This is a genomic window from Nocardioides sp. Z30_9 (genome assembly GCF_058215735.1).
The window spans coordinates 169,962-225,013 of the sequence record NZ_JBZAJF010000003.1 but is presented as its reverse complement, the minus strand read 5'-3'; the positions used below and the strand labels follow the sequence as shown (position 1 = coordinate 225,013).

At 70.5% G+C, this 55,052-nt stretch carries 57 protein-coding genes (1 of these 57 only partly in view); 34 read left to right on the top strand and 23 right to left on the bottom strand.

The genetic code is table 11. The features are described 5' to 3' along the window. Positions 1–501, top strand: the end of a protein-coding gene (locus AC4BGB_RS19635; RefSeq protein ID WP_490548677.1) for a glycosyltransferase. It extends 780 nt beyond the left edge of the window; 501 of the gene's 1,281 nt are visible here — the last part of the coding sequence; the start codon falls outside the window, past its left edge; its stop codon occupies positions 499–501. 14 nt (positions 502–515) lie between these two features. Here the strand turns inward: AC4BGB_RS19635 and AC4BGB_RS19630 are convergent, their stop codons facing one another. Next, on the bottom strand, positions 516–3,395 hold the full coding sequence (locus AC4BGB_RS19630) for an aconitate hydratase (protein WP_490548676.1): 2,880 nt from the start codon (positions 3,393–3,395) through the stop codon (positions 516–518). Between the two features lie 154 nt (positions 3,396–3,549). On the opposite strand from AC4BGB_RS19630, the gene AC4BGB_RS19625 reads away from it, so the two are divergent. Further along, entirely contained in the window at positions 3,550–4,569 is a 1,020-nt protein-coding gene (locus tag AC4BGB_RS19625; protein ID WP_490548675.1) for an aldo/keto reductase, read from the top strand. Between the two features lie 167 nt (positions 4,570–4,736). Here AC4BGB_RS19625 and AC4BGB_RS19620 read toward each other — a convergent pair whose 3' ends face one another. Beyond that, positions 4,737–5,084: an MmcQ/YjbR family DNA-binding protein gene (locus AC4BGB_RS19620; RefSeq protein ID WP_490548674.1), complete on the bottom strand. Its 348-nt coding sequence runs from the start codon at positions 5,082–5,084 to the stop codon at positions 4,737–4,739. A 468-nt stretch (positions 5,085–5,552) separates the two neighbouring features. Between AC4BGB_RS19620 and AC4BGB_RS19615 the strand changes: the two genes are divergently transcribed. The 4 genes from AC4BGB_RS19615 (at position 5,553) to AC4BGB_RS19600 (ending at position 10,819) form a co-directional block, all read left to right on the top strand. Beyond that, on the top strand, positions 5,553–8,291 hold the full coding sequence (locus AC4BGB_RS19615) for an ATP-binding protein (RefSeq protein WP_490548673.1): 2,739 nt from the start codon (positions 5,553–5,555) through the stop codon (positions 8,289–8,291). Between the two features lie 110 nt (positions 8,292–8,401). Then, complete coding sequence (locus AC4BGB_RS19610) at positions 8,402–8,755, top strand: hypothetical protein (RefSeq protein WP_490548672.1); 354 nt, start codon at positions 8,402–8,404, stop codon at positions 8,753–8,755. Positions 8,756–9,056: 301 nt separating this feature from the next. Continuing rightward, entirely contained in the window at positions 9,057–9,950 is an 894-nt protein-coding gene (locus AC4BGB_RS19605; RefSeq protein WP_490548671.1) for an alpha/beta fold hydrolase, read from the top strand. Then, complete coding sequence (locus AC4BGB_RS19600) at positions 9,947–10,819, top strand: alpha/beta fold hydrolase (protein WP_490548670.1); 873 nt, start codon at positions 9,947–9,949, stop codon at positions 10,817–10,819. The genes AC4BGB_RS19605 and AC4BGB_RS19600 overlap by 4 nt, the downstream gene beginning before the upstream one ends. Here AC4BGB_RS19600 and AC4BGB_RS19595 read toward each other — a convergent pair. Further along, positions 10,816–11,964: a class I SAM-dependent RNA methyltransferase gene (locus AC4BGB_RS19595; RefSeq protein ID WP_490548669.1), complete on the bottom strand. Its 1,149-nt coding sequence runs from the start codon at positions 11,962–11,964 to the stop codon at positions 10,816–10,818. The genes AC4BGB_RS19600 and AC4BGB_RS19595 overlap by 4 nt on opposite strands. Then, positions 11,961–13,988: an APC family permease gene (locus AC4BGB_RS19590; protein ID WP_490548668.1), complete on the bottom strand. Its 2,028-nt coding sequence runs from the start codon at positions 13,986–13,988 to the stop codon at positions 11,961–11,963. The genes AC4BGB_RS19595 and AC4BGB_RS19590 overlap by 4 nt, the downstream gene beginning before the upstream one ends. A 126-nt stretch (positions 13,989–14,114) precedes the next feature. Between AC4BGB_RS19590 and AC4BGB_RS19585 the strand changes: the two genes are divergently transcribed. Then, positions 14,115–14,762 (top strand): potassium channel family protein, encoded by a 648-nt coding sequence (locus tag AC4BGB_RS19585; protein ID WP_490548898.1) that lies wholly within the window; start codon positions 14,115–14,117, stop codon positions 14,760–14,762. A 2-nt stretch (positions 14,763–14,764) separates the two neighbouring features. Beyond that, positions 14,765–15,454 carry a potassium channel family protein gene (locus AC4BGB_RS19580; RefSeq protein ID WP_490548667.1) on the top strand — a complete coding sequence of 230 codons (690 nt, stop codon included), beginning with the start codon at positions 14,765–14,767 and terminating at the stop codon, positions 15,452–15,454. Between the two features lies 1 nt (position 15,455). On the opposite strand, the gene AC4BGB_RS19575 is transcribed toward AC4BGB_RS19580, so the two are convergent. The 4 genes from AC4BGB_RS19575 to dut are packed head-to-tail and all read right to left on the bottom strand — an operon-like array spanning position 15,456 to position 17,778. Continuing rightward, complete coding sequence (locus AC4BGB_RS19575; RefSeq protein WP_490548666.1) at positions 15,456–16,211, bottom strand: DUF3159 domain-containing protein; 756 nt, start codon at positions 16,209–16,211, stop codon at positions 15,456–15,458. Further along, entirely contained in the window at positions 16,208–16,576 is a 369-nt protein-coding gene (locus AC4BGB_RS19570) for an OB-fold nucleic acid binding domain-containing protein (RefSeq protein WP_490548665.1), read from the bottom strand. The genes AC4BGB_RS19575 and AC4BGB_RS19570 overlap by 4 nt, the downstream gene beginning before the upstream one ends. A 27-nt stretch (positions 16,577–16,603) precedes the next feature. Then, positions 16,604–17,266, bottom strand: a complete 663-nt coding sequence (locus AC4BGB_RS19565) for a DUF3710 domain-containing protein (RefSeq protein ID WP_490548664.1) — start codon at positions 17,264–17,266, stop codon at positions 16,604–16,606. Continuing rightward, complete coding sequence (gene dut, locus AC4BGB_RS19560; protein WP_490548663.1) at positions 17,263–17,778, bottom strand: dUTP diphosphatase; 516 nt, start codon at positions 17,776–17,778, stop codon at positions 17,263–17,265. The genes AC4BGB_RS19565 and dut overlap by 4 nt, the downstream gene beginning before the upstream one ends. A 52-nt stretch (positions 17,779–17,830) precedes the next feature. Between dut and AC4BGB_RS19555 the strand changes: the two genes are divergently transcribed. Next, positions 17,831–18,307 carry a DUF3093 domain-containing protein gene (locus AC4BGB_RS19555; RefSeq protein ID WP_490548662.1) on the top strand — a complete coding sequence of 159 codons (477 nt, stop codon included), beginning with the start codon at positions 17,831–17,833 and terminating at the stop codon, positions 18,305–18,307. A 56-nt stretch (positions 18,308–18,363) separates the two neighbouring features. After that, positions 18,364–18,705, top strand: coding sequence for a DUF4235 domain-containing protein (locus tag AC4BGB_RS19550; protein ID WP_490548661.1), 342 nt, complete (start codon positions 18,364–18,366; stop codon positions 18,703–18,705). Positions 18,706–18,769: 64 nt separating this feature from the next. Here AC4BGB_RS19550 and AC4BGB_RS19545 read toward each other — a convergent pair whose 3' ends face one another. The 3 genes from AC4BGB_RS19545 to AC4BGB_RS19535 form a co-directional block, all read right to left on the bottom strand. After that, a complete protein-coding gene (locus AC4BGB_RS19545; protein WP_490548660.1) occupies positions 18,770–19,060 on the bottom strand; it encodes a DUF4193 domain-containing protein in 291 nt (96 codons plus the stop codon). Between the two features lie 245 nt (positions 19,061–19,305). Further along, positions 19,306–20,163, bottom strand: a complete 858-nt coding sequence (locus AC4BGB_RS19540; protein ID WP_490548659.1) for an inositol monophosphatase family protein — start codon at positions 20,161–20,163, stop codon at positions 19,306–19,308. Between the two features lie 3 nt (positions 20,164–20,166). Then, positions 20,167–21,285, bottom strand: coding sequence for a ferrochelatase (locus tag AC4BGB_RS19535; protein ID WP_490548658.1), 1,119 nt, complete (start codon positions 21,283–21,285; stop codon positions 20,167–20,169). An 85-nt stretch (positions 21,286–21,370) separates the two neighbouring features. On the opposite strand from AC4BGB_RS19535, the gene AC4BGB_RS19530 reads away from it, so the two are divergent. Both AC4BGB_RS19530 and AC4BGB_RS19525 read left to right on the top strand, forming a co-directional pair. Further along, complete coding sequence (locus AC4BGB_RS19530) at positions 21,371–22,576, top strand: MFS transporter (protein ID WP_490548657.1); 1,206 nt, start codon at positions 21,371–21,373, stop codon at positions 22,574–22,576. A gap of 10 nt (positions 22,577–22,586) precedes the next feature. Further along, on the top strand, positions 22,587–23,879 hold the full coding sequence (locus AC4BGB_RS19525) for a D-arabinono-1,4-lactone oxidase (RefSeq protein WP_490548656.1): 1,293 nt from the start codon (positions 22,587–22,589) through the stop codon (positions 23,877–23,879). A 35-nt stretch (positions 23,880–23,914) separates the two neighbouring features. On the opposite strand, the gene AC4BGB_RS19520 is transcribed toward AC4BGB_RS19525, so the two are convergent. Further along, complete coding sequence (locus AC4BGB_RS19520; RefSeq protein ID WP_490548655.1) at positions 23,915–24,550, bottom strand: trimeric intracellular cation channel family protein; 636 nt, start codon at positions 24,548–24,550, stop codon at positions 23,915–23,917. 99 nt (positions 24,551–24,649) lie between these two features. Here AC4BGB_RS19520 and sepH point away from each other — a divergent pair, with 99 nt between their 5' ends. From sepH to AC4BGB_RS19485, 7 genes are all read left to right on the top strand, one after another. Further along, complete coding sequence (gene sepH, locus AC4BGB_RS19515) at positions 24,650–25,762, top strand: septation protein SepH (protein WP_490548654.1); 1,113 nt, start codon at positions 24,650–24,652, stop codon at positions 25,760–25,762. A 135-nt stretch (positions 25,763–25,897) separates the two neighbouring features. Beyond that, on the top strand, positions 25,898–27,922 hold the full coding sequence (locus tag AC4BGB_RS19510; RefSeq protein ID WP_490548653.1) for an SDR family oxidoreductase: 2,025 nt from the start codon (positions 25,898–25,900) through the stop codon (positions 27,920–27,922). Between the two features lie 106 nt (positions 27,923–28,028). Continuing rightward, positions 28,029–28,478 (top strand): hypothetical protein, encoded by a 450-nt coding sequence (locus AC4BGB_RS19505; RefSeq protein ID WP_490548652.1) that lies wholly within the window; start codon positions 28,029–28,031, stop codon positions 28,476–28,478. Between the two features lie 44 nt (positions 28,479–28,522). Further along, positions 28,523–29,320, top strand: a complete 798-nt coding sequence (locus tag AC4BGB_RS19500) for an IS5 family transposase (RefSeq protein ID WP_490548651.1) — start codon at positions 28,523–28,525, stop codon at positions 29,318–29,320. 52 nt (positions 29,321–29,372) lie between these two features. After that, a complete protein-coding gene (locus AC4BGB_RS19495) occupies positions 29,373–30,194 on the top strand; it encodes a helix-turn-helix domain-containing protein (protein ID WP_490548650.1) in 822 nt (273 codons plus the stop codon). Next, entirely contained in the window at positions 30,166–30,747 is a 582-nt protein-coding gene (locus AC4BGB_RS19490) for an RNA-guided endonuclease InsQ/TnpB family protein (protein WP_490548649.1), read from the top strand. Before AC4BGB_RS19495 ends, AC4BGB_RS19490 begins: the two co-directional genes overlap by 29 nt. 218 nt (positions 30,748–30,965) lie before the next feature. Further along, on the top strand, positions 30,966–31,358 hold the full coding sequence (locus AC4BGB_RS19485) for a DUF952 domain-containing protein (protein ID WP_490548648.1): 393 nt from the start codon (positions 30,966–30,968) through the stop codon (positions 31,356–31,358). Here AC4BGB_RS19485 and AC4BGB_RS19480 read toward each other — a convergent pair. Beyond that, positions 31,318–32,151, bottom strand: a complete 834-nt coding sequence (locus AC4BGB_RS19480; RefSeq protein WP_490548647.1) for a sulfurtransferase — start codon at positions 32,149–32,151, stop codon at positions 31,318–31,320. The genes AC4BGB_RS19485 and AC4BGB_RS19480 overlap by 41 nt on opposite strands. Before the next feature lie 16 nt (positions 32,152–32,167). Between AC4BGB_RS19480 and AC4BGB_RS19475 the strand changes: the two genes are divergently transcribed. Continuing rightward, a complete protein-coding gene (locus AC4BGB_RS19475) occupies positions 32,168–32,815 on the top strand; it encodes a thymidine kinase (RefSeq protein ID WP_490548646.1) in 648 nt (215 codons plus the stop codon). A gap of 9 nt (positions 32,816–32,824) precedes the next feature. Here AC4BGB_RS19475 and AC4BGB_RS19470 read toward each other — a convergent pair whose 3' ends face one another. The 3 genes from AC4BGB_RS19470 to AC4BGB_RS19460 form a co-directional block, all read right to left on the bottom strand. Further along, on the bottom strand, positions 32,825–33,964 hold the full coding sequence (locus AC4BGB_RS19470; protein WP_490548645.1) for an alkaline phosphatase family protein: 1,140 nt from the start codon (positions 33,962–33,964) through the stop codon (positions 32,825–32,827). Positions 33,965–33,966: 2 nt separating this feature from the next. Then, positions 33,967–34,557 (bottom strand): DUF5998 family protein, encoded by a 591-nt coding sequence (locus AC4BGB_RS19465; RefSeq protein ID WP_490548644.1) that lies wholly within the window; start codon positions 34,555–34,557, stop codon positions 33,967–33,969. Between the two features lie 70 nt (positions 34,558–34,627). Further along, the gene (locus AC4BGB_RS19460; RefSeq protein ID WP_490548643.1) at positions 34,628–37,342 is read right to left on the bottom strand and encodes a bifunctional acetate--CoA ligase family protein/GNAT family N-acetyltransferase; all 2,715 of its coding nucleotides are present in this window, start codon (positions 37,340–37,342) and stop codon (positions 34,628–34,630) included. A 75-nt stretch (positions 37,343–37,417) separates the two neighbouring features. Here AC4BGB_RS19460 and AC4BGB_RS19455 point away from each other — a divergent pair, with 75 nt between their 5' ends. From AC4BGB_RS19455 to AC4BGB_RS19440, 4 genes are all read left to right on the top strand, one after another. After that, entirely contained in the window at positions 37,418–39,910 is a 2,493-nt protein-coding gene (locus tag AC4BGB_RS19455; protein ID WP_490548642.1) for a DNA gyrase/topoisomerase IV subunit A, read from the top strand. Positions 39,911–39,914: 4 nt separating this feature from the next. Beyond that, a complete protein-coding gene (locus AC4BGB_RS19450; protein WP_490548641.1) occupies positions 39,915–40,631 on the top strand; it encodes an LppX_LprAFG lipoprotein in 717 nt (238 codons plus the stop codon). Positions 40,632–40,644: 13 nt separating this feature from the next. Beyond that, positions 40,645–42,525 carry an MFS transporter gene (locus AC4BGB_RS19445; RefSeq protein WP_490548640.1) on the top strand — a complete coding sequence of 627 codons (1,881 nt, stop codon included), beginning with the start codon at positions 40,645–40,647 and terminating at the stop codon, positions 42,523–42,525. A 97-nt stretch (positions 42,526–42,622) separates the two neighbouring features. After that, positions 42,623–43,123, top strand: coding sequence for a beta-class carbonic anhydrase (locus AC4BGB_RS19440; protein ID WP_490548639.1), 501 nt, complete (start codon positions 42,623–42,625; stop codon positions 43,121–43,123). Positions 43,124–43,152: 29 nt separating this feature from the next. Here AC4BGB_RS19440 and AC4BGB_RS19435 read toward each other — a convergent pair whose 3' ends face one another. Next, positions 43,153–43,530: a nuclear transport factor 2 family protein gene (locus AC4BGB_RS19435; protein ID WP_490548638.1), complete on the bottom strand. Its 378-nt coding sequence runs from the start codon at positions 43,528–43,530 to the stop codon at positions 43,153–43,155. Between the two features lie 34 nt (positions 43,531–43,564). Here AC4BGB_RS19435 and AC4BGB_RS19430 point away from each other — a divergent pair, with 34 nt between their 5' ends. Next, the gene (locus AC4BGB_RS19430) at positions 43,565–43,972 is read left to right on the top strand and encodes a PPOX class F420-dependent oxidoreductase (RefSeq protein ID WP_490548637.1); all 408 of its coding nucleotides are present in this window, start codon (positions 43,565–43,567) and stop codon (positions 43,970–43,972) included. Here AC4BGB_RS19430 and AC4BGB_RS19425 read toward each other — a convergent pair. Together AC4BGB_RS19425 and AC4BGB_RS19420 are read right to left on the bottom strand one after the other, a co-directional pair. Beyond that, positions 43,935–44,483, bottom strand: coding sequence for a VanZ family protein (locus AC4BGB_RS19425; protein WP_490548636.1), 549 nt, complete (start codon positions 44,481–44,483; stop codon positions 43,935–43,937). The two genes, AC4BGB_RS19430 and AC4BGB_RS19425, sit on opposite strands and share 38 nt — an antisense overlap. A 5-nt stretch (positions 44,484–44,488) precedes the next feature. Then, a complete protein-coding gene (locus tag AC4BGB_RS19420; RefSeq protein WP_490548897.1) occupies positions 44,489–46,546 on the bottom strand; it encodes a DNA gyrase/topoisomerase IV subunit B in 2,058 nt (685 codons plus the stop codon). Positions 46,547–46,960: 414 nt separating this feature from the next. On the opposite strand from AC4BGB_RS19420, the gene AC4BGB_RS19415 reads away from it, so the two are divergent. The 3 genes from AC4BGB_RS19415 (at position 46,961) to AC4BGB_RS19405 (ending at position 48,621) form a co-directional block, all read left to right on the top strand. Further along, a complete protein-coding gene (locus AC4BGB_RS19415; RefSeq protein ID WP_490548635.1) occupies positions 46,961–47,179 on the top strand; it encodes a DUF7455 domain-containing protein in 219 nt (72 codons plus the stop codon). Between the two features lie 120 nt (positions 47,180–47,299). Next, complete coding sequence (locus tag AC4BGB_RS19410) at positions 47,300–47,776, top strand: DUF456 domain-containing protein (protein ID WP_490548634.1); 477 nt, start codon at positions 47,300–47,302, stop codon at positions 47,774–47,776. Beyond that, positions 47,776–48,621, top strand: a complete 846-nt coding sequence (locus AC4BGB_RS19405) for an EamA family transporter (protein ID WP_490548633.1) — start codon at positions 47,776–47,778, stop codon at positions 48,619–48,621. The genes AC4BGB_RS19410 and AC4BGB_RS19405 overlap by 1 nt, the downstream gene beginning before the upstream one ends. Here the strand turns inward: AC4BGB_RS19405 and AC4BGB_RS19400 are convergent. Both AC4BGB_RS19400 and AC4BGB_RS19395 read right to left on the bottom strand, forming a co-directional pair. Continuing rightward, positions 48,618–48,761 (bottom strand): GPGG-motif small membrane protein, encoded by a 144-nt coding sequence (locus tag AC4BGB_RS19400; protein ID WP_490548632.1) that lies wholly within the window; start codon positions 48,759–48,761, stop codon positions 48,618–48,620. The two genes, AC4BGB_RS19405 and AC4BGB_RS19400, sit on opposite strands and share 4 nt — an antisense overlap. Positions 48,762–48,863: 102 nt before the next feature. Further along, positions 48,864–49,091, bottom strand: coding sequence for a hypothetical protein (locus AC4BGB_RS19395; RefSeq protein ID WP_490548631.1), 228 nt, complete (start codon positions 49,089–49,091; stop codon positions 48,864–48,866). A 231-nt stretch (positions 49,092–49,322) separates the two neighbouring features. On the opposite strand from AC4BGB_RS19395, the gene AC4BGB_RS19390 reads away from it, so the two are divergent. The 5 genes from AC4BGB_RS19390 (at position 49,323) to AC4BGB_RS19370 (ending at position 51,861) form a co-directional block, all read left to right on the top strand. After that, positions 49,323–49,706, top strand: a complete 384-nt coding sequence (locus tag AC4BGB_RS19390; protein ID WP_490548630.1) for a DUF6907 domain-containing protein — start codon at positions 49,323–49,325, stop codon at positions 49,704–49,706. Between the two features lie 101 nt (positions 49,707–49,807). Next, the gene (locus AC4BGB_RS19385) at positions 49,808–50,068 is read left to right on the top strand and encodes a hypothetical protein (protein WP_490548629.1); all 261 of its coding nucleotides are present in this window, start codon (positions 49,808–49,810) and stop codon (positions 50,066–50,068) included. After that, positions 50,065–50,586 carry a hypothetical protein gene (locus tag AC4BGB_RS19380; protein WP_490548628.1) on the top strand — a complete coding sequence of 174 codons (522 nt, stop codon included), beginning with the start codon at positions 50,065–50,067 and terminating at the stop codon, positions 50,584–50,586. The genes AC4BGB_RS19385 and AC4BGB_RS19380 overlap by 4 nt, the downstream gene beginning before the upstream one ends. Beyond that, positions 50,583–50,924: a hypothetical protein gene (locus AC4BGB_RS19375; RefSeq protein WP_490548627.1), complete on the top strand. Its 342-nt coding sequence runs from the start codon at positions 50,583–50,585 to the stop codon at positions 50,922–50,924. The genes AC4BGB_RS19380 and AC4BGB_RS19375 overlap by 4 nt, the downstream gene beginning before the upstream one ends. Before the next feature lie 127 nt (positions 50,925–51,051). Next, positions 51,052–51,861, top strand: coding sequence for a ParB N-terminal domain-containing protein (locus AC4BGB_RS19370; protein WP_490548626.1), 810 nt, complete (start codon positions 51,052–51,054; stop codon positions 51,859–51,861). On the opposite strand, the gene AC4BGB_RS19365 is transcribed toward AC4BGB_RS19370, so the two are convergent. Next, positions 51,830–52,372, bottom strand: a complete 543-nt coding sequence (locus AC4BGB_RS19365) for a GNAT family N-acetyltransferase (RefSeq protein ID WP_490548625.1) — start codon at positions 52,370–52,372, stop codon at positions 51,830–51,832. The two genes, AC4BGB_RS19370 and AC4BGB_RS19365, sit on opposite strands and share 32 nt — an antisense overlap. A gap of 258 nt (positions 52,373–52,630) precedes the next feature. Continuing rightward, complete coding sequence (locus tag AC4BGB_RS19360; protein ID WP_490548624.1) at positions 52,631–53,095, bottom strand: hypothetical protein; 465 nt, start codon at positions 53,093–53,095, stop codon at positions 52,631–52,633. Between the two features lie 1,376 nt (positions 53,096–54,471). Between AC4BGB_RS19360 and AC4BGB_RS19355 the strand changes: the two genes are divergently transcribed. After that, positions 54,472–54,639, top strand: coding sequence for a helix-turn-helix domain-containing protein (locus AC4BGB_RS19355; protein WP_490548896.1), 168 nt, complete (start codon positions 54,472–54,474; stop codon positions 54,637–54,639). Positions 54,640–55,052 lie beyond the last annotated feature (413 nt).

The following is a 55,052-nucleotide window of genomic DNA, read 5'->3' as shown; positions in this document are numbered from 1 at the left end:
GACCTCGCCCGGATCGCCGTGGAGGCCCTGCGCGACGAGCCCGTGCGCGTGCTGCTCACCCTGGCCGACGCCTACTCCGACGACGCGGTCCCCGCGGCGGCCAACGTGCGGGCGGAGCGGTTCGTGCCGCACAGCCAGGTGCTGCCCGAGGCGGCGGCCGTGGTCTGCCACGGCGGCATGGGCATCGTGACCAAGGCCGCGTGCGCCGGCGTACCGACCGTGGTGGTGCCGTTCGGCCGCGACCAGGCCGAGATCGCCCGGCGGGTCACCGAGTGCGGCGCGGGCGTCTCGGTGCGGAGGAGCCGGCTCACCGCGGAGTCACTGCGCCAGGCGGTGCGGACCGCACGCTCGATGACCGGGAGCGCCCGCCGCGTCGCCGCACAGCTGGACCCCGAGGGCAGCCCCGCGCGGTTCGCCGCGGCCGCCCTGAGCCTGGCGCCGGCGTCCGGCAGGAGCACGAACGCCATCGGTCCCGGAAGCCAGGGGCTCCGGGACCGATGACGTCGGTGTGAAGGTCAGGCCTTGAGCAGGTTGCGCAGCACGTACTGCATGATCCCGCCGTTGCGGTAGTACTTCGCCTCACCGGGGGTGTCGATGCGCAGCTTGGCGTCGAACTCGACGTCGCCCGCCTTGACCTTGACGGTCTTCGGGATGCGACCGTCGTTGAGCTCGGTGACACCGGTGAAGGAGAACTCCTCCTCGCCGGTCAGGCCCAGCGACTCCGCGGTCTCGCCCTCGGGGTACTGCAGCGGCAGCACGCCCATGCCGATCAGGTTCGAGCGGTGGATCCGCTCGTATGACTCCGCGATCACGGCCTTGACGCCCAGGAGCGCGGTGCCCTTGGCCGCCCAGTCACGCGAGGACCCGGAGCCGTACTCCTTGCCGGCCAGCACGACGAGCGGGGTGCCGTTCTCGAGGTACTTCTCGCTCGCCTCGAAGACCGTGGTCACCTCGCCGTCGCCGGCGAAGTCACGGGTGAACCCGCCCTCGGTGCCCTTGGCGAGCTGGTTGCGCAGCCGGATGTTCGCGAACGTGCCGCGGATCATCACCTCGTGGTTGCCGCGTCGTGAGCCGTAGGAGTTGAAGTCCCGCTGGCCCACGCCGTGCTCGGCGAGGTACTTGCCCGCCGGGCTGTCCTTCTTGATCGCGCCGGCCGGGCTGATGTGGTCGGTGGTCACCGAGTCACCCAGCTTGAGCAGCACGCGGGCGCCCTCGATGTCCTCGACCGGCTCCGGCTCCTCCGGCATGCCGTCGAAGTACGGGGGCTTGCGGACGTAGGTGGAGTCCTGGTCCCACTCGAAGGTGTCGCCCTCGGGGGTGGGCAGCGACTTCCACTGCTCGTCGCCCGCGAACACGTCGGCGTAGTCCTTGGTGAACATCTCCGAGGTGATCGCGGTGGCAATGACCTCCTCGACCTCCGCCGCACTGGGCCAGATGTCCTTGAGGAAGACGTCGTTGCCGTCCTCGTCGGTGCCCAGCGGGTCGTTGTAGAGGTCGACGTCCATCGAGCCGGCCAGCGCGTAGGCGACCACCAGCGGCGGGGAGGCCAGGTAGTTCATCTTCACGTCCGGGTTGATCCGGCCCTCGAAGTTGCGGTTGCCCGAGAGCACCGAGACGACGGCGAGGTCGTTCTCGTTGACCGCGTCGCTGACCTCGGGGATGAGCGGGCCCGAGTTGCCGATGCAGGTGGTGCAGCCGTAGCCGACGAGGTTGAAGCCGAGCTTGTCGAGGTACGGCGTCAGCTCGGCGCGCTCGTAGTAGTCGGAGACCACCTTCGAGCCCGGGGCCAGCGTGGTCTTGACCCAGGGCTTGGTGGTCAGGCCCTTCTCGACGGCGTTCTTGGCGAGCAGGGCCGCGCCGATCATCACCGACGGGTTCGAGGTGTTGGTGCACGAGGTGATCGCCGCGATCGCGACGGCCCCGTGGTCGATCTCGAACTCGGTGCCGTCCTCGAGGGTGACCTTCGCCTTGTTCGACGTACGACCGTGACCGCTGCCGGCCGGGTGGTTGCGCCAGTCGTCGGGACGGCCGGAGCCGTTGCCACCCTCGGAGTGCGAGGGCGCGTCGCTGGAGGGGAAGGACTCGTCGGAGGCCTCGTCCACCTTGGAGCGGGCGCCGTCGGGCTTCTCCTGCGCGGGAACGCCTTCCTTGTCCGAGCCGCCCTCGGCGTCACTGTCGGCGTCGCCGTCCTGGGCGTAGTCGGCCAGCGAGGTACGGAACGCCTCCTTGGCGTTGACGAGCGAGACGCGGTCCTGGGGACGCTTGGGTCCGGCGAGCGACGGGACGACCTCGGCGAGGTCGAGCTCGAGCCGCTCGGAGTAGCGGGGCTCGGCGTCGGGGTCGTGCCAGAGGCCCTGCTCCTTGGCGTAGGCCTCCACGAGCGCGATCTGCTCGGCGTCACGGCCGGTCAGCTCGAGGTACTTGGTGGTCTCCTCGTCGATCGGGAAGACCGCGATGGTCGAGCCGAACTCGGGGCTCATGTTGCCGATCGTGGCGCGGTTGGCCAGCGGCAGCGCGGAGACGCCGGGTCCGTAGAACTCCACGAACTTGCCGACCACGCCGTGCTCGCGCAGCATCTCGGTGATCGTCAGCACGAGGTCGGTGGCGGTGGCGCCCTCGGGCAGGTCGCCGTTGAGCTTGAAGCCGACCACGCGCGGGATCAGCATGGAGACCGGCTGGCCGAGCATGGCCGCCTCGGCCTCGATGCCGCCGACGCCCCAGCCGACCACGCCGATGCCGTTGACCATGGTGGTGTGGGAGTCGGTGCCGACCAGGGTGTCGGGGTACGCCGTCAGCTCACCGTCGACCTCGCGGGTGAACACGACGCGCGCGAGGTGCTCGATGTTGACCTGGTGGACGATGCCGGTGCCGGGCGGGACGACCTTGAAGTCGTCGAAGGCGCCCTGGCCCCAGCGCAGGAACTGGTAACGCTCACGGTTGCGCTCGTACTCGATCTCGACGTTGCGCTCGAAGGCCTCCGGGGTGCCGAAGACGTCGGCGATCACGGAGTGGTCGATCACCATCTCGGCCGGGGCCAGCGGGTTGATCCGCGAAGGGTCCCCACCGAGCTCGGCCATCGCCTCGCGCATGGTGGCCAGGTCGACCACGCAGGGCACGCCGGTGAAGTCCTGCATGATCACGCGCGCCGGGGTGAACTGGATCTCCTTGTCGGGGTCCGCGTCAGCGTCCCACCCGGCGAGGGCCTTGATGTCGTCGGCGGTGATGTCCTCGCCGTCCTCGGTGCGCAGCAGGTTCTCGAGCAGCACCTTGAGGCTGAAGGGCAGCGACTTCACGTCCAGGCCGTCCCCCTCGACGGAGTCGAGACGGTAGATCTCGTAGGACTTGCCATTGACGTCCAACGTGCCCTTGGCACCAAAGCTGTCCGCGCTCGCCATGTTTTTCCCTCTGTTCGGCTATCGGTCGGTCGATCCTGCCCGGAGGCCCATCTTGCCCACGCCCGGGCGGGCGAGGAAAGCAAGGCAACCCTTAATTCGGACTGGCAGGGATTTATCTTGATGTCAAGATACCACGAGCCCCTAGGGTGGGGCCATGCGCTACCGGACCTTGGGAAACAGCGGCTGTGCCGTCTCCGAGCTGTGCCTGGGCACGATGACCTTCGGCAAGGAGACCGACGAGGAGAGCGCGCACGCGCAGCTCGACCGGTTCGTCGAGGCGGGCGGCAACCTGATCGACACCGCAGACGTCTACTCCACGGGCCTCTCCGAGGAGATCATCGGTCGGTGGCTGGCCGACCGGTCGCCCGAGGTGACCGGCTCCGTCGTACTCGCCACCAAGGGGAGGTTCGCGATGGGCACCGACCCCAACGACGTCGGCCTGTCCCGGCGCCACCTCACCCGCGCGCTCGACGACTCGCTGCGCCGCCTCGGCACCGAGACCGTCGACCTCTACCAGGTGCACGCCTGGGACCCCTGGACGCCACTCACCGAGACCCTGCGCACCCTCGACGGGTTCGTGCGCGCCGGCAAGATCCGCTACTACGGCCTGTCCAACTTCACCGGGTGGCAGCTGACCAAGGCCGTGCACACCGCGCGTGCCCTCGGCCTGGCGGAGCCGGTGACGCTGCAGCCGCAGTACAGCCTGATCGTGCGCGAGACCGAGTGGGAGCTCGTCCCCGCCGCCCTGGACGCCGGCATGGGCCTGCTCCCGTGGAGCCCGCTGGGCGGGGGCTGGCTGAGCGGCAAGTACCGGCGCGACCAGCGACCCACGGGCTCCACCCGGCTCGGTGAGGACCCGGGCCGCGGGATGGAGGCCTGGGAGCGGCGCGGCACCGAGCGCACCTGGGCGATCATCGATGCGGTCCAGGAGGTCGCCGAGGCACGCGGCTCCTCGATGGCCCAGGTCGCGCTGTCCTGGGTGACCAACCGCCCCGGGGTGACCTCAACGATCCTCGGCGCCCGCACCCTCGAGCAGCTCGACGACAACCTCGGCTCCGTCGAGGTCGACCTCTCCCCCGCCGAGCTCGCCGCCCTCGACGAGGCCAGCGACCTGCACCCCACCGACTACCCCTACGGCTCCCTCGGCCTCGACCAGCGCGCCCGCACCCTCTAACCCGCCGACCGGGCACAAATAGTTGGCTCCAGCACGGCGACCGGGCAGAAAGTGCGCACCGCGACCACCCATTTCTGCCCTCTCACCGCCGTACGACTAACCATTTGTGCCCGGTCGGCGCCGTAGGACCAACCATTTCTGCCCGGTCGGCGAGTCCAGCGAGCCCGCTAGACGGGGAGGCGCTCGCCGCGGTCGAGGACGACCTGGGGCGGGGCGGAGAGGCGCCAGGCCTCGAAGGTGAGTTCGGCGAGCTCGTCGCGCTCGACCCCGTCGAGGTGGACGACGACCCAGCCGAAGCCGCCGGCGGTGAACTGCACCTCGAAGACCTCCGGCCGCTCGGCGACCAGTGCCACCTGCTCGACCAGGGTCTGCCGCAGACCGACCGTGCGGGTGGGCTCCCAGAGGTAGCCGAAGGTGCGGCCGGCCACCTCCAGCTTGAAGTAGCGGCCGTGGTCCCGCACCGCCACGTCCTCGAGCTGGCCCACCAGGTCGAGGAAGTCGCTGATCGCGGCCATCAGCGCACCCGGGGCGCCACACACTCAACGCGGCGCGTCATCGCGAAGACGCCGGCTGGCGTGGGTGCGATCCGTTGCCGGCGACTGCGATCATGGGAGGAATCTAGCCGCTGAGTTCACCGCCTTCGTCTCTACGCTCGAAAGCGGGCCTATCCGGTCCACAAGACGCTCTTCCTGCCGACGACCCACAGAGCGCGATGCTCCTGCCGAGGATGGTGCTGAGGGCCGCCGTGGACGTGGGCTGGCCCGGCCCCACCTGCACGACCTTGCCTCCCCGTCGTACGGCGTTGAGTGCCTCCTGCCCCACCGTGCCGACAGTCGGGTCGCGCGGGTTGTGGCGCTTCCCATAGGTGGTGGGACACCGATGAGTCGGCAGGACGCCGTCCCGCAAGACGGGCAGGGTCCCGGCCGGCGCGGTTTCGTAGGCCATAATGGCGCGCTCTGGCGTCACGAGGCGGGAGCGAACCGGTGGACCTCTTGGGCCGGCGTGCCGAGCGCGAGGTGATCGAGCACCTGCTCGCCGAGGCGCAAGTGGGTCGCAGCGGGGCCCTCGTGATGCGCGGGGAGGCGGGAATCGGGAAGACCGCGGTCCTGGAGCATGCCCGGCACGCTGCGGCCTCCGCGGGGATCCGGGTGGAGCATGCGGTCGGGGCGGAGTCCGAGGCGCAGTTCGCGTTCGCCGGCCTGCACCAGCTGTGCGCGCCACTGCTGGAACACGCGAGTGAGCTGCCTGATCCACAGCAGACCGCCCTCTGCGTGGCATTCGGGCAGCGCAGCGGCGCGGCGCCGGAGGGGTTCCTCGTGGGGCTGGCCATTCTCAACCTTCTGGCCGAGGCCGCCGACGAGACCCCGCTGCTGTGTCTCATCGACGATGCGCAGTGGTTGGATCAGGCGTCTGCTCAGGTCCTGGCCTTCGTTGCGCGACGGGTGTCGGCCGAGCGTGTGGCGCTGGTGTTCACGCTGCGTGACTCCGCGGCAGGCGGCAACCACCCGTTCGACGGGTTGCCCGAGCTGCGCCTGGACAGGCTCGGGGAGACCGACGCGCACGCGCTGCTGAGCACCGCGGTCCGCGCACCTCTCGATGAGGGGGTACGCAACCGGATCGTCGCCGAGGCACGAGGAAACCCCTTGGCGCTGCTGGAGCTGCCCCGGAGCGTCGAGCTCACACACCTGGCAGGTGGGTTCGAGCTGCCAGATCTACCGAGCGTCCCTCGCCGCATCGAGGAGAGTTTCCGACGCCGCTCGGCCAGCCTGCCGGCCGAGACCCAGTTGCTGCTGCTGGTCGCCGCGGCCGACCCGACCGGCGACCCGGCGCTGCTGTGGCGCGCGGCCACCCACCTGGGCATCGCCCGAGAGGCGGCCGCGCCCGCCGAAGCGGCGGAGCTGGTGGAGATCACCTCCCGAGTGCGCTTCCGTCATCCCCTCGTGCGCTCTGCGGTCTACCAGGCGGCCACGCCCCCGGACCAGCGCCGAGCTCACGACGCATTGGCGGTAGCCACCGACCCGGAGTCCGACCCTGACCGGCTTGCTTGGCACCGCGCACAAGCGGTACAGGGCACCGACGAGGACGTCGCCGCCGAGCTGGAGCGCTCGGCCGACCGGGCACGTCGCCGCGGCGGGTTGGCCGCTGCAGCCGCGTTCCTGCACCGCGCAGCCGACCTGTCTCCTGAACCTGCCACTCGCGCGAGGCGTGCGCTGGAAGCCGCGCAGGCCAAGCATGACGCCGGTGCGTCCGAGAGTGCCTTGGCGCTGCTGACCGTCGCCGCTGCCGGCCCATTGAACGCGGTGCAAGCCGGTCGCCTCAAGCTGCTCCAGGCCCGGATCGCGTTCCACCTGACTCGAGACAGAGACGTGCCGCGGATGCTGCTCGAGGCAGCCACGATGCTCGCCCCGTCGGAGCCCGCACTGTCCCGAGAGACCTATCTGCACGCGATGGACGCAGCGGTTCTGAACGGCGGCGAAGACGCGGTGCGGATCGCCGAAGCGGCCCTGGCCGCTCCCCCGGCCGAGGTGCCACCACGCCCCGTTGACCTGCTCCTGGACGGTCTCGCGACGAGCCTGACGAGGGGCTACGAGGCGGGAGCGCCCCTGCTGCGGCGCGCCGTCGAGGCGGTGTGTGACAGCGCGTACGCAGCTCCTGGACCGGAGCGCCGCAGCGACCGCTGGCTATGGCTTGCCGGCCGCACCGCAGTGGCGCTTTTCGACGACGAGCTGCTCTACCTCCTCGCCAGCCGCAACGTCCAGCTGGCGCGTGAGGCCGGTGCGCTGGCGACGCTCCCCGCAGCCTTGAACCTCCTCTCGATCACCTCCGTCCTGATGGGCGAGCTCGCCCGAGCCGCCGAGCTCGCGAGCGAAGCGACCTCGATCACGCGGGATACCGGCGGCGTGCGGCTGCCGCACGCTCAGGTCATCCTGGATGCTTGGCGCGGCGACCAGGCCGCGACGACTGCGCTCAGCGCAAGCACCGCCCAGGACGTCGCCTATCCCGACGGGAGCGCGGACGCCTCACAGGTCCAGTACGCCTTGGCGGTGCTCCACAACGGGCTCGGCAACTACGCGGTGGCACAACAGGCCGCTGCACTGGCTTGCACCTCACGTGAGCTGCCGGTCGTCTGCTCCAGCCTCACGGAGCTCATCGAGGCGTCCGTCCGTTCGGGACATCCGGAGCACGCGACCGAGGCGATGGAGCAGTTCGGTGCCTGGGCTCGCGTCAGCGGCACGCCATGGGCGCTGGGGCTGGAGGCGCACTCACGTGCACTCATGAGCACCGGACCGGATGCCGAAGATCGGTACCGTGCCGCGCTCAAGCACCTCGGGGGCAGCAGGATGCGCGGCCATCTTGCTCGGGTCCACCTCGCCTACGGTGAATGGCTACGCCGCGAAGGGCGCCGCCAGGACGCCCGCGAACAGCTCCGGACCGCCCATGACCTGCTGATGGACATGGGCGCGGAGGCGTTCGCCGCACGGGCCGCCCGCGAGCTGCGCGCCACCGGCGAGCACCCGCGCAAACGGCGCGCTCAGGCGAGCGATGCCTTGACTGCCCACGAGCTGCACATCGCGCGTCTGGTGGCCACCGGGGCAACCTCCCGCGAGGTCGGCGCACAGCTGTTCCTGAGCCCGCGCACGATCGAGGCTCACCTGCGGAGCATCTTCCGCAAGCTCGACATCACCTCCCGCAGACAGCTCAAGGAGCTCTCCTTGCCCTGACCCTCCGCGCACTCGCCATCTGCGTGGACATCACCTACGCAACCCACGACCGGCGAGGACATCAGGGACTTCTACCTGTTGACCGACCACCAGCGTGCGAAGGAAATCCCATGAAGTCCATCGAGAGCATCGTCGCGGCACACCTCGACACCTGGAACGCCCCGCCAGGACCACGGAGAGCCCAGTCCATCGTCTCTGTGTACTCCTCCGATGTGTTCATCGGCGAGCCAGAGCGGGGGCTGCGGGGCCATGACGGCATGGAACAGGCGATCGCTGGTCTCCAGGCCCAGGTCCCCGGGGCGACGATCGTCCGGTCGGGGCCGATCCAGGTGGCCCAGGACCTGGTCACCTACGGATGGACCCTCGCTGTCGCCGACGGGCCAGCGCTGGCCACGGGACGCGACGTGCTCCACGTCCGTGACGAGGAGATCACCAGGCTCTACGTCGTCATCGACCAAACGTGACCATGACCCCCGACGGGCAAACACCCCGCAGCTGTTAGTCCCTGCAGGTCAGAGCCGGTTTTCACCAGCAGCGCCACGCATTCCACGTGGTGCGTCATCGGGAAGAGGTCGATGTGCCCGAGCCTGAGTGCGATCCAGTTCGACTGGCTGCACTCCATGGACGAAACTGCCCTCTGGCCTGCAGCGATGCCGCCCACGGGGTGTGTAGTCACAGGTTGTCGGGAAGCCGCGCCCGCCTCTGTAGCCTGTGACTCGGCGGACCAGCAATTCGAGGCAGTCTGCCGAAGGGGGACAAGTAGTCGTGCCACTCATCGTCCCGACCGACGACGGCCGCAGCCTCGAGGTGCTCGACGCGGGGCCGGACGACGGGTTCCCGCTCCTGTACCACCACGGGACTCCCCAAGGTGCGGTGCCTTTCCCGACCCTGGAGCGCGCCGCGGCGGAGCAGGGTCTCCGGGTGATCTCCTACTCGCGCCCGGGGTACGGCGCCTCGTCGCCGCGCCCGGACGGGGCAACGACGGCGCGGGTCGCCGATGACGTCGCGGACACCGTCACGGTGCTCGACCACCTCGGGGTGGGCGACTTTCTCACCATCGGGTGGTCCGGCGGTGGGCCGCGCGCGCTGGCCTGCGCTGCGCTGCTGCCGGACCGGTGTCTGGCGGCCGCGTGCTGCGTCGGCATCGCTCCAGCCGATGAGTACGACGGGGACATTCGCGACGGCATGGCCGAGGAAAACGTCGCGGAGTACACGGCCGTCTTCGCCGGTGTCGAGGCGCTCGAGGCGTTCCTGGAGACCCAGACGGGGTTCTTCACCGTCAGTGCCGAGGACGTCGCCGTAGGACTTGGCGCGCTGGCGCCCCCGGTGGACCGCGCCGCGCTGGACGGCGAACTGGCCGGGTATCTCGCAGCCTCGGTCAACGCTGCCGGACGTCAGGGCATCGTGGGGTGGCGCGACGACGACATGACCCATACGCGTCCTTGGGGGTTCGACCTGCAAGCGATCCGAGTACCGGTCTCGGTGTGGCAAGGCCGCCTGGACGCGATGGTGCCGTTCGCCCACGCGGAGTGGCTGGCCGTGAACGTCGCCGGGGCGTCGGCGCAACTGCTCGAGGGAGAGGGCCACCTGTCCCTCATACAGAAGGCCCCAGTGATCCTCAAGGATCTCCGCCAGCTCGGCGGCATACTCACGGCATGATTGAGCGCGAGATCGTGACGGGACGTCATTCGATCCTGGTCCGGGAAGCTGGGGACTCCGGGGGAACTCCGATCGTCTACTTCCACGGCACGCCCGGGTCGCGACTGGATCTCAGCTTCGGTGAGGAGATCGCCACGGCACTGGGAGTCCGGGTGGTCAGCTTCGACCGGCCGGGCTACGGCGGCTCTGGTCCCGGTCCGTACAGCCTCATCAGCATCGCGCACGATGTCGACGCTCTCGCGGACAGTCTCGGTATAGGGCGGTTTGCAGCATTCGGGTGGTCAGGGGGTGGACCCTTTGCGCTAGCCGCCGCGGCAGTGCTGGGCGAACGCGTGATCCGAGCGGGCGTGGCTGGTGGGAACGCGCCGTTCCAACAGGTGCCGGGGGCGCTCGAGAGCTTCACCGACAACGACCGCCTTGCCCTCTCGTTCCTCCCCGACGAGCCGGCTCGTGCCGCCGAACAGTTCGGCATCGGCAACGAGGAGATGTTGCAAACCATGATGTCGGTCCGCGACGACGAGCGAGCCCCCTGGATCGACTGGCTTTGGGGCGAGACGGATCCAGCCGTGGTCTGTGACCCGGTCTTGCGCGGAAACCTCTTCTCGGTGCTGCATGAGGGCTTGCGGCAAGGGCCGATGGGAATTGCCTGGGACAACGTCGCCTGGTGCGGCCCATGGGGTATCGAGTTGGAGGACATCCGATGCCCGGTCCACCTCTGGTACGGCGAACTCGACCAGATGGCTCCGCCTGTCAACGGCGAATGGTTGCGGCACCACCTGCCCGACGCCAGCCTCGTCGTCTACCCCGGAGAGGGACACCTGGTGCCGCTGCGGCACTGGGAGGAAATCGTGGGGACTCTGACCCGCTAGTGAGGGGGTCCGCATCTCACGAGTTGCGCAACAACCTCCACATGACTGGTCATCGGGAACAGGTCGAACGCGCGCAACTCCTCGAGCCGGTAGCCGGCCTCGGCGAAGTAGGAGATGTCGCGGGCGAGGGCGGCCGGGTCGCAGGCGACGTACGCCACGGCGCGAGGTCCCTGCTCGGCGATGGCCCGCACCACCTGGCGCTTGGCGCCGGCCCGGGGCGGATCCAGCACCACGAGGTCGGAGCGGCCCTCGGCCTTGCCGAGCCGGTTCAGAGCCCGGTCCACGCGGTCGCGGACCACCCTCACCTGGGGGTACGCCGCAAGGTTCTCCCGAGCGAGGTCGGTCGCCACCCTGTCCCCTTCGATGGCCGTCACCGACCCGCTCTCACCGACCGCGTCGGCCAGGTAGGCCGTGAACAGCCCCACCCCTGAGTAGAGGTCGAGCACCTGCTCCCCCGGCTGTGGTGCCAGCATCCCGAGCACCGTCTCCACCAAGACACGGGGAGCGCCCGGGTGCACCTGCCAGAACCCGTCGCCGGCCACCGCGAACTCGTGGTCACCGAACCGCTCGGACTCGACCCGCTCGATGACCGGGCCGGACTGCTCCGGCTCCCGCGCGTCGGGGTGGGCGATCAGGCACCGCTCCACCTCGATCACGTCGTGCGAACGGTGCTTGCGCAGCCCGCGCCCGCCGCCGGGCAGGTGGACGTACTGCATCCGGGTCCGCCAGAACAGGCCGTCCTGGTCGCCCGGCACCGGCTCGACGGTCACCTCGCGATCGATCCCGGCGAGGCGGGAGAGCTGCTCGGCCACCACGGCGGCCTTGAGGCGGCGCTGCTCGGAGAGCTCGACGTGCTGGAAGTCGCAGCCGCCGCAGCCTCCGGGGTGCGCCAGCGGGCAGGGCGGCTCCACCCGGTGCGCCGAGGGCGTCTCGACGCGCACGGCGTCGCCGCGCAGGAACTTGCCGCTGTCCTCGGTGATCTCGACCGTGACCCGCTCACCGGGCAGGGCGTGTCGCACGAACACGACCATCTCCCGTTCGTCCGCACCGGTGTGCACCCGGGCGACGAAGTGGCCGCCGTGCGCCACCGGGCCCACCTCCACCTCGAAGCGGCGACCCACGAGCGGCGACTGCTCCGTCGTCATCGGCCGGTCCTGGTGCGTCCGCGACGGATGTCGCCGGGCCGCAGCCGGTGCAGGTCGCCGTCCGCGCGTTCCTTGGCAGCCTCGGCCCCGCGCAGCTGGTAGGGCACCGAGATCACCATGACGCCCGGAGTGAACAGCAGCCGGGCCTTGAGGCGCAGCGCCGACTGGTTGTGCAGCGCCTGCTCCCACCAGCGGCCCACGACGTACTCGGGGATGTAGACCGCCACGACCCCGCGCGGGTTCGCCTTGCGGATCTCCGCGGTGTACTGGACGACCGGCCGGATCACCTCGCGGTAGGGCGAGTACAGGATCTTCAGCGGTACGTCGATCCGGCGCGCGTCCCACTCGTCGACCAGCCGGTCCGAGGAGGTCCCGTCGACGTCCACCGACACCGCCTCGAGAATGTTGGGCCGACTCGCCTTGGCATAGGCCAGCGCCCGCATCGTCGGCTTGTGCAGCTTGGAGACCAGCACGATCGCGTGCACGCGCGTCGGGAGCATCTGGTCGTCGTCGCCCACGGCGAGCTCATCCTCGACCCGGTCGTAGTGGCGCCGGATCGAGCGCAGGAGGGCGTAGAAGACCAGCATGGCGAGGATCGCGATCCAGGCGCCCGCGAGGAACTTCGTCAGCAGCACGATGACGAACACCACCGCCGTCATCGCCAGGCCGATCGTGTTGATCACCCGCGAGCGGAACATCCGGCGGCGCTCGGCGGGGTCGGTCTCTGACTTCAGCAACCGGGTCCAGTGCAGGATCATCCCGAGCTGGCTGAGGTTGAACGAGACGAACACCCCGACGATGTAGAGCTGGATCAGCCGGGTCACCTCGGCGTCGAACGCGACGATGAGCACCATCGCGAACCCGGCCAGGATCAAGATGCCGTTGCTGTAGGCGAGCCGGTCGCCGCGCGAGCCGAGCTGCCGCGGCGCGAACCCGTCCTTGGCCAGGATCGAACCGAGCACGGGGAAGCCGTTGAACGCCGTGTTGGCGGCCAGCACCAGGATGATCCCGGTCATCGCGACCACGAAGTAGAACCCGGGCGGGAAGTCACTGAACACCGCCCGCGCGATCTGGGCGATCACGGTGTGCTGGTCGTAGCCCTTGGGCAGCGCGGAGCCGTCGGGGTTGGTGAGCCGGTCCAGCTCGTGCGGGTCGACGTACCTCAGGCCCATCGACCGGGCCAGCACGATGATGCTCAGCATCATCGTGATCGAGATGGCCCCGAGCAGGAACAGCGTCGTGGCGGCGTTGCGGCTCTTCGGCTTGCGGAAAGCGGGCACGCCGTTGGAGATGGCCTCCACCCCGGTCAGAGCCGCACAGCCCGACGAGAACGCCCGCGCCAGCAGGAAGATCATCGCGACCTGGGTGATCTCACCCTCGTACCCCGGGGACGGAGTGATCACCAGGTCGGCGCTCTCCACGTCGGGCAGGGTGCCCTCGGCGGCCCTCAGGGCGCCGTACAGCCCCATCCCGAGCACGGCGATCATGAAGCCGTACGTCGGCACCGCGAAGAAGGCGCCCGACTCCCGGACCCCGCGCAGGTTGACCGCGGCCAGCGCCAGCACCAGGCCGCACGCCACCGTCGACTCGTGACCGGAGATCTGCGGGATCGCCGAGGCGGCGTTCTGGACCCCCGACGAGATCGACACCGCCACCGTGAGCACGTAGTCGACCAGCAGCGCCGCCGCGACCGTCACCCCGGCGTTCTTACCCAGGTTGACCTTGGCGACCTCGTAGTCACCGCCGCCGCTGGGGTAGGCGTGCACGTTCTGCCGGTACGACGCGACCACGGTCAGCATCACAAGCGCGACGGCGAGCCCGATCTTCCAGCTGAACGCGTACGCCGAGGCGCCCGCGATCGAGAGCATGATGAAGACCTCGTCCGGCGCGTAGGCCACCGAGGAGAGCGCGTCGCTGGCGAAGACGGGCAGGGCGATGCGCTTCGGCAGCAAGGTCTCGCCCAGCTGGGAGCTGCGCAGCTTGCGGCCGAGCAGAATCCGCTTCGAGACATTGCCGACGCCCACCCTGCGAGGTTAGGGCACGTGGACCGGTTGCGCGGCGGGACGGGGAGTGATGTAGGTCGCCGTTCTCACGGACCGGTAACCCGGGGGCCTTGATGCCCTAGTGTTCCTCACGTGCACGTCGTGATCATGGGCTGCGGCCGCGTCGGCTCGACGCTCGCCCGCAGCCTCGAGGACCGGAACCACACCGTGAGCGTCATCGACAGCAACCCCGATGCGTTCCGGCGGCTGGGTCCCTCCTTCAACGGCACCAAGGTGACCGGCTACGGGTTCGACCAGGCGGTCCTCACCGAGGCCGGTATCCAGCGCGCGGACGCGTTCGCGGCGGTCAGCAGCGGCGACAACTCCAACATCATCGCGGCCCGGGTTGCCCGGGAGACCTTCGGGATCCAGCAGGTCGTCGCCCGGATCTACGACCCCGGCCGCGCCGAGGTCTACCAGCGGCTCGGGATCACCACGGTCGCCACGGTGAAGTGGACCGCCGACCAGGTGCTCCGGCGGATCCTGCCTGCCGGCGCCGAGCCGGACTTCCGGGACCCCTCGGGCACGATCCGGGTCGACCACGTGCCGGTCTCCGAGGTCTGGGTGGGCCACCGCACGGTGCACTTCCAGGAGCAGTCCACCAGCCGGATCGCCTGGATCGACCGGCTCGGCGAGGGCATGCTGCCCACCAGGGAGTCGGTGCTCCAGGAGGGCGACGAGCTCCACCTGGTGATGCGCGAGCAGAACGCCGCCCGGGTCTACGACGTTCTCAAGAAGGGTCCGGAGGCCGAGTAGGGATGCGCGTCGCAATCGCAGGTGCTGGAGCCGTGGGCCGTTCGATCGCCCGCGAGCTGATCGGGAACGGCCACGAGGTGCTGCTCATCGACAAGGAGCCCTCCTCGATCAAGCCCGACCGCGTCCCCGACGCCGAGTGGCTGCTCGCTGACTCCTGCGAGCTCTCCTCGCTGGAGGAGGCACGGCTCGAGGAGTGCGACGTGGTGATCGCCGCGACCGGTGACGACAAGGCCAACCTGGTCACCTCGCTGCTCGCGAAGACCGAGTTCGGGGTTCCCCGCACCGTCGCCCGGGTCAACCACCCCAACAACGAGTGGCTGTTCACCGAGGCGTGGGGCGTCGACGTCAACGTCTCGACGCCGCGGATCATGTCGGCGCTGGTCGAGGAGGCGGTCACGGTCGGCGACCTCGTCCGGCTGTTCACCTTCCGCAAGGGCAACGCCAACCTGGTCGAGATGACGATGCCCTCGAACTCGCCGTACGTCGGCAAGCCCTCGGGCCTGGTCCCGTTCCCGGAGAACTGCGCCCTGGTGACCATCCTGCGCGACGGGCAGGTCTACACCCCGGACCCCGAGCAGCCCATCGAGGCCGGTGACGAGCTGCTGTTCGTCGTACCGGCCGAGCTCGAGGAGGAGCTGGAGAGGATGCTGGCGCCCGACGAGCACAGCGGTGGCAAGCGCCACACCAACTGACTCACAGGCGCGGTCCGGGCTCCCCGGGGGCCACGGGCGTGCTGTTGCGGGTGAGCAGCCAGACCATCCCGGCGAGGCAGGCGACCTGGAGCGGCCACCCCATGGCCAGCTTCGCGACGCCGAGCGCGGCGACCGCGGAGTCGGTGGACCACCAGCCGTTGCGCCCGGCGAGGTAGATCGGCGCCTGGACCACGACCCGGAGCACGCACGGCAGCGCCAGCAGCCACGTCAGCCGGCTGCACAGGCGTACGACGTTCCGGTCGGCGTGCCACGCCGTCGGGTCACCGGCCACGCTGCCGACCAGAAAGCCCACCAGCGGCCAGCGGATCACGATCGTGAAGACCATCAGCACCGCGTAGGCGAAGTTGTAGAGCAGGCCGGGCAGGAAGTACGCGAGGGCCTGCTCCCCCTCGTCGCCGCCGCCGCGCGCGGCGCGCCAGGCGAACAGGGCGCCGATCCCGATGCCCACCAGTGCGTTGAGCACGAACTGGGGCGAGGAGCGCTGCGCGAGGCGCACCGCCAGCAACACCCCGGCGCAGCCGACGCTGACGATGATCGCCAGCCTGAGGTCGTGCACGGTCAGGAAGAGCACCGTGAACGCGATCGTCGGCACCGCCGCCTCGAGCATGCCGCGGGTGCCGCCCAGCGCGGTGGAGAGCTGCTTGCGGATCACCTCCTCGACCGTGCGGGCAGTCGGCTGCCCGTCGGGAGCGGTCCGGGCGGCTCCCCCGGAGGATCCCGGCCTCTCAGAGGTCACCGGGGCCTCAGCTCGTAGCGCGGGTTGTACATCACCCGGACACCGTCCTGCAGGCCGATCCGGCCCTCGATCCTCATGCTGCGGCCCGGGGCGATGCCGCCGATCCGGCGCCGGCCGAGCCACACCACGCTGATCGAGCCGGAGCCGTCGTAGAGCTCGGCCTCCAGCGCGGGCACGCCACCGCGCGGGCGCAGGGTGACGGTCCGCAGGGTCCCCTGGACCACGACCCGGCGCCGGTCCGGTGCGTCGGCGACGGTGACCAGACCCGCCTTCTCGGCGCCCTCACGGAGCTCCTTGGCCTCGTCGCGGTCCTGGTTGGCCCAGCGACTGATGGAAGCCCGCAGGCGGCCTTTGTGCGGGGACATGCGGCACAGACTAGTCAGTCGCCCCAGTCACTCGCCGGGTGCGTCGACGCGGCGCGCCTCCGGCGGCAGCGTCAGCGGCAGGGGCGCACCGGGGGCCATCGCCCCGCGGCCACGGCGTACGACGACCTTGCGGATCGTCTCCTCCCACCGGGAGGCGAGCTCGGGGTCCAGGGCGGGCGGGCCGATGATCGTGGCTCGCAGCAGCCAGGCCGGGCCCTCGCAGCCGATGACGCGGGACGCCTGGGTCGCCGGGTTCCCGTTCTGGTCCTGGATCGGCACCATGCACAGCAGCTCGGTGCCGAAGGTGCCCGACTGCTCGTCGGAGGTGCCGCCCATGCGCGCCATCTCCGCGGCGATCCGCGGCCGCAGCTCGTCCCAGGCCCCGCCGCCACGGGAGGCGGCGAACGCCCGCAGCTCCAGGGCACCGTCCTCACCGACCAGCACGACGGCGATCACCTGGCCGGAGTCCTCGTCGACCTGCAACTGGAGCTCCTGGGCGCCGACCGGCGCGATCAGCAGGCTGCCGAGGTCGATGCCCTCGTGGTCCTCGTCCTGGAGCTCGGATGCGTCCAGCGGACCGCGCGGGCTCTCGGCCACGGCCGGGTCCGAGGCGAGCGTGGAGTCCTCGGACTCCTCGACCTCCGGGGTCTCCTGGGACTGCGCCGAGCCTGACTTGCGGCCGAACCTCACGTTGCTGTCCCTCCTGCCCGGCCCTGTTCGGGGTCCTGGCCGGTCTCCTGGCTGCTCCTGGGGGGCACCTCCTGGTGGAAGCCTCCTGTGGAACCGTAGCCCCCGGCGCCGCGGACCGACTCCGGCAGGTCGTCGGCCTCGAGGAACACCGCGGTCTCGAAGCGCTGGATCACCAGCTGGGCGATCCGGTCACCGCGGTGCACGTCGAACGGCTCGTGGCGATCGGTGTTGACCAGGCACACCTTGATCTCCCCGCGGTAGCCGGCGTCGATGGTCCCGGGCGTGTTGACGACCGAGATGCCGTGGCGGGCCGCGAGCCCCGAGCGCGGGTGCACCAGCCCGACGTACCCCTCCGGGAGCGCCATCGCGATCCCCGTCGGCACCAGGGCACGTTCGCCGGGCTCCAGGGTGAGGTCGACCGTGGAACGCAGATCGGCGCCGGCGTCCCCGGGGTGGGCGTAGGAGGGGACGGGCAGCCCTTCGTCGATGCGCCTGATCGTGATGTGCACCATGGCTGGGGACCCTACCCGCGTGACACAGGATCGGAGGTGACAGGCTTTGCCCGTGCCGCCGCCAGCCTCCGTTGCGTACTCAGAGAGCCTCTACGTGCCGTTGCGCTGGTGGGTCCAGGCGACGATGCTCCTCGCCACGCTGTGGCTGGCGTTCATCGTGGCGATGCCCGCCTGGGCCGCCTGGCTGGCCAGCGGCTCGCTCCTGCTGGTGATCTTCGGGCTGTTCGCGTGGGCCGGCAGCGCCCGCGTCGCGATCCGGGACGGGGTCTTCCACGCCGGTCGGGCGCACATCCCCGTCGAGCACCTCGGCGCGGCCGAGCCCCTGGACCCGGAGCAGACCCGCCGGGTCCACGGCGTCGACGCCGACGTCCGCGCGTTCCTCGTGACCCGCCCCTACCTGAAGCGGTCGGTGAAGGTGGCCGTCTCCGACCCGGCCGACCCCACGCCGTACTGGCTGGTCTCCACGCGGCACCCGGATCGGCTCGCGGCCGCGCTCACCAGCGCCGAGATCGCCGGCCGTCCTGACTAGGGTGGGCGGTTCCTGGGTACCCAATCCCTGACATCGCCCCACCTGAAAGGCAGGACATGGCCAAGGACAAGTCGAAGAAGTCGCAGGACAGCTCGAAGGTGTGGTCGATCTTCTCGCTCGCGGCAGCGCTGTTCGGCGCCACCGTGGCGCGCAAGAGCCTCACCAAGGCCTGGCAGACCGCCACCGGCAAGAACCCCCCGGCGAACCCCGCCGACCCCGACGTGGAGCTGTGGGAGGCCGTGCTGTGGGCCGTGGCCAGCGGTACTGCGGTCCAGGTGGCGCGGATGCTGGCAACCCGGAAGGCGGCGAACTACTACGCCAAGTCCACCGGCCACCTGCCCCCGGGGCTCGGTTCGGACGAACAGAGCACCAAGAAGGCGAAGGCTGCGACCAGCTGACCCGGACCTGAGATGACGAAGGGCCGCTCTCCCGGTGGGAGAGCGGCCCTTCGTGCTGCGTGGGTCAGGCGCAGTCGCGACAGATCAGCTTCTTCTCGTCAGCGAGCTGACTGCGGTGGTGCACCAGGAAGCAGCTCATGCAGGTGAACTCGTCCACCTGCTTGGGCTTGACCTCGACGGCCAGCTCCTCGTGCGAGAGGTCCGCCCCCGGGAGCTCGAAGGACTCGGCTGCTTCTGCCTCGTCCTCGTCGACCTTTCCGGAGTTCTTGTCGTGACGGCGCGCCTTGAGCTCTTCGAGGCTGTCCTCGTTCTGCTCTTCTTCGGTCTTGCGCGGTGCGTCGTAATCGGTTGCCATGCGTATCTTTCTCCTGCTCCCCAGTCCCAGCGTGGTTTCCGGGCGTCGGTTGGGCCAGTGCCCTAATCGAGCCCCGAGATTCATCGGAGCGTCGAAATCACGTGTGCGGCGCAGATTGTGCACCACACCGGGTTGATTGTGCACATGAGCGCAACCCCGTGCTGACAACAGACACTCGAACGAGGCGTGAACACCGGGCGAACACTTCTTGTTCCCGGTCCGGCCGATCGCCGAGCAGCCGCAGGTCAGACCACGGTCGGGCCCCCCGACGGCTGTGGATCCGGCTCCCCGACGGGGAAGCCACAGGCGCCCACGAGCGTGAGGAACGTCTCCCAGCCGGCCGCGGGAGCGCACACCAGCAGACGCGCGGTCGGGTTCACCAGGGGGGCCGGCCAGACCTCGAGGACGGCGCCGGCCTCGCGCGCCACGAGCCCTCCCGCGGCGTAGTCCCACAGGTGCGGACCCTCCTCCACGTAGCCGTCACACTCCCCCGACGCGACCGCGCACAGGTCTAGTGCACAGGAGCCGTTGCGACGGATGTCGCGCACCTGCGGCAGCATCCGGGCCACCGACTTGCCCTGTCTGGCCCGGACGGCGGCCTCGTAGCTGAACCCGGTGGCCACCAGCGTCTGGTCCAGGGGCGGGGTGTCCCCGACCCGGACGGGTACGCCGTTGCGGGTGGCTCCCCCACCGAGCGTGGCGGCGTACTCCAGACCGGTGGCCGGGCCGAGCACCACGCCCGCCACGACCACGCCGGCCACCTCCGCGGCGATCGACACGGCGTACTCCGGCCTGCCGTAGAGGTAGTTCACGGTGCCGTCGATGGGATCGACGATCCACCTGACGCCCGAGCTGCTGGGGACGTCCTCGCCCTCCTCCCCCACGAAGCCGTCACCGGGCCGCGGGCCGAGCAGCCGGTCCCGGATGAGCTCCTCGCTCGCGCGGTCGGCCAGGGTCACCACGTCGGCCACGCTCGACTTCGTCGCGGCCACGTCCACCCCGCCCGCGCGCATCCCGGCTACCAGCTCGCCGGCCTCGCGGGCGGCGGCGGTCGCCAGCGCGAGCAGGTCCGAGCTCGACGGCACAGCCGGCCCCCCACTCATCGCCTAGTCCTGTCCGCAGAGCGCGGGCCGGTCGCCACGGGGGTTGGGGCAGCACCGGGCCGGGCAGACGTCCCAGGACGGGTCGGACCCGACGGCCGCGCGCACGGGGTGCTCCCCGCGCTCCACGGCGGCTCGCTCCAGCAGCAGGTCGCGCACCATCGCCACGAACCTCGGGTCGAGACCTGCGGTCGCGGCCCGGGCGAAGGGCAGCCCGATCTCGTCGGCGGTCGCCGCCGCCTCGGTGTCGAGGTCGTAGACGACCTCCATGTGGTCGGAGACGAAGCCGATCGGCACCACCACCACGCCCGGGACCTCGCGTCCGCGCAGCGAGCGCAGGTGGTCGTTGACGTCGGGCTCGAGCCACGGGACGTGCGGAGGACCCGACCGCGAGCAGAACACCAGCTCGGAGGGGTACCGGTGGCCGGTCTCCTCGCGCACCCGCTCGATGATCTCGGCTGCCACGACCCGGTGCTGGGCGACGTAGGCACCACCCAGCGGTCCGCTGGTCTCGTTCATCGCCAGCGGGATGGAGTGGGTCACGAACGCGATGTGCCCACCCCTCCGGGCCTCCTCGGGCAGGTCCGCCAGCGCGGCCAGGGTGGCGTCGACCATCGGCTCGATGAAGCCCGGGTGGTTGAAGTAGTGGCGCAGCCGGTCGATCCGCGGCGCCCCCGGCACCTCGGCCACCGCCGCGGCGAGGTTCTCGCGGTACTGCCGGCACCCGCTGTAGGAGGAGTAGGCGCTCGTGACCAGGGCTGCCGCGCGGGTGACACCGTCCCGGGCCATCTGCTCCAGCGTGTCGCGCAGGAAGGGGTCCCAGTTCCGGTTGCCCCAGTAGACGGGGAGGGCCACGTCGTTGACCTCGAGGTCGCTCTGGATCGCGTCCACCAGGTCGCGGTTCTGGTCGTTGATCGGGCTGCGCCCACCGAAGGCGAAGTAGTGCTCCCCGACCTCCTCGAGGCGGGCGTCGGGGATGTCCTTGCCGGCCGTCACGTTGCGCAGGAACGGCAGCACGTCGTCGGGCTTCTCGGGTCCACCGAAGGAGACGAGGAGCACTGCGTCGTAGGGACGGGGGTCGCGCGGACCCGTAGGACGGCCCTCGGCAGAGGTGTCGTTGCTCATGGGACCAGCGTAGGAGCAGTGGCGTGAGAGCCCCCTGCGGCAGTCCGCCTCGGGGCCTTCCGGCAGGCCTTCCTATCGTTGCGGGGTGCTCGACTCCTACCGCCGCGTGTTCGCCCGCCCCGGGGCCCTCGCGTTCTCCGCCACCGGGCTCGTGGCACGACTGCCGATGTCGATGATGACCCTCGGGATCGTGCTGCTCGTCAGCACGCTGGCCGGCTCCTACGCCCTCGCCGGCCAGGTCGCGGCGGCGTACGTCATCGGCAACGCGGGCTTCGCCGTCCCGCACGGGAGGCTGGCGGACCGGTTCGGCCAGGGCCGGGTGCTGTACGTCGACTCGCTCGTCTTCGCGCTGTCCAGCGGGCTGATGATCAGGTCGATCACCGACGGCTGGGACACCCCGTGGCCGCACCTGCTCGCAGCCCTCGCCGGGGCCTCGATGCCGCAGATCGGCACGATGGTGCGAGGGCGCTGGGCGCACCTGCTCGAGGTGGACAGCCAGCGGCACACCGCCTTCGCCGTGGAGAGCGTCGCCGACGAGGTCGTCTTCGTCAGCGGGCCCGCGCTGGTCACGTTCCTGTCCACGACGCTGGCCCCGCAGTCCGGGCTCGTGGTCGCCGTCGTGGCCGGCACGCTGGGCTCCCTGGGGCTCGCGGTCCAGCGGCGCACCGAGCCGCCGGCGCACCCGCGGCGCCCCGGTGTCGTCCGCCGGCCGATGCCCTGGGGGCTCCTGATCCCACTGACCGTGGGCGCGGTCGCCCTCGGCAGCCTGTTCGGGGCGCTGGAGGTGGGCTCGGTCGCCTTCGCCGAGGACGCCGGGCGCAAGTCGTTCTCCGGGCTGATGCTCGGGGCCTTCTCCCTGGGCAGCCTGATCGCGGGAGTGGTCGCCGGCGCCATCGTGTGGCAGCGCGGCCCCCTGGTGCGGGCACGCGCCGGGATGGGGATCCTGGCGGTCGGCACGGTCTCGCTGCCGTTCCTGCCGGGTCTGGTCGTGGTCACGGTGGCGCTCTTCGTCACCGGGCTCGCCCTGGCTCCCACCCTGATCGCGCTGTTCTCGGTGATCGAGGCCTCCGTCCCGCGCGAGCGCCTCAACGAGGCGATGGGGGTGGTGCAGACGGGCATGAGCGCGGGGATCGCCCCGGGCGCCTGGCTCGCGGGAGTGGTGGCCGACGACCGCGGCGGCTCCGCGGCGTACTGGGTGTGCACGGTCTCCGCGGCCCTGGCGGCACTCGCCGGGCTCGCGGTCCGCGCCCCCGGGCAGGTCGGGCAGCGGGTCCTCTCCCCGGAGGACTAGCCTGCCCTGCATGCCCTCATGGACCAACTGGGCGGGCACCGCCACCAGCCACCCGGCCAGGGAGCTGAGCCCGCACGACGCCGGCGACGTGGTCGACGCCGTGGTCACCGCACGCCGCGAAGGCCTCACGGTCAAGATGCCCGGCACCGGTCACTCGTTCACCGACATCGCGGTGACCGACGGGGTGCTGCTGCACCCGAGCGGGCTCAGCGGCATCGTCGCGGTCGACCGCGACGCCATGACGGTCACCGCCCTCGCCGGAACCCCCCTGCACGAGCTGAACGCCGGGCTCGCCCGGCTCGGCCTGTCCCTGCACAACATGGGCGACATCGAGGAGCAGACGCTGGCGGGCGCCATCTCCACCGGAACCCACGGCACCGGCGGCCTGGTCGCCTCCCTCGGCTCCCAGGTGTGCGGGCTGGAGCTCGTCGCCGGTGACGGCACCCTGATCAGCGCCACCGAGCTGGAGAACCCCGACGTCCTCGACGTCGGCCGGGTCGGCCTCGGCGCCCTGGGCGTGCTCACCTCCATCACGATGCGGGTGGAGCCGCTGTTCGTCCTCGAGGCCCATGAGGGCCCGATCGGCTGGGAGCAGGCGATCGCGGAGTTCGACGAGCTCGTCGCCGAGAACCACCACTTCGAGATGTACTGGTTCCCGCACACGGACCGGTTGCTCGCCAAGCGCAACAACCGCACGCTCGACGACGCCGAGCCCCTCAGTCGCCTGCGCACCTGGATCGACGACGACCTGATGGCGAACCACGCGTTCGGCTGGCTGAACCGCCTCGGCAACGTGCGCCCGGGCCTGATCCCCCGGCTCAACGGACTGGCCGCGCGGGCGCTGGGCACCCGTCGGTACAGCGACGTGCCCCACAAGGTGTTCACCTCCCGGCGGGGCGTGCCCTTCCGCGAGATGGAGTACGCCGTGCCGCGCGAGGTGGGCCTGGACGTGCTCACCGAGGTCCGCGCCCTGATCGAGCGGCGGGGCTGGCGGATCAGCTTCCCGGTGGAGATCCGCACCTCGCCCGGCGAGGACCACCCCCTCTCGGCCGCCTATGGCCGGGACTCGATGTACCTCGCGTTCCACACCAACGTCCAGACCGACCACCACGAGTACTTCGGCGGCGTCGAGGAGGTGCTCCGCGCCCACGACGGCCGTCCGCACTGGGGCAAGCTGCACACGCGCACCGCCGAGGACCTGGCGCCGGCCTACCCGCGCTGGCAGGAGTTCCAGGACCTGCGGAACCGCCTCGACCCGGAGCGGGTCTTCACCAACGCCTACCTCGACCGGGTCCTGGGCTAGACGCTGGCCCTGGACGCTGGCCCTGGACGCTGGCCCTAGACGCTGGCAGAGCCCCGCGGCAGCGGCGCCCGCCAGTCCCGCCACAGGGCCAGCACCCGCAGGCCGAAGCAGAGGATCACCCCGGGGATCGCCACCAGGCCCTCCGGGAGGCCCCACCCCTGGGCGAGCACGGCCCACGTCGCCCCGACCAGTGCCGGGGTCGCGTAGAGCTCGCTGGAGAACACCACCGGGACCCGGCCCGCGAGCAGGTCGCGTGCCATCCCGCCCCCGATGCCGGTGACCATCCCCATCAACGCCGAGGGCACCGGTCCCAGTCCGTACTCGAGGGCCTTCAGCGCCCCGGTGACGCAGAACAGCCCCAGTCCCGCGGCGTCGAAGACGTTCACGACGCGCTCGGCCCGACCGACCGCCGGGTGGAAGACGAAGGTGATCAGCCCGGCAGCGACCGGCACCATCAGGTAGCGCCAGTCGGTGAGTGCAGCCGGCGGCGTGGCGGCGATCAGCACGTCTCGCAGGAAGCCGCCACCGAGCCCGGTCGTGCCGGCCAGGACCAGGACACCGAAGACGTCGAACTGCTTGCGCACGGCGACCAGGGCGCCGGAGATCGCGAACACGAAGATGCCGCTGAGGTCGAGCACCAGCAGGAAGGTGCTCGGGTTCGGTTCGGCCATGGCTCAACACTAGGATGGGTCGGCGCGTCGCCCTGCTCAGGCGTGGACCGGGCTGAAGTAGGCTCGGGGCCGCAGGTGTGATGCGAAGGAGCAGCGAGCATGCAGGACCTCACCCCGGTGGGGCTCAGTCAGAACGGCAGGCGACTGCTGCTGGTGAGCCCGACGGGCGAGGAGTTCGCGGTCCCCGTGGACGCCCGGCTACGCGCCGTACTGCGTGGCGAGAACGCACGACTCGGCCAGTTGGAGATGAAGATGGAAAGCGCACTGCGCCCTCGCGACATCCAGGCCCGCATCCGGGCGGGCGAGTCACCCGAGGAGGTCGCCGCGGCCGCGCAGACGTCCGTGGAGGCCATCATGGGCTTCGCCACCCCCGTGCTGGCGGAGCGGGCCCACGTCGCCCAGACCGCGCTCAAGGCCTCGGTCCGCCGCCGCTCCGGGGAGTCCTCCTCCGGGGGCCGCACCCTCGGGGAGGCCGCTGCGATGTTCTTCAGCGACCACGGCCTGCACGACGAGGACGTGGAGTGGGACGCCTGGCGTCGCCCCGACGGCCGCTGGGCGCTGGTGGCGACGTACGCCGTCCGCGGCACCCCGCGCACCGCGGAGTTCACCCATGACATGCCGGGGCGCTACGTGGTCGCGCAGAACCAGGAGGCGCTCGTGCTCACCGGCGAGGTGCGCGAGACCGAGGCCCCTGCCACTCCCGGGCAGCCGGACGGCGACCGCGCCGGCAGCATCCGCCGGCTGAGCTCGGTGCCCTCCCAGGACGAGCTGCCGCTCGGCGACGACGCCATCGAGCTGGTCAGGGACCGGCAGCCCGACCCGGAGCCGGCCACTGCCGACTCCCCCGATGTCGAGACCGGCTCCTCCGAGACCGGCTCCGAGGCCGGCGACCGGACCGCTGACCCGGCTGCCGCCGCGGACGCCGACTGGCTCGCGCAGGACCGCCCCGCGGTTCCCCCGGCGGCGGGCCAGACGCTCTCGGAGCACCAGCGCGACGCCGGACCCGGCGGCGAGCCCGACCTCCAGCCGATCCCGGAGATCGAGGACCACCTCAACGAGAACGGGGCGCTGGACCCGGTCGAGGTCGAGGAGTCCGTGGCCGACGTACCGCCGACCCCGCCTCCGGCGCCCGCACCGGCGCCGAAGAAGAAGAGCCGTTCCTCGGTCCCGTCGTGGGACGAGATCATGTTCGGCGGCGGCAAGAACGACTGACCGACCCGGGGCACCGGCCCCGGACGAGGGGTGCCGGCAGGTCGGCATCTGGTCGATGATGGTGACCCGGCGCGCTCGGGCGAGTTGAATGACCTCAGTCAACCTCGTCGACCCCTGAGAGCGGTGCATCTCACCATGGCCTACTTCGTCACCGGTGCGACCGGGTTCCTCGGTCGGCACCTGGTCCAGGAACTGCTCGACCACCGCGACGGCGAGGTCTTCGCGCTCTGCCGGGAGGGATCGCTCCCCCGGCTGGAGGCGATGATCGAGGAGTGGGGCGCAGCCGGTCTCGACGCCGACCGGGTCGTGCCCGTCATCGGCGACCTCGGTGAGCCCGGCCTGGGGGTGAGCCACCAGTGGGTCACCGCGCACGCGGACGAGATCGACCACTTCTTCCACCTCGCCGCCATCTACGACATGACCGCCTCGGAGGACCTGAACGAGACGATGAACGTCGGTGGCACCCGCAACGCCATCGACCTCGCCGCCCGCCTCGAGGTGTCCTGCCTGCACCACGTCTCCTCGGTGGCCGTCTCGGGCGACTACCGCGGCGTGTTCGACGAGACGATGTTCGACGAGGGCCAGCGGCTGCCCTCGGCGTACCACCGCACCAAGTTCGAGTCCGAGCGGATCGTGCGCGAGGAGGCCGGCGTCCCCTGGCGGATCTACCGGCCGGCGATCGTGGTCGGCCACTCCGAGACCGGGGCGATGGACAAGATCGACGGGCCGTACTACTTCTTCCCGCTGCTCAAGCGGCTGCGCGACAACGTGCCCGCCTGGCTTCCTCTCGTCGGCGTCGACCTCGGCGACACCAACGTGGTCCCGGTGGACTACGTCGCCCGGGCGATGGACCACCTCGCGCACGAGCGCGGGCTCGACGGGCAGGCCTTCCACCTCGTCAACCCCGACCCGATCGGGACCGTCGACCTCGTGAACACGCTGGCGGCCGCCGCCAAGGCCCCGCGGTTCGCGGTCCCGGTCGACCGCAGCGTCACCTCGATCCTGCCCACCGAGCTCCTCCCCCGGGCGCTGCGGCCGGCCAACCTCGTCGCGGCCGCGCTGCGGACACCGGCGCTGCACCTCGCGCTGAGCCAGACCATCGGTCGCCTCGGCATTCCTCCCGAGGTGCTCGAGCACGTCTCCTTCCCCTCGGTCTACGCCACCCGCTCCACGGACAAGGCGCTGGCCGGCTCCGGGATCTCGGTGCCCGACCTGGACTCCTACGCCTCGACGCTGTGGTCCTACTGGGAGGAGATGCTCGACGACTCGATCAGGAGCGACTCCTCGGCGGTCCGCGAGCTCGCCGGCAAGGTCGTGGTGATCACCGGCGCCTCCTCCGGCATCGGGCTGGTCACCGCGGTGCAGATCGCCAAGGCCGGGGGCATCCCGATCCTGGTCGCCCGTGGGCGGGACAAGCTGGAGTCGACCCGGCGGCTGATCGAGGCCCAGGGCGGGACGGCGTACAGCTACCCCTGCGACCTCTCCGACCTCGAGGCCATCGACGCCCTGACCAAGCAGCTCGACGAGGACTTCGAGCACATCGACTACGTGGTCAACAACGCCGGCCGTTCCATCCGGCGCTCGCTGCGGTTGAGCGAGGACCGCTTCCACGACTTCGAGCGCACCATGCAGCTCAACTACTTCGGGGCGGTCCGCCTGGTCCTCGGGATCCTGCCCAAGATGCGCGAGCAGCGGTCGGGCCACGTGGTCAACGTGTCCTCGATCGGCGTCCTCACCAGCCCACCGCGGTTCTCGGCGTACGTCGCCTCCAAGGCCGCCCTGGACGCGTGGAGCAACGTGGTCTCCAGCGAGCTGATCAGCGACGGCGTGTCCTTCACCAGCATCCACATGCCGCTGGTCCGCACGCCGATGATCGCCCCGACCAAGATGTACGACAAGTTCCCCGCGATCACCCCGGCGCAGGCCGCGGCGAAGGTGATCCGGGCCCTGGTCGAACGGCCCCACGAGATCAACACCCTCACCGGCAACCTCGGCGCCCTCGGGCACACGCTGGCCCCCCGGACTGCCTTCCGGATCCTGCACGTGGCCTACCAGGTGTTCCCGGACTCCACGGCCGCCCGCGGCGACGACGACGCGCGCACCGAGCGCGTCAGTGTCCAGCGTGCGCTCGCCCGCGCGTTCCGCGGCGTCCACTGGTAGCCTCCATCTCGTGCTGAACCTGTGTTGTCGCTGCCGCTGACACCAGCCTGCGGGCTGGTGCGTCCCCCGGACCCCGACAGCCCCGACACACAGGATCGATCTCCCCATGCCACCGATGAACTTCGGCACCTGGACCCGCGCGCTCGGCGCGCGCGGCTACGAGGTGCTCGCCCCCAGCCACGCCGTCCCCGTCTCCCTGTGGCTGCGTGAACGGCCCGGCACCGACCGGGTGCTGCACTTCGACGCCCGCGGCACCCGGCTCCGCCTGGCGGCCTACCGGCCCTCGGACCTGACCACCCTGCTCCTGCGCGCGGAGTGCGACTGCGAGTCCCACCGGCAGGCCGGGGCGGCCGGGCGGCTGGTGCTCAACCCCGGGGCGGTGCCGCTGGAGACCCACGATCTCGACGGCGCCGTGGTCTTCGGCTGGCGCGGCCACGAGGCCGCGCTGCTCTCCCTGGAGGAGACCGCCGGGCTCTTCGAGAGCCTGCTCGCGCGGCTCAGCCCGCTCGGGGACCTGTCGGGCAACGTCCCGGGAGAACTCGCAGCCACGGCCTGACTGAGTGTGTCCCTTTCGCTCAGGTCGGCGCGACGGTGGCCGATGTGAGTGCTCGTGAGCACCCGTCTGACCTGACCGATGAGCAGTGGGCACTGCTCGAACCTGCGCTGATCCGTCCTGGGAAGTCTGGCCGCAAGCACGCGGACCTGCGCACCGTGGTGGACGGCATCCTCTACATCACGCGGACGGGCTGCCAGTGGCGGTACCTGCCGGAGTCGTTCGGGCCGTGGACGCGGGTGTGGTCGCAGTTCCGCCGCTGGTCACGCAACGGCACCTGGGCCACCCTGCTGGCCGTCCTGCACGAGCAGCTGCGCCTGGCGGCGGACCGGGACGCCCACCCGTCGATGGTGGTCATCGACTCCCAGCTTGCGCGCGGTGCCTCCCAGGGCGGTGTGACGTTCCACGACCGCGGCGGCCCGTACGGCGCGACGTTGGGCGCCAAGCGGGTAGTCCCGGTCGACGCGACCGGGATGCCGGTCGGTGCCATCGTGGTGCCGGCATCGACGACGGAGTCCCGGGCGACGGAGCTGCTGCTCGAGCACCTGGTCGACCTGGGTGTCACAGAGCGGCTCGAGCTGGTCCTGGTCGACCGCGGGACCACGGCCCGGGCCGCTCGTACGATGTCGCGCCGGTTCGAGCTCGAGGTGCGCCAGGTGTTCTGGCCCGACCGTCAGCCGGTGTTCCGGCCCATCGCGCACGCGTGGCGGGTCGAGGTCGCCCACGGGATGCTCGGACGCAGCCGGAGGTTGGCGAAGAGCTTCGAGAACACCACCAGCTCGGCGACCGGTTGGCTCCAGGTCGCGTGTGTGGCGTTGCTGCTGCGCGAGCTCGCCCCTGCCTGACCCTGTTCCCCTATCTGCTGCGCTGTCGGTGCTGGGCGGCACCATCAGCCTCATGCCCGCCGCCGTGAAGAACGACACCGCCGTACTGGTGTCGCACACCGGTGCGCCGCTGACGAGGTCGACGACGTTCAAGTTCACCCTGACCCCGACCCGAGCCCAGGACCAGTTGCTGCGTGCGCACGCGGGCGCGGCGAGGCTCGCGTACAACCATCACCTCGCCCGGATGCGGGCCAACCTGGACCAGCGCGCGGCCGAGCGCACCTACGGCATCGCGGACGCCGTCCTCACCCCGTCCCTGTCGTGGTCGAAGGTGTCGTTCATCAACGAGATGAACGCCTGGAAGGACGGCCGCGCCGCCGACACCCGGATCACGTGGGACGAGGACGGCAACGAGGTCCGCGGGCTGCCATGGCGGGGCGAGGTGTCCGCTGACGTCTTCGAGTGCGCGAGCGTGAATGCGGCCCAGGCGTTGAAGAACTGGTCCGACTCCCGCAAGGGCGCCCGCGCCGGGAAGGCGGCCGGGTTCCCGCGGTTCAAGTCGCGGCACAAGACCGCGCCGGCGTTCCGGCTGCGCTCGAAGTACGCCGAGGGGCAGGCGTCCCCGGTGCGGCCGACCGGGCCGCGGTCGATGAGGTTCCCCAAGCTAGGCGAGATCCGGGTCCACGAGCACACCGGGAAGCTCGCCAAGATGCTCGCGGTGGGACGGTTTCACATCTACGCGGCATCGTTCCGGCTCGAGCGCGGCCGCTGGGTCGTCGCCGTCACCGGCGTCGCAGCAACGATGCACCACCAGCGCCGTACGCCGACCAGCCGGCACACGTCTCGGGTGGGCGTGGACCTGGGGGGTGAAGACCCTCGCCGTGGTCGCGGATGAGGATGGACGCCAGCTGCAGGCATGGGCGGGGGTGAAAGCGCTGCAGCACGCCCAGGCACGCCTGAAGCTGGCCAACCAGGCTCTCGCGAGAACCAAGCGAGACTCCAACGGCCGGAAGAAGGCAGCACGTCGCCTGGGCAAGATGCACGCCCGGATGACACACCTGCGCCGGAACCTGCTCCACCAGATCACAGGCGACCTGGCCCGCGGGTACACGTCCGTGGTCATCGAGGACCTGAACGCGGCCGGCATGCTCGCCAACCGGCGGCTCGCACGCGTGGTCTCGGACGCTGCGTTCGGGGAGTTCCGTCGCCAGCTCACCTACAAGGCAGCCTGGTACGACACCGAGCTGGTCATCGCCGACCGCTGGTTCCCGTCGTCGAAGACGTGCTCCGGGTGCGGCAGCCTCCACGCCGACCTGAAGCTCTCGGACCGGGTCTACGCCTGCACGGCGTGTGGGCTCGTCATCGACCGGGACGTCAACGCGGCTGTCAACCTGGCCCGCTACACCGCACCCCCACCCGAGACTCCACCGATTCCCGCGGCCGCCTGACACACGCACCGTGTCTGCACCCGGATGAGCCGGGCCAAGAGCCGACCGTCACCTCGCACCACAATGAGGCCCTGGGTCGGAACCAGCGCAAGACCACACCCCAGGTGGTGCGGCGGCTGGAAGGCAACCAAGAACCCGCCCCTCAGTAGAGGGGCGGGTCAAGGGGAGCCGGTGAGTCCCGCGAAAGGGACACACTCAGTGAGTGCCACGATGTGCTGATGCGGATCTTCCACCTCGCCACCGTCGCCGACTGGGAGGCCGCGCGGCGCTCAGGTGCCTACACCACGTCGACCCGCGGGGTCAGCCTGGCGCAGCAGGGATTCCTGCACGCCGCACGGGTGGGCCAGGTGGCCGGCGTGTTCGACCGCTACTACCGCGACGCCGGCGAGCCACTGGTCCTGCTGAGCATCGACACCGACCTGCTCGGCGTGCCGTGGCAGGAGGACCCCGTGGGCGACGACACGTTCCCGCACATCTACGGCCCGCTGTCACCCGACGCGGTCGTCGCGGTGCAGCCTCTCGACCAGGACGGCGACCAGGACGGCGACCCGGGCTCCGACCACCAGGGCCTCAGGCCTCGCCCGTTGCCACCGGCCGGTCCGGGTCGGTGACCCACTCGCTCCACGAACCCGGGTAGAGCGCGGCCTCGATGCCGGCCACCGCCATCGCGAGCACGTCGTGGGCAGCGGTCACGCCCGAGCCGCAGTACGCCGCGACCTCGCGGCCCTGCGCCACGGCGTAGTGCCCGACCAGCTCCTCGCGGCTGCGGAACCGCCCGTCGGGACGCAGGTTGCGACTCGTCGGGACGTTGACCGCCCCGGGGATGTGGCCGGCCACCGGGTCGACCGGCTCCACCTCGCCCCGGAAGCGTTCCGGCTCGCGTGCGTCGAGGAGCACGTGGTCGTGGGCGAAGGCCAGGACCTCGTCGGTCTCCAGCACCGGCAGCTGTCCGGGCCGTGCGACGAAGTCGCCGGGGGCCGGGTGCACGGACTCGGTGGAGACCGGCTGACCTGCCTCCACCCAGGCGCTCCAGCCGCCGTCCAGGACACGCACGTCGGGATGGCCCGCCCAGCGCAGCAGCCACCAGCACCTCGCCGCGGCCCGGCCGGCCCAGTCGTCGTACACCACGACGGGGCGATCCTCGCTCACCCCTGCGGCGCGCATGGCCCGCTGGAAGACCTCCGGGTCCGGCAGCGGGTGCCGCCCGCCCGTCCCGGGAGGCGACGCCAGCACCCCGTCCAGGTCGACGTACGCCGCGCCGGGGACGTGACCCCGGGCGTACTCCTCGGCCCCGGGAGGCCCGCCCATCCGGTAGCGGACGTCGAGCACGGTGCACGAGCCTGCGGCGACCGCGGCTGCGAGGGCTTCGACGTCGATCAGCGGCTGGCTCCGGGATGCGTGCATGGCATGATCCTCCCCGATGGCTGAACTCCAATTCTTCACCGGCACGATGGACTCCGGGAAGAGCACGCTCGCGCTGCAGACGAACCACAACCACGCCGCCCGGGGCCGGATCGGCCGGATCTTCACCACCCACGACCGTGCGGGCTCGGCCCGGATCTCCTCCCGGCTCGGCCTGACCCACGACGCCCTCGAGGTCGACGAGGACTTCGACTTCTGGCGCTACGTCGTCGACGAGCTCACCCACGGCGCCAGGATCGACTACCTGATCTGCGACGAGGCCCAGTTCTACACCGGCGCGCAGGTCGACCAGCTCGCCAAGATCGTCGACGAGCTGCAGCTCGACGTGTTCGCCTTCGGGATCCTCTCCGACTTCCGCACCCAGCTCTTCGAGGGGTCCCGGCGCCTGGTCGAGCTCGCCGACCGGATGAACGTGCTCCAGGTCGAGGCGCTGTGCTGGTGCGGCAAGCGGGCCACCCACAACGCCCGGACGGCCGACGGCGAGATGGTCACCGAGGGCGAGGTCATCGTCGTGGGTGACGTCGAGGGAGAGGTGCCGGCGGAGATCTCCTACGAGGTCCTCTGCAGGGCCCATCACCGCCGCCGGATGACGGCCTCACGGGCCAGGGCGATCTCGATGATCGCCGAGCCGCTCCCGTTCTCCTAGAGGGCTGCGTCAGCCGACGAGGATCGGGATGTGCATCTCGCGCGGTGTCAGGGAGCCGTGCAGGCCCACGAGCGTCATCTCGTAGGGGAAGTCCGTGGAGCTCATCAGGGCCCAGTCGTCGCGGGCGGCCACGACCACGTCGCCGAGGCGCAGGCGCACCCGCGAGTCCACCTCGCCGAACCAGCCGCGCTCGATCGCCTCGTCGCGGGTGAGCACCGTCGCCCGGTCGCCCAGGGTCTCGCGCCACGCGTCGGCGACGGCGGGCACCGCACCGCCGCGGCAGTACACGTGCCGGAACCTGGCCTCGCCACCGAGCAGGGTGACCCCGTCGCGCAGCTGCGCGAACCCGTCGATGTCGACGTGGCGTTCCGCCGGGGAGTCGATCATCCCGTGGTCGGCGACCACCACCAGCCGGACCTCGTCGGGCAGCTCGTCGCGCAGCTCCTGGACGTCCTCGTCGATGTCGCGCAGCTGCGCACGCCAGCGCTGGGAGTCCACCCCCGCACGGTGGCCGTGCCAGTCGAGGTCACCGTCGTAGACATAGGTCACCGAGGGGCGTCGCGCAGCTCCCGCGACGGCTCCCGCGACCCGCTCGGCCACGTCGTCGGCGCCGACGTACTCCGCGCCGCGCTGGCCGCACCGGGTCAGTCCCGAGCCGGCGAACTCGCGCTTGCTGACCACGCTCGTGTGCACCCCGGCCGCCTCGAGCCGCGTGAAGGCGGTGGCGTTGGGCTGCCACTGCAGCGGGTCGACCGGCTGGTCCCAGAACAGCGAGTTCAGCAGCGCGCCGGTCTCGGGCACCCGTGAGCTGAACCCGACCAGCCCGTGCTGGCCCGGCGCGAGCGCCGTGCCAAGGGAGGTCAGCGAGGTGGCCGTGGTCGACGGGACGCCGCAGGTGGCCGGCGGCTCCCCCAGCAGGGAGTGCAGGTACGGCGCCTGCACCCGGTGCTCGGCCAGCAGGTCGTGACCGAGCCCGTCCACCAGCATCACGACGTACGCCGGCGCCGGGGGCAGCCGCAGCGAGGACTCGTGGAAGCCGACGTCGACGCCGAGGGCCCGGGCGACCGCAGGCAGCACGTCGCCGAGGGTGCGACCCGCCAGGTCGCCGGAGTAGGCCGGCTCTACGAAGTCCGGCAGGGCTGGCCGCACCGTCAGGTCTGCGTGCGGGCGGAGAGGCTCTCGGCGAAGACGAGGAGGTCGTCGACGGCACCCTGGCCGTCCGCTGCCGAGCTGACCCGCAGCGAGAAGTCGTCGGAGACCACCATGCCGGTGTAGCCGTGGTCCGCGTCGCACTCGGGATCCGCGCAGGCGGCGGGCTCGAGGTCGATCCGGTTGATGCCGCCCCAGCCGATGGTGAGCACGGCCTCGCTGGGAGTGGGCTCACCGCCACCGGCGAAGGTCGCCGGGTTCGCCACCATCCGGTTCACCACGATCGAGCGCACCGAGCTCAGCTGGATCGCCTCGGTGGAGGTGGAGGTGTAGGGCTCGGGCAGCAGGTCGTCAGGAGCGTGCTCGTCGGTGTGGCACAGGATCAGCCGGGTCCCGGTGAGCACGACGACCGTGATGTGCCGGCGCACCTCGTCCCGGTCGATGGTGGGCTCGTGGTGGACGAGGTAGGAGGTGACGTTCTCGCCGGCGACGGCCGACCGGACTCCGGCGGCGACGACCTGCGGGTAGTAGCCGGTCTTCTCGATCGCCATCACGAGGTCGGAGAAGCGGTCGCTGGGGGGTGCTTGACGCATGACCGCAGTCTGTCACGCGTTCCGGCCCAGCCGCCCGCCGCTGCACGCGCACGGTGCACGGCGAGGCCGCTCAGCGGGGCAGCGAGTCGTCGAGCGGGTCGGTGAGCCGGCGTACGAACAGGTCCGAGCGGGGCTCGAGCATCGCGTCCACCCGGCCCGCGGCCTGCAGCACGGTCACCCCGTCGGCGGTGGCGTGCACGAGTCCCAGGTCGATCTGGCTGACCTGGGGCAGGTCGATCTTCAGCTGCGCCACCCGGCGGAGCAGGTCCTCCACCGCGGGCACGTCGACCTGCTCGCTCCCCCGGTAGCCGAACAGCAGCGGCGCCGCCTTGATGGACCGCACCGTCTCGGCGGCGTCGAGCCCGCTGATCGGCGGGATCCGGAACGCCCGGTCGCCGACGAGCTCGGTCAGCGCGCCGGAGACACCGAAGGAGACGGCCGGGCCGAAGAGCGGGTCCTCGAGGCCACGGACGGCGACGGGGACGCCGGGCGCGGCGGTGCGCTGCACGACGAACCCGGCGTCGGTGGGGTCGGCGATGATCGCGCTCAGCGAGTGCCAGGCGTCGCGCATCTCCTGCGCGTCATGGATGTTGCGCCACACGTGGGCCTGGTCGGGACGCTGCCGCAGCCGGTCGGCGGTCGCCTTGAGCACGACGTCCCAGCCGAGGTCCCCGGCGGCCTCGATCGCCTCCTCGACGGTCCCGACGTGGCGCCGTTCCCACAGGTCGATCCCGTAGTTGCCGAGCAGGTCGCGCAGCTCGGCCTCGGAGAGCTCGTGTCCCTCGGGGTGGTCGACCAGGAGTCCGTTCACCTGCCGCTTGGCGGCGTCGAGCTCGATGTCCTCCAGAACACCCACCTCGTCGTCGTGGCGGCCGAGCCAGGCGGCGTAGTCCACCACCCGGGCCAGGGCGCGCACCGCGGCCTCGACCGCGGGGTACGACGGGACCGAACCGCGGCCGGCGGTGTGGCCCGAGACGTCGGGGACCCGCAGCAGCTCGGGCACCCCCTCACGTCCGAGGAAGGAGGAGACCAGGGGCTTGTCCGACTGCTCGCCGACGGCGGCGAGCACGTTCGCCACCTCCTCGCCACCCGCGTCCAGGGGCGGGATGTAGACCGCCACCACGGCGTCCACGTGCCCGTCGTCGATCGCGGCGTCGAGGGCGTCCTCGAAGTCCTCCGCCGTCGCGTCGGCCCCGAGCGCCGTGGCGCTGGTGACGGTGAGCCCGCTGGCGGCGGCCGCGTCGACTGCGAGGAGCCCGAGGGCGTCGGAGTTGCCGACGATCGCGACCCGGGGGCCGGTCGGCAGCGGCTGGTGGGCGAGCAGCTGGGCGACGTCGAACATCTCGTCGAGGGTGTCCACCTGGATGATCCCCGCCTGGCGGAACATCGCGTCCACGGCCTCGGGCGGCGCGGCGATCTGGCGTACGGCGTGGCCCATCGGCACGCCCTGGGTGCTGCGCCCGGAGCGGACCGCGATGATCGGCTTGGAGCGGGAGACGCGGCGGGCGATTCGGGAGAACTTGCGCGGGTTACCGATGGACTCCAGGTAGAGCAGGATGACCTCGGTCGCGGCGTCCTCCTCCCAGTACTGCAGCAGGTCGTTGCCGGAGACGTCGGCGCGGTTGCCCGCGCTGACGAAGGTGGAGAGCCCCAGGCCACGCCCGCGCACCTTCTCGAGGATCGCCGAGCCCAGCGCACCGGACTGGCAGAAGAAGCCCGCCCTCCCGCGCGGTGGCATCAGCGGCGCCAGCGATGCGTTCAGCGAGACCTCGGAGGCGGTGTTGATCACCCCGAGGCAGTTGGGCCCGATCAGGCGCAGCCCGTAGGAGCGCGCGAGGCCGACCAGCTTGCGCTGGCGGTGGCGCCCCTCCTCGCCGGTCTCCGCGAAGCCGCTGGAGATCACGATCAGCCCGTGGACGCCCTTCGCGGCGCAGTCGAGGACGACGTCCTGCACGGCTTCGGCTGGCACGGCCACGATCGCGACCTCGACCTCGCCGGGGATGTCGCTGACGCTTGCGTACGCCGGCATGCCGGCCACGGCGTCCGCAGCGGGGTTCACCACGTAGACCCGGCCGGAGTAGTCCCCGAGCACCAGGTTGCGCACCAGGAGCGCGCCGATCGTGTCGCTGCGCCGCGAGGCCCCGATGACGGCCACGCTGCGGGCGTTGAGGAAGGCCGCGATGGACGCCGCCTCGGAACGGTGCTCGCGCGCGGCGAGCACGCCGATCGAGGTCTCGGTGGGGTCGATGTCGAACTCGAGGTGCATCACCCCCTCGTCCCAGCCGCCCTTGACGACGTACCCCTGCTCCCGGAAGACCTGGATCATCCGGCGGTTGTCGGGCAGCACCTCGGCGACGAACCTGCCCACGCCCCGCTCGCGCCCGGCCTGCGCGAGGTGCTCGAGGAGCAGCTGCGCGATGCCGCGGCCCTGGTGGGCGTCCTGCACCAGGAAGGCGACCTCGGCGCGCCCCTCCTCGACCACGTCGTAGCGCCCGACCGCGATGATCTTCTGCGCAACCGTCATCACGAACGCGACCCGGTCGCGGTAGTCCACGTGGGTGAACCGCTCGACGTCGCGGTCGGAGAGCCTGGGCATCGGCGCGAAGAACCGGAAGTACTTCGACTGGTCGGAGACCTGCGCGTAGAACTCCACGAGCCCCTCGGCGTCCTCGGGCACGATCGGGCGCAGGTGGGCGGTGCGCCCGTCCCGGAGCAGGACGTCGGCCTCCCAGTGCTCGGGATAGTCCCGGGGGGAGGGGGCTGGGTCGACGCCCGTCGCGGTCACGAGTGAAATGTACCGTCCGCGGCCCTACGGCGTGCCCCCTGATCGATCACCGGCGCCGGTTGGGAGAATCCCCCCATGGCCCGTCGTACCGCACCACCTCCCCCGGAGGACTTCGAGGAACACATCGTCGACATCGACGTCGGCGACGAGATGCGCACCAGCTTCCTGGAATACGCCTACTCGGTCATCTACTCGCGGGCCCTGCCGGACGCACGCGACGGGCTCAAGCCCGTGCAGCGCCGGATCCTGCACGCCATGCACGAGATGGGGCTACGTCCCGAGCGCGGCCACGTGAAGTCCTCCCGCGTCGTCGGTGAGGTGATGGGCCGGTTCCACCCGCACGGAGACGGCGCCATCTACGAGGCACTGGTCCGGATGTCGCAGTCGTTCTCGATGCGGCTGCCCACCGTCGACGGCCACGGCAACTTCGGCTCGCCCGACGACCCGCCCGCCGCGATGCGGTACACCGAGGCGCGGATGGCTCCTGCCGCGGTCGCGATGACCGCGACCATCGACGAGGACACCGTCGACTTCCGGCCCAACTACGACGGCCGCGAGATCGAGCCCTCGGTGCTCCCCTCCGCCGTGCCGCACCTCGTGGTCAACGGCGCCACCGGCATCGCGGTGGGCATGGCCACCAACATCGCACCGCACAACCTGATCGAGGTCGTGCAGGCGCTGCGCCACCTGGTCAAGCACCCCAAGGCCGACCTCGACGCACTGATGCGGTTCATCCCCGGCCCCGACCTGCCCACGGGCGGGAAGATCATCGGGCTGGACGGGATCCGGGACGCCTACGAGACGGGGCGCGGCACCTTCCGGATGCGCGCCACCACCCGGATCGAGTCGGTCACCCCACGCCGCAAGGGCATCGTGGTGACCGAGCTGCCCTACGGCGTCGGCACCGAGCGCGTGATCGCGGCGATCAAGAAGCTCGTCCAGGCCAAGAAGCTCCAGGGCATCTCCGACGTCAAGGACCTCACCGACCGCTCCCACGGCCTGCGCCTGGTGATCGAGGTCAAGAACGGGTTCCACCCCGAGGCCCTGCTCGAGCAGCTGTTCAAGAGCACCGCGATGGAGGACTCCTTCGGCATCAACGCGGTCGCCCTGGTCGACGGCCAGCCCCGCACTCTCGGCCTGAAGGAGATGCTGGAGGTCTTCCTCGAGCACCGCTTCGACGTGGTCCGGCGACGCTCGCGCTTCCGGCGCGGCAAGGCGGCCGACCGGCTGCACCTCGTCGACGGCCTGCTCGTCGCGATCATCGACATCGACGAGGTCATCCAGCTGATCCGCAGCAGCGACAACACCGAGATGGCCCGCAACCGGTTGATGGACGTCTTCGACCTCACCGAGACCCAGACCAACTACATCCTCGAGATGCCGCTGCGCCGGCTGACCAAGTTCTCCCGGATCGAGCTCGACAAGGAGCACGCGGAGCTGCTCGCCACGATCGCCGCCCTCGACGAGATCCTCGGCGACGAGAGCCGGCTGCGCAGCGTCGTGTCCGACGAGCTCGCCGAGGTCGCCAAGACGTTCGGCACCCCGCGGCGTACGGTCCTGCTGGAGTCCTCCGGGCAGACCGCCACCGCCTCGGCCACGCCGCTGGAGGTGGCCGACGACCCCTGCTACGTGTTCCTGTCCTCCTCCGGCCTGCTCGCGCGTACGACGACCCTCGACCCGCCCGGGGACGAGGGGGGCCGGGCCCGTCACGACGTGATCGTCTCCGCGGTCGCCTCCACCGCCCGCGGCGAGGTCGGGGTGCTCACCTCGGCCGGCCGGGTCGTCAAGCTCGGCGTGCTCGACCTGCCGACCCTGCCCAGCACCGCCCACCACCCCAACCTCGCGGGCGGGGCGCCGGTCGGGGAGTTCCTGACCCTCGAGGGCGAGCGCGTGCTGGGACTGACCAGCTTCGATCCCGACTCCCCCGGGCTCGCGCTCGGCACCAGGCTCGGCGTGGTCAAGCGGGTCAACCCGGAGTACCTCTCCGCACGCGACGACTGGGACGTGATCTCCCTCAAGGAGGGCGACGAGGTCGTCGGGGCCGTGGAGCTGCGCACGGGGCAGGAGAGCCTCTGCTTCATCACCAGCGACGCCCAGCTGCTGCACTTCGGGGCCGACCAGGTGCGTCCGCAGGGCCGCTCCGGCGGCGGCGTCGCCGGCGTGAAGCTGGGCGCCGGTGCCCACGTCACCTCGTTCACGGCACTGGACCCCGAGGACGCGGTCGTGGTCACGGTCTCGGGCGCGTCCTCCGCGCTGCCGGGCACCGAGGCGGGCTCGGTGAAGGTCGCACCGTTCACGGAGTACCCGCCCAAGGGCCGGGCCACCGGGGGCGTGCGCTGCCACCGGTTCCTCAAGGGCGAGGACGAGCTGGTCTTCGCCTGGGCGGGACAGTCCCCGGCCCTCGCGGCCGCCGACAGCGGCGCCCCCGTGGAGCTGCCCGACCCGGTCGGACGACGCGACGGTTCGGGCCTGCCGGGCAGCCAGCCGATCGTCGCCTGCGCCAGCCCGGTCGCGGCCGTCCTTCCGGCCGGTCCGGGTCCGGACGCGACCGCCGACGTGGCAGGGTGACCCCATGATCGGACCCCGACGCACTCGCGCCCTCTCCCTGCTCGCCCTCGCCCTGGTGGCACCCGTGCTGGCGACCGGTTGCGGCGGCGACGAGGCGGCGAAGAAGGCGGAGAAGTCGCCGACCGAGGTGATGGAGACGGCCAAGGGCAAGTTCGACGACGCCAGCAGCGTGCGCATCGCGCTGTCCACGGAGTCGACCCCCTCGGCCGGCAACGGCGTCCTCGGCGCCACCGGCGACATCGCCCACCCCGCGGCGTTCGAGGGCGACGTGAAGGTGGTCCTCAGCGGGCTCACCGCCACCGTCCCGATCACCTCGGTGGACGGGGAGGTCCACGCCAAGCTGCCCCTGCAGACGAAGTACTCCGTGATCGACCCCGCCGAGTACGGCGCCCCCGACCCGGCCCAGTTCGCGGACCCCGAGCAGGGCCTCTCCGCGCTGCTCACCCAGCTCGAAGGGCTGAAGAAGGGCGAGAAGAAGCGCAACGCGGACACGATCGTGACCACCTACACCGGCACCCTGCCCGGTGCGGCGGTCAAGCGGATCATCCCCAGCGCCGTCACCAAGGAGAGCTACGACACCAGCGTCGGCGTGGACGACAAGGGCTACGCGACGACCGTGAAGGTGACCGGACCGTTCTTCTCCGGCGGCGGCGACGTGACCTACGACGTCAAGCTCACCGACTACGACAAGGGCGTCAAGATCACCGCTCCCACGAGCTGATCGGCCGACCCCTGTGACGACCTCACGCCCCGGCCGCAGGCGGTCGAGCAGCGAACGCGGTGAGCGGGCGGTCGAGCCCCAGGAGGGCGCCACGGGCCCCTCCCGCTCCGCGACGGTGCTGCTCGCCCTGGCTGCGGTCGCGGTCGCGTTCGCCGCGGCGGACACCTACGTCGTCGTCCTCTCCCTGCCCGACATGATGGGCTCGGTCGGCCTCAGCGTGGACGAGCTCCAGCGGGCCGCCCCGATCGTCAGCGGCTTCCTGCTCGGCTACGTCGCGATGCTCCCGCTGATCGGCCGCATCGCCGACCTCCGTGGCCGGACCCCGGTCCTCGTCGCGGCGCTGGTGGTGTTCGCCTTCGGCTCGCTGGTCACCGCAGCGGCGTACGACCTCGGCAGCCTGGTGGCCGGCCGATTCCTGCAAGGGGTCGGGGGCGGCGGCCTCGTCCCGGTCACCCTCGCCCTGGTGGCCGACCTCTACCCCGCGAACCGCCGCGGCATTCCCCTCGGCATCGTCGGCGCCGTCCAGGAGCTCGGCAGCGTCATCGGCCCCCTGTACGGCGCCGTCGTGCTCTCCTTCGGCACCTGGCGCGACATCTTCTGGATCAACCTCGCCGTCGGCCTCGTCCTCGCCGCGGCCATCGTCACCCTCACAAGCACGGGCAATCCCGGTCGTTCGGCAGGTCGACACGCCGGTGCGGACCTGCCGAACGGCCGGGACTATCCGAGGTGGCGGCACTTCGACTGGATCGGCCTGATCCTGCTGGTCCTGGGACTGGCCGCGATGCTGCTGGTGATGTGGCAGCCGGGCAGCCTGGTGTCCTCGGTGGAGCTGGGTGGGCCGTTCGTGCCGTTCACCAGCGGGGGCTCGATCTGGTGGTCGCCGATCGGGCTGGTGGCGGTGGGCCTCGGGGTGGCCCTGTTCGCGCGGCTCGTGCTGGCCCGCAGCCCCCTGGTGGACCTGCCCGACTGGTGGCGGTCGGTGCGCGAGGCCGACCTGGTCGGCGCCGGGCTGCTCTCGCTCGCGCTGGGCGGGATCATCCTGGCCTTCGCCACCGCCGACCCCGAGGTGCAGGTTTTCTCCCCCGCGGGCCCGTGGTACCTCGCCCTCGCCGCGGTCTCCATCGTCCTGTTCGCCCTGCACAACCGCCGCTCACCCGCGCCGCTGATCCCGCACGGGGCGTTCGCGCAGCGGCCTGCGTGGGGGGCGGTACTGGTGAGCTTCTTCGTCGGCGCCGCCCTGATCGCCGCCCTGGTGGACATCCCGATCTTCGCCCGGCTCACCGTCGCCGACGGCTCCCAGATCAAGGCGGCGCTGGTGCTCGTGGAGTTCCTGGTGGCGCTCCCGGTCGGCGCCATCCTCGGCGGCGCCCTGACCCGCCGGGTCTCCGCAGGCGTGCTGACCGCGGCCGGGATGCTCCTGGCCGCCGCCGGGTTCTGGCTGATGGCCGGGTGGGGCCTGGAGTCCCTGGACCACCTGTCCTCCTCCGCGGTGCTCGCGACGACCGGGCTCGGCTTCGGCCTCGCGCTGGCCCCGGTGAACGCGGCCCTGCTGGCGAGCACCGAGGACAGCGTCCACGGCGTCGCCAGCGCCCTGCTCGTGGTCTCCCGGATGGTCGGCATGCTGGTCGGCATCTCCGCGCTCACCACGATCGGCCTGCGCCGCTACTACGCCGTACAGGTCGACATCCCCTCCCCCAACGACGTGTGCTCCGACGGCAAGACCCGGTGCGCGGAGTACACCCGGATGCTCGAGGTGGCCGGCATCGAGCAGCTCCAGGCGATCTTCCTCGGCGCCGCCATGTGCGCCGTGATCGCCGCTGCTGCGGCCATCTGGTGCTTCCGCGGCGCGAACACCCGTCAGGTCCGATCCTCCGGCCTGACCCCCACCCTGTGAGCCGTACGCCGTCGACCGGTCACCGCTCCCGGGCAGCCGGCCGCCCGGTGTTGAACGTCACGTCCTCAGGGGCTTCGCAAGGGACTAGGTTCCTCCTGTGACCAGCAACGACTTCGAGGACCTGCTCGCCGCCAACCGCACCTTCGCGGACACCTTCGACCTCGCCGGGTTCGACGGTGTCGCCCACGCCGGGATCGCGATCGTCACCTGCATGGACTCCCGCATCTCGCCGCTGGGCATGCTAGGACTCGTGCCCGGCGACGCCAAGATCTTCCGCAACCCCGGTGGCCGCGTGACGCCGCAGGCCCTGGAGGCGCTCGTGCTGGGCGTCCACCTGCTCAAGGTCGAGCGCATCCTGGTGGTTCCGCACACCAGGTGCGCGATGGCCAGCTCCACCCTCGATGAGATCCGCGCCAAGGTCACCGAGTCCGCAGGCCAGGACGCGTCCTGGCAGAACTTCGGCGTCGTCGAGGACCAGCTGGAGGCGCTGCGCGACGACGTGCACAAGGTCCGCGCGCACCCGCTGATCCCGGAGCGGGTCGCGGTCGGCGGCTTCCTCTACGACGTCGACAGCGGCCTGCTCGAACAGCTCGCCTGAGGGTCGTCGCCCAGCCACGGGTGACTGGCTCAGTGCCCGTCCGGCTGGTCCGGTGCGAACGGCCACTCCTCGAAGTGCCGGCACCGGCCGTCGTCGGCGAACCGGAGCACCCAGAGGTCGCGCCAGCGCCCGGCGTCGGCCCGGACGTAGTCGACCTCGACCCGGACGACCGCCGTCGTTCCGTCCACGGCGACGATCTCCGCCGTCATCGTGAACCCCTCCTCTGGGCCCTCCCGCTCGGAGTCCCAGAACCGCGCGACCGCAGCCAGCCCCACGGCCGGCTCCGCCCACGGGGAGGCGAGGTAGGACACGTCCTCGGTGAACAGCGCGGACAGCGCCTCGGTCCCCGGCGTCCGCCACAGCTCCTCGTAGCGCGTCAACCAGCGGCGTACGTCGTCACGCTCCATGGGAAAGATCCTGCCCGAGCGTCACAATGGCGTCATGGACCTGGACCAGGCACGTGACTTCGTGCGCACCCACCACCACGCCGTGCTGGCGACCCGCAGCCCCGACCGCGTCCACCAGAGCCCTGTCCTGGTGGGGGTCGACGCCGAGGGGCGGCTGACGGTCAGCAGCCGGGAGACGGCGTACAAGACCAGGCAGCTGCGTGCCGACCCCTGGGTGCAGCTGTGCGTGATCCCGGACGGCTTCTTCGGCGAGTGGATCTACGTGGAGGGCGAGGCGGAGGTGCTCTCGCTCCCGGAGGCGATGGAGCCGCTGGTGGACTACTACCGCGGCATCAGCGGCGAGGCCGAGGACTGGGACGACTACCGGGCCGCCATGGAGCGTGATCGCCGCGTCATCCTCCGGATCACCCCGACCCGCGCCGGTCCCGACCGCCAGGGCTGAGCGCCGCGACCACCCGTCCCAGGACCGCGCCCACCAGAGCGCCCGCGGCGTTGCGCGTCATGTCACCGGCCTGGCACGCGCCGATGTCCAGCGCCGCCTGCGCGAGCTCCGCACCCAGGCTCAGCGCCAGCGCACCCAGCACGACAGGCCAGATGCGGCGCAGGGCCCACGCGGCGAAGAAGCCCGCCGGCATCAGGAGCAGCACGTTCAGCACCTGCTCGGCGTTGGTCGGCTCCAGCGCCCAGGCCCAGTCGCACGTGGGACTGCGGCGCAGGTCGACCCCTCGCCGGGCCAGGGTCAGCGCGGGGAACAGTGCCAGCGCCAGCGCGGCCGCCACGGCGACGCAGGTGCGGCCACCGCGCCAGCGGGCCCGCCAGGTGGCCACCAGGGTGAGCGCCACCAGCCCGAGCGCGGAGACGACGTAGCCCAGCTGTACCGAGCGTCGCCCCAGCAGCAGCGTGAGCAGCCCCCACACCTGGTCCCAGGCGGCGGTGAGCGTCTCGTTGTCCACGCGCGTCAGGCGTCGATGGCGTCCGCGTCAACCTCGTAGGCGCCCGCCACGATGAAGTCCTTGCGCGGCGCCACCTCGGCACCCATCAGCAGCTCGAAGACCTCGGCGGCCTGCGCCGCGTCGTCCGCGGTGATCCGGCGCAGGGTGCGGTGGCGCGGGTCCATCGTGGTCTCGGCCAGCTGGTCGGCATCCATCTCGCCGAGACCCTTGTAGCGCTGCACGGGGTCCTTCCAGCGCACGCCCTTCTTGGTCAGCTCAGCGAGCTTTCGCTGCAGCTCGGGGTCGGAGTAGGTGTAGACGTACTTGTCCATCCCCTTCTTGGGGTTGGTCAGCTCGATCCGGTGCAGCGGCGGCACGGCGGTGAACAGCCGGCCGGCCGTCACCAGCTCGGGCATGTACTTGAAGAACAGCGTGGCCAGCAGGCAGCGGATGTGCGCGCCGTCGGAGTCGGCGTCGGCCATGAAGATCACCCGGCCGTAACGCGCCTGCTCGAGGTCGAAGGTGCGCCCGGAGCCGGCACCGACGACCTGGATGATCGAGGCGCACTCGGCGTTCTTGAGCATGTCGGCCACCGTGGCCTTCTGCACGTTCAGGATCTTGCCGCGGATCGGCAGCAGTGCCTGGAACTCAGAGTTGCGGGCCAGCTTGGCCGTGCCCAGCGCGGAGTCCCCCTCGACGATGAACAGCTCGGATCGCTCCACGTCGGTGGACCGGCAGTCGGCCAGCTTGGCCGGGAGCGCCGAGGACTCCAGCGCGTTCTTGCGGCGCTGGGTGTCGCGGTGCTGACGGGCCGCCAGACGGGTCTTGGCGGCACCGGCCACCTTCTCCATCACCAGCTTGGCCTGGGCCTTCTCGGCCCGCTTGGTGGAGGTGAGGAAGTTCTTCAGCTCGGCCGCCACCACCTTGCGTACGACGGCGCGCGCCGCCGGCGTACCGAGCACCTCCTTGGTCTGCCCCTCGAACTGCGGCTCGGCCAGACGCACGGTGACCACGGCCGTGAGGCCCTCGAGGACGTCGTCCTTGACCACGTCGGTGTCGTTGGCCTTGAGCACCCGGCTGTTGCGCATCACGTCGTTGAACGTCTTGGTCATCGCGGCCTCGAACCCGGCCACGTGCGTGCCGCCCTTGGGCGTCGCGATCACGTTGACGAAGGAGCGCAGCTCGGTCTCGTAGCCGGTCCCCCAGCGCAACGCGACGTCGACCCCGAGCTCGCGCTCCACGTCCTGGGGCGTCATGTGGCCCTTGGCGTCGAGCAGCGGGACGGTCTCGGTGAACACGTCGGACCCCTGGAGGCGCAGTACCTCGGTCACCGGCTCGTCGTGGCTGAGGTACTCGCAGAACTCGGCAATGCCGCCGGCGTGGTGGAACGACTCCGTCACGGGCTCCTCGCCGCGCAGGTCGGTGAGGGTCAGCTCGAGACCGGGCACGATGAAGGAGGTCTGGCGGGCCCGGGTGACCAGCTCGTCCCAGGTGAAGGTGGCGTCCTTGGTGAAGATCTGGCGGTCCGGCCAGAACCGGACGCGGGTGCCGGTCACGCCCTTCTTCACCCGAGCACCCTTGTGCAGCCCCGACTGGGGTGCGAAGTCGGTGCCCGGGCCCTCGCCGGAGAACACGCCGGGGACGCCCCGCTGGAAGGACATCGTCTGGGTCGCCGGCGGCCGGTCCACCTCGACGTCGAGTCGCGCCGAGAGGGCGTTCACGACCGAGGAGCCCACGCCGTGCAGCCCACCGGTGGCGGCGTACGAACCGCCGCCGAACTTGCCGCCCGCGTGCAGCTTGGTGAAGACCACCTCGACTCCGGAGAGCCCGGTCTTGGGCTCCTTGTCGACGGGGATGCCACGGGCGTTGTCACGGACCTCCGCGGAGCCGTCGGGGTGCAGGAACACCCGGATGTGGTCGCCGTGCCCGCCGAGGGCCTCGTCGACCGCGTTGTCGATGATCTCCCACAGGCAGTGCATCAGCCCCCGGGTGTCGGTCGACCCGATGTACATGCCCGGCCGCTTGCGCACCGCCTCGAGACCCTCGAGGACGAGCAGGTGCTGGGCGTTGTAGGTGTTGTCGATTGGTCTACCTCTGGCTCTGGACGCGGCATGGCTGGCCCCACGGCTGCGGTGGGGAGCAGGTCCGAATCTACCGACCGCCGGGTGCCGCTCATCCACCGACGCGCCACCGTGGTTCGCGACACGCTCGGACACGATTCGGCAACGTTCCTCAATGCGGGCCTTGTGCGGTGTGCTGAACTAGAAAGAACGGGTACGCACACAACGAGTTGGTCCGTTTCGCCACGTTCGAGAACACGGCGCGTCAGACTCGACTCAGCGTGTGAGGAGCGACACCACCGTCTCAACGAGGAGGTGCGCTTCCAGCAGGAAGTATCCAGCGTGGTTGACTGTTGTGACTGATGAAGCAATCGAGCGGTGGAACTTCCACTCGTCTCGGTCGTTGAGGAAGTTACCCAAACGAGAGTGAGGCCAGACGTGACTACTGCGACAGCCCCCAGCCCGGCCCCGCTCACCGCGGTGGACCGGTGTGACCGATGCGGCGCACAGGCCTACCTCCGCGTACAGCTCAAGACCGGCGGTGAGCTGCTCTTCTGTGCCCACCACGCTCGTGAGCACAGCGACAAGCTTCGCGAGGTGGCCCAGCACGTCCAGGACGAGACCGGCCGTCTGGCCGACAAGCCCTCGACCGACTGAGCGCGCCCGCCCGGAACCTGACCGAGGCCCTGGTCCCTTGTGGACCGGGGCCTCGGCCCTTTCCAGGGGTCTCCACCTGCAAGTGCTGCTGACCGCGCGCCGAGGTGAGAGGGTTCGGCCATGAGCGGTCTGGAGGTCCTCGTCGCCCTGGCCATCGCCGTCGGCGTGGTCGGCGTCGTCGTGCCCGTGCTCCCCGGCTCGCTGCTGGTGCTCGGTGCGGTGCTGGTGTGGTCGTGGGACGTGGGCACCGCCACCGCCTGGATCGTCTTCGCCGTGGCGACGACCGCGATCGCCCTGGGCAGCGTGGTGAAGTACGCCGTCCCGGGGCGGCGCCTCACCGCCAACGGCATCCCGGGCTCGACCCTGATGCTGGGCGGGGCCCTGGGCATCGTCGGGTTCTTCGTCGTCCCCGTGGTCGGGCTGCTGGTCGGCTTCGTCCTCGGGGTCTACCTCGCCGAGCTCCGCCGCCTCGGGAGCAGGGACGCGTGGCCCGCGACGGTGCAGGCGCTGCGCGCGGTGGGCCTCTCCATCGTGATCGAGCTGCTCGCCTGCCTGACCGCCGCGGCCACCTGGGCCGTGGGCGTCGTCCTGACCTGATGGCGGTCCTGCTCGCCCTCGGCGGCGCCCTGGCCTACGGTCTCTCCGACTTCGTCGGCGGAGTCGCGTCCCGGCGTACCTCCGTGTGGCCGGTGGCCTTCACGGCGTGCCTGGGAGCCACCCTGGGCACGCTGGTGCTCGCCGTGGCCATCCCGGGCGACCCGACCGGGGCGCACTACGCCTGGGGGCTGCTCGCGGGCGTGGGCAGCGGGACCGGCACCGCGTTCCTCTACCGGGGCTTCGCCCGCGGCCGGATGGGCGTGGTGGCCCCCGTCTCCGCGGTCGGCGCGGCACTGCTGCCAGCGGCCATCGGCGTCGCCTCCGGCGAGCGACCGACGCTGCTGGTGTGGGTCGGCATCCTGGTGGCGCTGCCGGGCATCTGGCTGGTCTCCCGCGAGCCAGTCGCCGCCGATGCGCCGGGCTCCACCGCCGAGGGACTGCTGGACGGCGTGCTCGCCGGGCTCGGCTTCGGTCTTCTCTTCGCCGCGCTCGGGCAGGTCCCCGAGGCCGCCGGCTTCGGGCCGGTGCTCGGCTGCCAGGCGGTCTCCCTGGTCGCGGTGACCGTGTCGGCCCTGCTCCTGGGCGGCGACCCGCGGCCGCGGCTGGGCAACGCCGGCGCCGACTGGTGGGGGCTGGGCGCAGGCCTGCTCGCCACCCTGGCCGTGGTCGGGTTCCTGCTTGCCCGACAGCTCGGCCTGCTCAGCGTCGCCGCGGTGCTCACCTCGCTCTACCCCGCAGCCACGGTCCTGCTCGCGGTGCTGTTCCTGCACGAGAAGCTGCACCGCGAGCAGTCCGTCGGCCTCCTGCTGTGCGCAGGCGCCGTGGTGTGTGTCGCCCTGGGCTAGGTGAAGATGCTCACGCCACCGGGACCGACGAGCAGCCCCGCGACGATGAGCAGGATGCCGAAGAGCATCTGCCCCCTGATCAGGGTGACGATCCCGCTGATCACCAGCACGACGGCGATGATCCAGAGAATGGTTGCCATGTTGACCTCCCAGAGTGTGCGGAGCACCCACCATTTCACTTTGAAACCGCACTTCGCCGGGTCGCCACACGTGTGACGCAGATCACTTTCGCGGCGTACGGCTTACTTGCGCCGCGGCTCCTTACGCCACCAGCGGCCGAAGGACCCGTCGATGAGCATCATCCCCACGAAGCAGACACCCCCGGCCAGGAACGTCCAGGGGGTGCCCTCGTCGAGGATGGAGAGCACGATCAGGAGCAGCGCCAGCACCCCCACGACGTTCGCGAGGCGGGAGCGCCACTGCGGCACCGTCGGCCCGGGCGCGGTCGCCCTGGCCTGCGGTCGAGGCACGGCCGACTCAGTCGAGGTAGTCGCGCACTAGGAACGGCTGAGCGGTGTACGGCTGAGCGTCCTTGCCGTGCAGGTCAGGAGCGGTGTGGGTCGAAATATCACCGACTGAGGAGGCCATCGTGATAGCACCCCATCGCGACGGTGTCCTGTCGGTGGTCTGCGTCAGGCTCGACTCAAGTGGCTCCAACCGGCGTTCACAGGCGCCGGCCGGAGCCTAGGAATCAACGTGCATTGGAGGCACGCGAAACCATGAAGACATTGTCACCCACAGCCACACCACCCACCCAACTCCCCGGAGACATCTGCCCGCCGTGGTGCGGGGGTGAGCACTACGTCGACCGCGACGAACTCACCTACCCCGACGACCGTGGCGTGCGGCACCACAGCCCGGTCATTGACACGTGGATGGTCAACGGTGCGCGGACGCCGGTCATCGTTCGGGTGGTCGGCTGGCGCAACGACGCCGGCATTTCCCAGCGCTGGGCCGACACGATCGAGGTCACGGGCGAGAGCAATCCCGGCTCCGTCGACGGGGTTGAGATGGAGCTCGCTGACGCACGGCGCCTCACCGAGGCCATCGCGCTGGCGTGCGACCTGATGGAGGGACGCGCATGAGCACCACGACCCCGACTCCCGAACGGCTCCGCGGGGACATCTGTCCCTCCTGGTGCGGCGGGGAACACCGGCCCGACCGAGTCGACGACCACGGACGGCCCATGCACCGCGACGACGCAGGAGTCGGCCACACGAGCGCCGTGATCGCCGCCTGGACTCCGGCCGAACAGGGTGCCGACAAGATCGAGGTGCGCATCGAGGGTTTCCGCCACGACTACAACACCGAGGAGTGGCCTGACCGCGTGGTCGCCGAGAACACCCATCCGGGGCACATGAGCTCGGTTGACCTTCATGTCGCTGACGCGCGGCGCTTGGCCGAAGCCCTGCTCAGGGCGTGCGATCTCGCGGAGGGCCGGTCATGAGCGCCGCCGAGCAGGAGCCCCTCGAGAACACTGACGCCGAGGTGGAGCAGTACGAAGAGGACGAGGACGTCGCTCTTCGCGCGCGGCTGGGCCTGCGAAGCATCCACTACAAGCAGGACGGCGAGGGTCACCCCGACGACAATCCGTGCCCCGCCTGGTGCTGGGTGCCGCGCTCCCCCGGCTACGACCACGACGTCAACTCCGACCACCCCTTCAAGGCCGACCACTCTCTTGAACCCTCGCCCACCCTGGCAGCGAGCCTGTACCCGGGCTGGCACAGCGAGTTCCCGGGCGAGAAGTGGTACATCCACCCCGCCATGCTCGAAGTCAGCGCGAGAGCGGCCACCGGTGACGACCCTGTCGTCACGGTGGGGCTTCGACAGGCGCGTCCGGGCAGCCCTCGCGAGCACGACTACGACCACGAGCGGCTGCGGCTATCCGTTGCAGACACCCGAGAGCTCATCACCGCACTCACCTACGTGTGCGACGTCCTCGACGGCGAGGTCGAGCCGACATGACCACACAGACTCCGCCGAAGACGGGGTGCCCGTCCTGGTGTGCAGAGCACATCGACCTCGAGCCGGGCGTTGACTACCACCTGTCGGATCAGCGAGCAGTGCACGGCCACCTGATCGAGGTCGTCGGGCCGGGTGGCGACTGGACGGGCGGCCCCGGGGGGATCTACTTCTACCGCGATGGAGAACCTCTGCCCGAGCTTCTGGATCCGATAGAGGCTCAGGCGAAGCTCACGGAGATGCGAGCCGACCTCGCGGCGCGGAGGGCAGTCAGCGACGCACTTGCGCAGGCCATCCGGGACCTCGTCGAGATCTCCCCAGCATCCGAGGCCAAGCCGTGAACGCTCCCTACTCCCCCGGCCGTTCCCCACCATCGCGCCCGCCGACAACGGCGGGCAGGCGCTCGAAGGCGGCACACCGGTCTTCGATCGCCCCTAGCCGACTGTCCCCACTAGTGAGAGACCAGCCATGCCCGATTCGCCCACGGTCCAGATCATCGACGTCACCCCGCAGATGGCCGAGGACTTCCTCAGCCGCAACCCGAACAACCGCAACCTGCGCGGCCAGGTGATCAACTCCTACGCCAGAGACATGGCATCAGGCTCCTGGGTGCTCAACGGGGAGACGGTGAAGATCGCCTCCAACGGGCAGCTACTGGACGGTCAGCACCGCCTCAGTGCCGTCGTACAGGCCGGCGTCACGGTCCCCATGATCGTGGTCGGCAACATCCCACCCGAAGTCATGGCCACCGTCGACGCAGGCGCCAAGCGCACCTACGCCGATGCCCTGAAGCTCCAGGGCGAGGAGAACACCAGCGTCCTCGCAGCCGTCACCAGACGCGCAGTCCTGTGGTCGGGGGGCTACAGGACCAAGACCGGATCCATGACGCCGACCGCGCTCGAGATGAATGAGTTCCTCGCCGCGAACCGACGCCTACGAACCTCGGCCGAGGTGGCGGTCAAGGTCGCCAACCGCACGCTCCTGCCGGCGAGCATCATCGGGCTGTGCCACTGGCTGTTCGCCGACATCGACCCGGACGAAGCCGGCTGGTTCCTCGCCCGGCTCGCAGACGGCGACAGTCTTGCCGCTGAAGACCCCATCGCAGCCCTGAGGAACAGGATCGTGAAGATGCGAGTCGGTGGCGGCCGGGTCAACGAGACCGAGGCTCTGGCGCTTGTGATCCTTGCCTGGAACGCGCGACGGGCTGGGGAGACGCGGAGCAAGCTACAACTCCCGCGGGGCGGGCTTACGTCCGAGAACTTCCCGGACCCGCGATGAGACCGTCACTGTCGTCCTCAGCCTCGATTGGCACGAACGTGTGCGGCATAAACTCCAGGAAGTCGATGTAGGGGGAACCCCCGTACGCGCGCTCCCCTACGAGACCCATGTGATGAGCAAGACCCAGGCTTCGGGAGTTGCTCTGGTGCACCTGCCAACCTACGCGTCCGCCTGGCACCTGTTCCGCAAAGTAGTTCCACATCCGTCTGAACATGATTCGGCCGAGGTGACGCCCGTGAAGATCCGTGGCCACCGCTCCGAAGCCGACCCAGAACCCGGACTCTGGCCGATTACTATCGAGCGGCTCAAACGCGACAATTCCGACGAGCCTGCCTTCATCCTCCGTATCAAAGTGGAGCATGGCTTGATGCCCTGACGACTCCGCGAGCCACTCGGGCAACGAGTCCACATACGCTTGAACTTCCTCAGTCCAGTACTCACCAGCGCGGACGCAAACGAATGCGGCGACCAGGTGTCGGTCTGAGGAAGTTGCTAGCCGGCACCTAGGCACACGGCGCCCCGAAACCGGGGCGCCGCCTTAGCGGGCTGAAGGAGGGCGGTACGCAGGCTTCTCCGGTGCGTCGAGGATGCGCTTGATGGCAGACTCGTTGCGCATGGAAGGGCGACGGCGCGGGCTGTCCATCCATGCCGACTCTTCCGGTAGGTCCAGCGTGCTCGTGGCTCGCTCCAGTAGTAGGGCCGATCCGTATGTCGTCGACATCTTTGCCACCTCCTTCTGTGTACACCCCACTATAGGGTTGCTTGGCAATCATGTGAACGAGTTCCCAATCGCCGAAACAAGCGCGCGTGCCGCTGAGTCGACCGTCGTCGCCGCCTCGAGGAACCCACGGGCATCATCGGTCCCAGGTGCAACGTGCACCCCCCATGCTTGGTCCACAAAGAGGTACGACGGGGCGTCATCCCCAGGCGTCACATGAGACGGCGGATGGTGACGCGTCGTGCGATCGTCGAGCCGGTCCTTCTGCTGACCTGACACCCGATCCGCCAGCTCCTCACGGTCGACGACTCCGTACTCGTACATGAGATGCCCCAAGGGCGTGTCGTGCTCCACCAGGACTGCGCAGTCGAAGGCCGACCCGAGCTCCAGACCCGTGGGAGCAAACTGATCGGCCAAAGCAGCCCGCGAGATGTCGTATGCAGCACTCAGACTCAACGAACTGTGCGCGCGATAAGCGTCCAGTGAAACGTCGACCGGTTCCATGAGCTGGAACACCTGTCCTACAACCTCATCGAATGACTCGAGCTGAGCGTCAGGTGCCAATAGCTCGAGGTGCAGGTGGCGCCGATCCAGGCGGACTCGTTGGGACCGGTTCCCGACTGCGAAACCAAGTTGCTGATCTGACTCGAGAAATGACGGCGGGTTCACCTCCGCCTCCAGCCAATCGAGGAGATCCAGTCGCCGACGGGAGAATAGGAGGGTCGGGCGCCATGAGAAAAGGAACGTCCTCGACCATGCCGCTGGCTCACTCACAGGGCTGAGGGTAGCGACCCTATGCCTGCTAGCCTCTGCGCCCGGCGCGTTTCACCCGGAGAATGTGCGAGCCAAGAGACCCTAGGCGCCCCCAGCGAACGCCATTCGCCGAGCGACCTCGTCGGCTACACGGTGCACGTGTCAGATCACCCCGCGAACGCTTGGAGGCGAGCGACCTCGCGAGCCACGTGCATCGGGTTCTCGGTGCGGCTGTACACGTTGTAGGTGTCGCCACCCCCAGGCCCCCGAGCCCCCGCCACGGGCCGTGGTGGGCGCCAGGTCGGCGTAGTTGATCTTCGGCGGGACGTAGAGGCGGTGGTTGAGCTCGATGCGACCCGCGGAGAGCCTCGAGGTCAGTCCGTCCATCTCGGCCGTCAGGGCACCGCGGCGGCTGCCGATGCCGGCCCCTGCTCGGTCACCCATCCGAAGCCTCGCGCCCTCCACTCTCATGTCGTAACGTGCCAAGACGTATCGCTCTAGCCCACCATTCATGGTTACCTGCGTCCGCGACTTTCCGGCATACTGCCGAAATGGCCAATGTCGAAACCAAGGTCGTGCAACTCGGAATCACAGGCAAGAGCCGCAAGCTGCGAAAGCTGACCTCGCAGGGTTGGAGAGTCGTTTCTTCCTCGGGTCCGCCGCAACTGACAACCGTCTTCTTGGAACGCGTCCTACCTACCCCGCCGCATTCGTCGACCGTGCCGTCTGCGTCGGCAAGCGATCCCGCCCCTCACCAGAACCCACAAGGAATCGCCGCACGAGCAGCGTGGATCAGACGAAAGATGCCGAGAGCCACGAAGAATGCACCTCCCCCTCCGTGGCCCCCTGGTTTCTAGCTACCAATCCCGGGCAGGCTCGGTCCATGACCGACTGGGTCACCCACAGGCACGCCGCAGTCATTCTCGGGTGTCACCCCAGCTATCTGGCCAAGCTCGTCGCCAAGGGGAACTTGGCCCGCCGGCCAGACGTGACCCGCCAGCACCCGTCCCTGGACCGCGCCGAAGTCGAGGCCCTCGCCGAGCGACGAGCCCAAGCGCACGCTCTCCCGCCCACCCAAGCCCCGGCGGCGGTACCAACGCGTCGACCACCGACCCGACACCGTCCACGACTGGCTCACCATCAACGAGGTCGCCCAGCTCCTCGGTGTCACCAGGACACCAGTCAGGTACCGCATCGAACGTGAGCAACTGCCGGCAACTCAGAACGGCGGACGGTGGTGGGTACGGCGGGACCTGCTCGAACAAGTCGAGGCGGCGCGGTTGGTGCGAAGGACGAGGCGGCCGTGACTAAGACACAGGTGCGCCAACATGAGTGGCGTATTGCACTGCAAAGAACGACGCCCACCGGCTCCGCGCCTCGCGCCGCGTTCGATCTGGCGCATGCAGGTACTTGGTCTCGGGTCCACTCGGGATTGCCCCGACCCCGGACCACGACATCAGAGCTGCGGCGGCCGTCTCCAAGTCGTCAACCAGAGGATCCAGGACCATAGCCGTTGCGAGCTCGTCAGCGGCCAGCCGCAAGAAATCGACACCAACGGCTCCTCGGTACCCCAGGTATTTCGCTCGGTCAGCGATCGCAGACCAGGCGACTGATAGGTCCTCCGCCCTTGCCGTGGCCTCGCCAAAGGCTCCTGGCTCCCCAAGTGCCAGAGTGGCTGCTCGGAGTTGGCTCGCGACGGGGCCGGCCTCGGGCCATGCCA

Coding starts and splice junctions, on each gene's coding strand:
- AC4BGB_RS19630 (WP_490548676.1), bottom strand. CDS start 3,395: ATGGCGAGCGCGGACAGCTTTGGTGCCAAGGGCACGTTGGACGTCAAT.
- AC4BGB_RS19625 (WP_490548675.1), top strand. CDS start 3,550: ATGCGCTACCGGACCTTGGGAAACAGCGGCTGTGCCGTCTCCGAGCTG.
- AC4BGB_RS19620 (WP_490548674.1), bottom strand. CDS start 5,084: ATGGCCGCGATCAGCGACTTCCTCGACCTGGTGGGCCAGCTCGAGGAC.
- AC4BGB_RS19610 (WP_490548672.1), top strand. CDS start 8,402: ATGAAGTCCATCGAGAGCATCGTCGCGGCACACCTCGACACCTGGAAC.
- AC4BGB_RS19600 (WP_490548670.1), top strand. CDS start 9,947: ATGATTGAGCGCGAGATCGTGACGGGACGTCATTCGATCCTGGTCCGG.
- AC4BGB_RS19595 (WP_490548669.1), bottom strand. CDS start 11,964: ATGACGACGGAGCAGTCGCCGCTCGTGGGTCGCCGCTTCGAGGTGGAG.
- AC4BGB_RS19585 (WP_490548898.1), top strand. CDS start 14,115: ATGGGCTGCGGCCGCGTCGGCTCGACGCTCGCCCGCAGCCTCGAGGAC.
- AC4BGB_RS19580 (WP_490548667.1), top strand. CDS start 14,765: ATGCGCGTCGCAATCGCAGGTGCTGGAGCCGTGGGCCGTTCGATCGCC.
- AC4BGB_RS19570 (WP_490548665.1), bottom strand. CDS start 16,576: ATGTCCCCGCACAAAGGCCGCCTGCGGGCTTCCATCAGTCGCTGGGCC.
- dut (WP_490548663.1), bottom strand. CDS start 17,778: ATGGTGCACATCACGATCAGGCGCATCGACGAAGGGCTGCCCGTCCCC.
- AC4BGB_RS19550 (WP_490548661.1), top strand. CDS start 18,364: ATGGCCAAGGACAAGTCGAAGAAGTCGCAGGACAGCTCGAAGGTGTGG.
- AC4BGB_RS19545 (WP_490548660.1), bottom strand. CDS start 19,060: ATGGCAACCGATTACGACGCACCGCGCAAGACCGAAGAAGAGCAGAAC.
- AC4BGB_RS19540 (WP_490548659.1), bottom strand. CDS start 20,163: ATGAGTGGGGGGCCGGCTGTGCCGTCGAGCTCGGACCTGCTCGCGCTG.
- AC4BGB_RS19535 (WP_490548658.1), bottom strand. CDS start 21,285: ATGAGCAACGACACCTCTGCCGAGGGCCGTCCTACGGGTCCGCGCGAC.
- AC4BGB_RS19525 (WP_490548656.1), top strand. CDS start 22,587: ATGCCCTCATGGACCAACTGGGCGGGCACCGCCACCAGCCACCCGGCC.
- AC4BGB_RS19520 (WP_490548655.1), bottom strand. CDS start 24,550: ATGGCCGAACCGAACCCGAGCACCTTCCTGCTGGTGCTCGACCTCAGC.
- sepH (WP_490548654.1), top strand. CDS start 24,650: ATGCAGGACCTCACCCCGGTGGGGCTCAGTCAGAACGGCAGGCGACTG.
- AC4BGB_RS19510 (WP_490548653.1), top strand. CDS start 25,898: ATGGCCTACTTCGTCACCGGTGCGACCGGGTTCCTCGGTCGGCACCTG.
- AC4BGB_RS19505 (WP_490548652.1), top strand. CDS start 28,029: ATGCCACCGATGAACTTCGGCACCTGGACCCGCGCGCTCGGCGCGCGC.
- AC4BGB_RS19495 (WP_490548650.1), top strand. CDS start 29,373: ATGCCCGCCGCCGTGAAGAACGACACCGCCGTACTGGTGTCGCACACC.
- AC4BGB_RS19485 (WP_490548648.1), top strand. CDS start 30,966: ATGCGGATCTTCCACCTCGCCACCGTCGCCGACTGGGAGGCCGCGCGG.
- AC4BGB_RS19480 (WP_490548647.1), bottom strand. CDS start 32,151: ATGCACGCATCCCGGAGCCAGCCGCTGATCGACGTCGAAGCCCTCGCA.
- AC4BGB_RS19475 (WP_490548646.1), top strand. CDS start 32,168: ATGGCTGAACTCCAATTCTTCACCGGCACGATGGACTCCGGGAAGAGC.
- AC4BGB_RS19465 (WP_490548644.1), bottom strand. CDS start 34,557: ATGCGTCAAGCACCCCCCAGCGACCGCTTCTCCGACCTCGTGATGGCG.
- AC4BGB_RS19455 (WP_490548642.1), top strand. CDS start 37,418: ATGGCCCGTCGTACCGCACCACCTCCCCCGGAGGACTTCGAGGAACAC.
- AC4BGB_RS19450 (WP_490548641.1), top strand. CDS start 39,915: ATGATCGGACCCCGACGCACTCGCGCCCTCTCCCTGCTCGCCCTCGCC.
- AC4BGB_RS19435 (WP_490548638.1), bottom strand. CDS start 43,530: ATGGAGCGTGACGACGTACGCCGCTGGTTGACGCGCTACGAGGAGCTG.
- AC4BGB_RS19430 (WP_490548637.1), top strand. CDS start 43,565: ATGGACCTGGACCAGGCACGTGACTTCGTGCGCACCCACCACCACGCC.
- AC4BGB_RS19410 (WP_490548634.1), top strand. CDS start 47,300: ATGAGCGGTCTGGAGGTCCTCGTCGCCCTGGCCATCGCCGTCGGCGTG.
- AC4BGB_RS19405 (WP_490548633.1), top strand. CDS start 47,776: ATGGCGGTCCTGCTCGCCCTCGGCGGCGCCCTGGCCTACGGTCTCTCC.
- AC4BGB_RS19400 (WP_490548632.1), bottom strand. CDS start 48,761: ATGGCAACCATTCTCTGGATCATCGCCGTCGTGCTGGTGATCAGCGGG.
- AC4BGB_RS19385 (WP_490548629.1), top strand. CDS start 49,808: ATGCACCGCGACGACGCAGGAGTCGGCCACACGAGCGCCGTGATCGCC.
- AC4BGB_RS19380 (WP_490548628.1), top strand. CDS start 50,065: ATGAGCGCCGCCGAGCAGGAGCCCCTCGAGAACACTGACGCCGAGGTG.
- AC4BGB_RS19375 (WP_490548627.1), top strand. CDS start 50,583: ATGACCACACAGACTCCGCCGAAGACGGGGTGCCCGTCCTGGTGTGCA.
- AC4BGB_RS19370 (WP_490548626.1), top strand. CDS start 51,052: ATGCCCGATTCGCCCACGGTCCAGATCATCGACGTCACCCCGCAGATG.